We start from the raw sequence: 57,671 nt of genomic DNA on the forward strand, positions 1-57,671 counted from the left end.
GTTAGGAGGGGAAAATGCAGGGTATAAAAATCTCACTTAGTTTTGCAGCATTTGGATTTGTTTTGTCCTTGCTTTTCGGTTTTACCTCTCATGCCGCTTTTTTTATCCTTTTAATAAGGGCTTTAATTATTGCTCTTGTATTTGCAGGTATCGGTTTTGGCTTTTATTTTGTAGCAGACAAATTTTTAATGGACGATACCGATTCAATGGATGTGTCAGATAATGTTTCTGTTTCAAATCCACAGGTTGGAAGTAAAGTTGATTTATACGTTCATGATGAAGAACTGGATGCAGATGAAAACGGCAACACTTATTTTGTAGATGATTCTTCACGTCAGATGTTGAATAATTCAGATTTAAGAAGTACCGGCTCTATTTCACGGGCAGCTGCTTTTGCTCCTTCTTATGCTGCGAATGAAGAAAAAACTTCATTGCAGGAAAGCCAGAATGAAGTTACATCTGCAATGGCAGAAGCAAATGCAGGTGCGGCAGCGTCGGCTGCAAAAGTGCAGACCGCAGAGCCGGCGCAGGCTGAAGAAAGAGGTGGAGAAGCTGCTGAAAGGCAGGCGCCTTCTGACAATGCCGGCTCTGCGGCTTCATCATCAAATGAAGAATCTGGCGGACTTGATACTCTGCCAGACATGAGTTCTTTTGTAATGGAAAATGCTTCTTCTTCGGAAGAAAGTAGAGAAAGTGCTGTTGAAAGTGACAGCTCATATACAACAACCGTTTCTACAAGTCACAATGACGGAAGCGAATACGGTGTAAAAGATGCTGAAGTGATGGCAAAAGCAATCAGTTCGGTTTTATCAAGGGAAGAAAGTTAAGGATATAGAGAGGTAAGGTATGCCAGTAAATGATACTCAGGAAGAAGATGACCTTTGGGAAGAATTCAAAAAGACAAAGTCTCCGGCCTTGCGTGATAAATTTATAAGACAGTATATGCCTCTTGTAAAATATGTTGCCGGTAAGGTGGCTGTTGGAATGCCAAACAGCGTTGAATTTGATGACCTTGTCGGATTCGGGCAGTTTGGTCTTCTGGATGCAATTACAAAATATGACCCGGCAAAGAATGTAAAGTTTAAAACTTATGCGGTAACCCGTATTCGTGGTGCTATTTTTGATGAACTGCGCCAGATTGACTGGGTTCCTCGTTCTGTTCGTCAGAAGTCACGTGAAATTGAAGATGCAATTGTTTCTCTGGAATCTCGCCTTGGCCGTACTGCAACTGATTCTGAAATTGCAGAAAGCCTTAATATGAGCGAGGATGAATATCACCGCACAATCATGAAGGTTTCGGGTACAAGCGTTCTTTCCCTGAATGATGTATGGTATTCGGGCGATGATAACGACAATATGTCTATCGGAAATAACATTGAAGCACCTTCAAGTTTGAATCCGGACGTAATTGCTGAGCGTGAAGAAATCAAAAAAGTAATTGCCCAGGCTATCAGTGAGCTTCCTGAAAAAGAAAAAATGGTAATTGTTTTGTACTACCACGAAGATTTAACTTTTAAGGAAATCGGTGAGGTTCTTGAAGTAAGTGAATCTCGTATTTCTCAGCTTCATACAAAGGCTAACCTGAGACTCCGCGCTAAGCTTACAAATCTTAGAAAGGGAATTATCTAAGACTGGGGCGATGAAATATGGTTACCCTGGAAAAAATCCGTGCAGAAATGAAATCTCGGCTGGATACAGACCAGCAGCTTCATAATGTTGACGTTCACGCTGATACAATTGATGAGGCACTGGCTGATGCTGCCGTTCAGCTTGAAACAAAAGTCGGTAACCTTCAGTACGAAGTTATTGAAAAGGGAAGTGACGGATTTTTGGGAATTGGAAAGCGTCCCTGGAAACTGAAAATCTATCAGGATCCCTCTACCGTTAAAAAAGTTCAGAAACTTGCTTCGGAAGGTCTTTTTACAGACGACGAGCTGGAAGATACAGAAAAAGTTGCGGACAGAGACGGAATGTTCTATGTACGCCACTTCGGCTCAGATATTATGCTTAAAGTTGTTCTTCCGCTTGGAAACGGTACGCCAATCCAGCTGCGGGAAGTTCTTGATGAAGTTAAGCGTGAAGATACAATTTCTTTTGACGAAGATTCAATCAAAAAATTCATTAAAAACGGTACTGATAACGAATATCAGAAGGTCGGAGATTACAAGCATTCTCAGGCCGGCGACGTTCTTATTGCCGTAGATATTTCAAAAGACGAAATGTCTGGAAACCTTATCGTTTCTCCACCAGCCATGGGTGGTCAGGAAGCTTCTGCAGAGGCAATCAAGCGTGCCTGCTACCAGCAGGGTATTCTTGCAGACTGTGTTCTTGAAGATAAGGTTCGTGAGTTTGTCGATTCTCCTGTATACAATACACCATTTGAAATCTGTCATGCCGTTATGCCTGTTGACGGACACGATTCATATATTTCCTACAACTTTGAAACTGACCCTAAAAAGCTTAAGCCAAAGGTCAGCGAAGAATCAGGACGAATCAACTTCAAGCAGCTTAATCAGATTCAGAACGTTATTGCAGGTCAGCCACTTGCAACTAAGGTTCCTGCAGAAAAAGGTAAGGGCGGTAAGACCCTTCTGGGCCGCTGGCTTGATGCAAAGGACGGAAAGGATACTGTAGTTCAGCTTGGCGCAAATACCGAATGGGACCGCGACGGAATTACAATCAAGGCTTCTATTGACGGTGAAGTTATGATTGTAAACGGAAAGATTACCGTTGAGCCTGTTAAATATCTTGATGCAGTTAATGTTAAAACTGGTGATATTAAATTTGTCGGTACAGTTATCATTAAAGGTTCTGTTGAAGAAGGCTTCCGCGTAGAAGCAACTAATATTGAAGTAAACGGCATTGTAGATAAATCTCATCTTGAGGCAACCGGAAATATTGTTGTTAGTCAGGGTATTTTTGGTAAGGGTGAAGGTTATATCAAGGCCGGTAAATCTCTCTGGGCTAAGTTTATCAACGAAGCTACCGTTGAGGTTGAAGAAAACGTCGTTGTAAATGACAGTATCATCAACTCAAACGTTACTGCAATGAAGAATATCATTGTGCGTGGTAAGAAGGCACAGATTCTTGGAGGACATCTTCTTGCAACAGAGGAAATCTGCGCCAAGAAAATCGGTTCTCCGGGCGGTGGTACAGAAACAATTCTTGAAGTTGGTATTGACCCTCGTGCTAAAAAAAGACTTGAAGAACTGCAGAAAATGCAGTCAAAGAATACAACTGAATACGAAAAACTCGACCTTGATATCCAGACTCTTGAGCAGCAGAAAAAACTGCGTAAAAAGCTTCCTCAGGATAAGGAAGACAAGCTTTCTGAATTCAAGGAAAAACAGCAGCAGCTTTACCAGGAACTTGAGCAGATAAATGACGAAATTGCAGGAATCCAGGCTCACCTTAAGGAACTTAAGGCAATCGGTAAGGTTAAAGTTGAAGATACAGTTTATGCCGGCGTAAAAATTTATATCCGCGACGCACTTGATGAAATTAAGATGGATTGTAAGAAGACAACCTTCTTCTACGATGATGCCAGTAAGCTGAGTAAGCGCGGTGAATATGAACCACCAAGCGCTGACGTAGGAATGCCAGATGGGTATACAGCCGATTGACCTTCAGACAATGTATTCTCAGCTCTCTAATCTTTCAAAGACTATGGCGGCAGGGCAGCAGGCTCAGCTTACGGAAGCCATGCAGCAGCAGGATAATATTCAGCGAAGTCTTGAAAATGCCAGCAAAGTGCAGCAAACTCAGACAGACAGGGCTGATGCGAATTCGGTTGATGAAGACGGGCGGGACGGCGCTGCGGCCTTTGGCAGTAAAAAGAAAAAGGAACAGAATGGCGGAAACGAATCTGAAAATAATGCCTCTGATTCTCAGTCAGGCTCAAAATCAGGTTCGCCTTATATAGGAACGATTATCGATATAACAAGGTAACGGGGTAAAGTGTGGCAGCTACGATTGCAATAACCTTAAGTTTAATTACAATAGTTCTTCTTTTAATTTTTCTTATCCGCTTTAAAAAAATTTTCTCTACTGAAAATATCATCGAAAAAACAAAGTCCTATATGGACAAAATGATAAAAGATATCAACGGTCAGGCAAACCGGGATCTTGATTTAATTAACGAATCTTCAAGACGCCTTCGCGCTCTTTTAAACGAAACTGAACATAAAATGGAACAGTTCCGTGAGGCCAGCAGACTTTTGCAGAATGCAATTGCAGAGGCAGATAAACTCAGTAAGCTTTCTGGAAACAGCCCTTTATATGTAGAAAATAAAAATGTTTCGGAAATCAAGCCTGTAAGAAAACCTTCTGTTTCTAAAAAAATATCTTCTGCCGCAGATAATGCTCCGTCTCTTTTTGATGCCCAGACTATAAATCCGGATTCATCTTATGAAATTGTAAAACCTCAGCAGAGTTCTCTTTTTGATGCTGAAGAAGAGTCCTCTAACAATAATCCTATTCTAGACGATGTAACTAACGTAATGCCCGATGGTTCTGCTTACAAACACGTGCCGCTTATTATTACAAAAGTTCTTGATGAAGAACCGACGGGAAAAAATCAAAGTCAGACTGAAAACAGAGTCAGGCCGTTTAATGCTGCAGCAACAAGTAAAAAAGAATTTTCAGAACAGGTAATGGACCTGTTTAATAAAGGTTTTCAGATTGAACAGATTGCAAACGAGCTTTCCTGTTCAATTACTGAAGTTCAGTTTGTAATTGATATGGGATTATAAATTCCGGAGGTTTTATATGAAGATAGATAAATCAAAATTTGGTCTCTTGTCGGACGGTACAAAGGTAACTCTTTATACTGTTTCAAACGGCGACATGCAGTTTTCATGCACAGATTACGGCTGTACAATCACAAGCATAATCTTAAATGACAAGAATGGTAAAAAAACAGAAGTTACACTGGGCTTTTCAACTTTGGACGGCTATGTAAACAACGACTGTTATTTTGGCGCTTTTGTCGGCCGCTTTGCAAACCGCATTGCAAAAGCTCAGTTTACCCTTAACGGTAAAAAATATGACCTTGATAAGAATGACGGTCCTAACTGCCTTCACGGCGGCTTTGACGGCTGGCATAAAATTGTCTGGGATTCAAAAATCATTAAAGGTAAAAATCAGGCAGGAATTCAGTTTTCCCGTATTTCACCGGACGGAGAGCAGGGCTTCCCTGGTAATATGGAAATAAAAGTAACTTATCTTCTTGATAAGAATAATAACCTTACCTGTTCTTATACTGCAAAAACTGATAAGGCAACTCCTGTAAACTTTACAAATCATTCTTATTTCAATCTTGCAGGCCGCGGTCAGGTTTATGAGCACGTAATGCAGATGAATTCGGCATATTACCTGGAAGTTTCTCCAAAATTGATTCCAACAGGAAAACTTCTTGATGTAGCCGGCACTCCATTTGATTTTAATAATCCTAAAACTCTTGGGCAGGATATCGATCAGATTAAGCCTGGCTACGACCACTGTTATGTAACAGAAGTTTACACACCTGAAACAAAAACTTCTGTTCCTCTTGATGATTCAGACCTTGTTGAATTCTGTAAGGTAACTGAGCCTGTAAGTGGGCACGAAATGCAGGTGTTTACAAACATGGTAGGCTGCCAGCTTTACACAGGAAACTTCATTCAGGACAAAGTGGGCCGCAGCGGCAATAAATACAATATTCACGACGGATTCTGTCTTGAAACTCAGGTTTTCCCGGATACACCAAATCAAAAGGATTTTCCGACCTGTATTCTTGAGCCTGGCCAGACAATGAAGGCAAAAACCGTTTATTCATTTAAAATATAGTTTTCTCGCGAATTCTTATAAAAAAATAAAACATTTTGTTTGAATTATACAGAATTAGCGTATAAACTTTATATATTACTAATGGAAATTATTTTGCGAGGTTATGATGGACGTACAATTACAAGAACTGATTGATAAGATCAAAAAAGATGGCGTTGCAACTGCTGAAGCTGAAGCTGCAAAAAAAATTGCAGAAGCTGAAAAGAAAGCTGAAAGTATCGTTGCAGATGCTCAGGACAAGGCTGCAGAAATCATTAAAAATGCAAAAGCAGAAACAGAAAGAATGGAAAAAGCCAGTGAAGAGGCTATCGTTCAGGCTGGAAGAAACATGCTGCTTTCATTTAAGGATTCTCTCGTAGCTGAACTTGACGGACTTATTCAGGCAGAGACAGCAAAGGCAGCAACAAAAGATGTCCTTGCAAAACTTATCCCTGAAACAGTAAAAGCATGGGCAAAAAACAGCGATGCTTCAGAACTTTCAGTTCTGCTTGCTGAAAAAGATTTGAAATCTCTGGAAGCTGCCCTTACAGGCGACCTTAAAGCTGAAATTTCTAAAGGACTCGAAATCAAGCCTGATAAGACTTTGACAGCCGGCTTTAGAATTGGTGTTAAAAACGGCGCCGCATATTACGACTATTCTGCTGAATCACTTGCAGAAATGTTCGGCGCATATCTTAATCCAAAAGTTGCAGCACTTATGAAGACCGCTGCAAAAGGAACAGAGTAGTGGCATATTATTATTTGGTTTCACAGTTACCAAATATCTCTGCTGCAGAAGGAAAATCAGCCCTTCCTTTAAATGAAGTAAGTTTTAAGGAATTGTGCTGCCGTTTTCTTTCCGAAGATGAAAAATCAATAGTGGGCTCGCTTTCGCTAGTTCCGCCAAAAGATGCTTCATCTACAGGATCTGTCTTTTTGGATACTTGGTATGAAAAAGAAAGAAGCCTGCGCTATGCTCTGGCACAAATCCGTGCTCAGAAGATGAAAAAAGATGCTGCTGTACTTCCGCCGGGTGTTACTGCTGATATTATTCAGGCAGCCCGCACTGCAGTTGGAATGGACAGTCCTTTGAGCGCAGAACAGTTTCTTTTTGAGTACCGAATCAGACTTCTTGATGAATTAAGACCTCTTGATTCGTTTTCGGTGGATTCAGTTTATGCGTACGGAATCAGGCTTCTGCTTGTTGAACGCATGAAAAAGTTTGATGCTGAAATTGGAAAAACTTCTTATCATAAAATTTATGATAATATTTTAGATGGAGATAAGAAAAAGAAATGACGGATACAAAAGCTAAAGTAGTCGGCATTAACGGAAACATGGTAACAATCCAGTTTGATGGTCAAGTTTCCATGAACGAAGTAGGTTACGTTAATGTTGACGGAAAAAAACTACGAGGAGAAGTAATCCGTATCCGAGGCAATAAGGCTCAGATGCAGATTTTCGAAATGACACAGGGCATTAAAGCCGGTGACACAGTAGAACTTGTTGGCGATCTCCTTTGTGCAGAATTGGGACCAGGACTTTTGGGACAGACTTTTGATGGTCTTCAGAACCCTCTTCCTCTGGTTGCAGAAAAAGCAGGCTTCTTCCTTGAGCGCGGTGTTTATGTAGATTCACTTCCACGCGATAAAAAATGGGACTGGACTCCTAGCGTAAAAGAAGGCGACAAGCTTCTTCGCGGAGATTCAATTGGTTCTGTTCCGGAAGGACCTTTTACACATAAAATTCTTGTTCCATTTGATTTACTTGGAATGTACACAGTTAAGAAGGTTACTCCAGCCGGCTCTTACACAATTGAAGATGTAATGGCTGTCGTAACTGATGAAAAGGGCAAGGACCACGAGCTTAAGATGGCATTCAAATGGCCTGTAAAACGCGCCGTTGACTGCTATGCAGAACGCCTTGCTCCATCTGAGCCAATGGTAACTCAGGTTCGTTTGATTGATACCTTCTACCCGGTTTCTAAAGGTGGTACATATTGTATTCCAGGACCTTTCGGTGCCGGAAAAACAGTTCTTCAGCATACAACATCACGTAACGCAGACGTTGATATCGTAATCATCGCTGCCTGCGGTGAACGTGCGGGTGAAGTTGTAGAAACAATTAAAGAGTTCCCTGAACTTAAAGACCCTCGTACAGGACGTTCTTTGATGGAGCGAACAATCATCATCTGTAACACATCTTCTATGCCGGTTGCTTCCCGCGAAGCTTCGGTTTATACATCTGTTACACTTGCTGAATACTACCGTCAGATGGGACTTCACGTTCTTCTTCTTGCAGACTCTACATCACGCTGGGCACAGGCTTTGCGCGAAATGTCTGGTCGTCTTGAGGAAATCCCTGGTGAGGAAGCATTCCCTGCTTACCTTGAATCTTACATTGCTGCCTTCTACGAGCGCGCTGGTATTGTTCGCCTCCGCGATGGAAAAGTTGGTTCTGTAACAATCGGTGGTACAGTATCTCCTGCCGGCGGTAACTTTGAAGAGCCTGTAACACAGGCAACCTTGAAGGTAGTAGGTGCCTTCCACGGACTTTCACGTGAACGTTCAGATGCCCGTAAGTATCCTGCAATTGACCCTATTATTTCATGGTCTAAATACAAATCAGTTATCCGTGAAGAGCTGGTTACTTTTGCCCGCAAGGTCTTCCTCCGCGGTGTTGAAGTAAACCAGATGATGAAGGTAATTGGTGAAGACGGTACTACAACAGAAGACTACATTGAATATCTTAAGAGTGAATTTATTGATGCTGTTTACATGCAGCAGAACTCTTTTGATGAAGTTGATGCCGCTGTCTGCGTTGACCGCCAGAAATATACTTTTGCAAAAGTTGTAAAAGTTATTGGTTCAGATTTTGACCTTGCTGATAAAGATGCTGCTCGTAACTTCTTCAACCAGCTCCGTCAGAAGTTCCTTGACTGGAACTACACAATCTGGAACACAGATGACTTCTACAAGGCAGAAAAAGACTTTGATGCTCATTATGCTTCTGCAAACGGTAAAGTTCGCGATGAAGTAAGCGCAATGCTTAAGGATGGTGAATAGTTATGAACAAAGTTTATAGTAGAATTGAATCCATCGTCGGAAGCGTAATCACTGTAAAGGCTGATAACGTAGCTTACGGTGAGCTTGCAGAAATCGAAACACGTTTTGGTAAATCACTTGCCGAAGTAAATAAAATTGAAGGTGATGTAGTTTCACTTCAGGTATTTGCCGGCGGACGCGGTATTTCAACCGGCGACCATATTAAATTCCTTGGACATCAGATGAAGGTTTCTTTCTCTGATGATCTTCTTGGACGTATCTTCAACGGTTCTGCAGAACCTCGCGATAATGGTCCGGCCCTTACAGACAGTCTTGTTACAATCGGAGGTCCTTCAGTAAACCCTTCTAAACGTATCATGGCTAAGCGTATGATTCGTACCGGTATTCCAATGATTGATATGTTCAACACACTGGTTGTATCTCAGAAACTGCCTATTTTCTCAATTTCTGGTGAACCTTACAACCAGCTGCTTGCCCGTATTGCCATGCAGGCAGAAGTTGACGTAATCGTACTCGGTGGTATGGGTCTTAAATACGATGACTACCTCTTCTTCAAAAAGACACTGGAAGAAGGCGGCGCTCTCAGCCACACAGTTATGTTCATTCATACTGCGGCAGACCCAACTGTAGAATGTCAGAAGATTCCTGACCTTTCTCTTGCAGTTGCCGAGCAGTTTGCCCTTAAAGGAAAAGACGTACTTGTACTTCTTACCGATATGACAAACTTTGCAGACTCAATGAAGGAAATTGCCATTACTCAGGAGCAGGTTCCTTCTAACCGCGGTTATCCTGGAGACTTGTACTCTCAGCTTGCAGCCCGCTACGAAAAGGCTGTTGACTTTGAAGGTGCCGGTTCTGTAACAGTTCTTGCCGTTACAACAATGCCTGGTGACGACGTTACTCACCCGGTTCCTGATAACACAGGTTACATCACAGAAGGTCAGTACTACCTTAAAGGCGGCCGTATTGAGCCGTTCGGTTCTCTTTCACGCTTGAAGCAGAACGTAAACGGTACAACCCGTGATGACCACCGCGGACTTATGGACGGTATGATTCGTCTTTACTCAAGCTATAAAGACACCCTTGAAAAGAAATCAATGGGATTTATCATGAGTAAGTGGGATGAAAAACTTCTTACTTACGGAAAAATGTTTGAGTCAGAGATGATGGACCTTTCAAAGAATATTTCTCTGGAAGAAGCACTCGACCTTGGATGGAAAATCCTTGCAGACTGCTTCGAGCCTGAGGAAACTGGTCTTAAATCATCTTTGATTGAAAAACACTGGCCAAAGAAGTAAGCGATTATTTGTGAGGTAAAAGATGGTACGATAAAAATCGTTGATTTTTATCTATCGAGCTAAAGTTCGCATAAAAGTGAGCTTTAAGATGTGATGAGGATGTTTAATGGCGAAGATAAAACTTACTAAGAATGAGCAGAAGGTCCAGAAAGATGCGCTTAAAATGTATAACCGCTATCTTCCAACCCTTGTGCTTAAAAAACAACAGCTTCAGACAGAAATCCGCACAATAGACCAGAAGGCCAGAGAAGTCCGTGCTGCAAGAGCGGCGCTCGAAAAGGAATTCGACGCATGGATTGCAGTATTCGGAGAAGAAGAGGCTTTTAAGCCGGAAATGGTTACCGTAAAAAACATCAAAAAAGGATGGGGTAATATTGCCGGTGTTGCCATTCCGATTTATGAAGGCGCAGATTTTTCACGCGGGGACTACGATTTGTACGAAACCCCATTGTGGATTGATATGGCAGCCGACAGAATGGAAAAGGCCCTTTCTTTAGACCTTGAAGCCGAAGTTCTTGATGAACAGGTTAGGCTTCTTTCAAAGGAACTCAGGACCACAACACAGCGTGTAAACCTGTTTGAAAAGGTTAAGATTCCTGAGACAAAGGCTAATATCAAGAAAATATCTGTTTATCTTGGTGATGAACAGGTTGCGGCGGTTGTCCGAAGTAAAATATCAAAGAAAAAGCTTCAGAATAATTCCGAAGAAGAACAGGAGGCAGGTAAATGATTGAACCAATGAAAAAAGTCTCTCTTGTTCTTTTAAATAAGGAACGTGAAGAGGCTCTTGTTAATCTTAGAAAAATCGGTCTTGTTCATTTGGAGAAATTAGAGGGAGCAAGTGAAAAACTTTCTGCCTTTAAGGAAGCTTCTGCAAATGCGCTGGTTGCCGAATCTGTTTTAGGGGAAATTAAGGCTCCCAAGGCAAAAAAAGGCATGGCACCGGCTCTTTCTGATGAAGATACTGCAAAGCTCTGTGCAGACATTGTTGCAAAATCAGAGCGTAAAAAACAGCTTCTGGAAGAAATTTCAAGTGACGCTACCGAACTTGACCGCTTTAGCGGATGGGGAACTGTTACAAATGAAGATTTTGAATACCTTGTAACAAAAGGCATTCAGCTTAAGATGTATGAAGTTCCTGTAGAAAAATATAATCAGATTGACCAGCAGATTCAGACAATCCTTGTAAATAAGAATAAAAAGACTGCAAGATTTATGATTATAAACGGCGGTGAGGGACGCCCTGAAAATCTTATGCCAGAGGCATTTGAAGTTCCTTTACCACGCATTTCAACCTCTTTGCTGGAAAAAGAGATTAAGGATGATGAAAAGAAAGTTTCTGAAATTGAAGCCTTCTTTGCGGCAAATGCAAAATATCTTCCTTCAATTTCTGCTTTTAAGAAAAACCTTGAAACAGACATTGAGTTTGAAAACGTAAATGCCGGTATGGAACGCGAAACTTCAGGTGATGAAAATGACCTTGCATGGATCAGCGGTTATGTTCCTGCAGCAAATCTTGAAGAATTCAAGGCAGACTGCGCTAAGAATAACTGGGCTCTTGCCTATGCAGATCCGGAAGATGATGACCTTGCCGTTCCAACAAAGCTTAAGAACAACAAGTTTGTAAGTTTGATTTATCCTCTTACAGACTTCTTGGGAACTGTTCCTGGCTATCATGAATTTGATATTTCGGGCTGGTTCTTACTGTTCTTTACAGTGTTCTTTGCAATGATTTTTGGCGATGGCGGCTACGGTGCGCTTGTTCTTGTCCTTACACTTTTACTTATGCTTAAGTCAAAAGCGTCTGGCAAAAAGGTTGCGCCTGTATTCGGCCTTATTACGCTGGTTTCTATAGCAACGATCGTTTGGGGTGCCGTAACCTGTACCTGGTTTGGTATTCCTGTAGATATGCTTCCAGACTGGCTTAAAAATCTTTCTATTCCTTGGATTTCTTCTGCTTATGAAGATACTCTCTGGCAGGTTCCTTGGGTTAGCGAGGTTGGCGGTAAGGCTGTAGGACTTACAAAGAGTCAGAACCTGCAGATTTTCTGCTTCTCTCTGGCACTTGTTCAGCTTGCAGTTGCCCATATCAAAGCCGCAGCAAGAAACATCAGCCTTAAGAACGGCTTGAAGGCGGTAGGTGACATTGGTTCACTTATGCAGCTTATCGGTATGTTCTGGGTAGTACTTTCTATGGTTGTAAACTCTGATGTATTCCCAATGCTTGGCTACATTGGAACTGTTCCTGTCGGCAAAATCGAGATTTCTTTGATTGCGGCAGGTTTTGTTCTGAGTTTTATATTTGCCAACTATGAAGGAAGCATTGGTGCTTCTATCCTGGAATCTTGTAAGAATATTATTTCGGTTCTTTTGGGAGTCGTAAACGTATTCTCTGATATTGTTTCTTACATCCGACTTTGGGCTGTAGGTCTTGCGGGAGCTGCTATTTCCGAAACTGTAAACACCCTTGCAGGTCCAATTCTTGGACACGCAATTCTGTTTATTGCGGCAATAGTTCTGCTTTTGTTCGGACATGGCTTGAACATGATTTTGAACCTGCTTTCGGTAATTGTACACGGTGTTCGTTTGAATACTCTTGAATTCTGTACACATATCGGTATGGCATGGAGCGGAACAAAGTTCAATCCGTTTGCGGAGAAAAAATCTTCGTAAAAAAAATGCCGTCGTATGGCGGCATAAATCAGTAATTCAATCTGCATGTGCAGATATTAAAAATTAAATTAAACCTTGCGTTTGCGGGTTAAAGGAGAAAAATATGGAAATTTGGGGTTACATTGGTGCTGCTGTTTGTATGGGTATTGCTGCTATCGGTTCAGCAATCGGAATCGGAATCGCTGGTCAGGGAGCAATCGGAGCCTGGAAACGTTGTTATGTAAACAATAAACCAGCCCCATTCATCCTCACTGTATTTGCTGGTGCTCCTCTTACACAGACAATTTACGGCTTCCTTTTGATGAACATTGCTTTGAAGCCAAAGGTAATGAGCGGTGAAATGACACCTGGTTTTGCACTTGGTCTTGGTATTGCTTCTGGTCTTGCTATGTGTTTCTCTGCTATTGCTCAGGGAAAAGCTGGTGCAGCAGGTTCTGACGCTCTTGGTGAAACTGGAAAAGGTTTTGCTCAGTACATCATGGTAGTAGGTCTTTGTGAATCTGTTGCTTTGTTTGCAATGGTATTCTCACTTATTGCATAGTTTACAAATTGATAAAACGCTCTCGCGGAGAACCAAATTATGCTCCGCCGAGAACGTAGATTTGTAATTATTTTATGTAAAAGACAGCGTTCGCTGTCTTTTACTTCCTGCGTTCTAAGCTACGCATAATTTGAACCTCCGCTGCGCTTTTCCTTCCTTTTTAATCTTTTCCCTACTTAGTAAAAATGTTATATTTAACCCATGACAAACGACGAAATTCAGGAAAAAATCAATCAGCTTAGCAGCAAAAAAAAGAAACTTGACGGAAGCCGCACTCTCTGTGCCTTCCTTTTTTGTATTTTTCTTTTTGACTGGGATAAATTTATGGCAGGAGATCCATCAAAACTCCTTATCGGTATTTTTGCAGTAATTACTGTGGTTCCTGTAGGACTTATTATTTACGAGACAAAACTCATTCAGGGCTTAAAAAAAGAGATAGCAGAACTTACTTCAAAACTTGCAATTGAAGATTCAGAAGACGATGAAGAAGAAACTTCTGAGGAAGACGGCGAATGATTACAAAAGAAGTAAAACTTGGCTGTAAAGGAATGACTCGTCCCCTGATTATTGGCGGAAACAATCCTGTAACACTTCAGACAATGTGGAAGGAAAGCATTACAGATATCCCACAGAATAATGAAAAATTGGAACGCACTTTGCGAGAACTGAACGAGCTTTCTTTTCTTGGCTGTGATATTGTCCGCTTTGCAGTTCCGGATATGGAAAGTGCAAAAGCCATTTCCATGATTGCAGAACGTACTTCCATGCCTCTTGTTGCAGACATTCATTTTGACCACCGTCTTGCGTTGGAATGCCTTAAGGGAAATACAGCCGCAATCCGTATTAACCCTGGTAACATCGGTTCAATAGAAAATACAAAGCGCGTTGTTGAAGGCTGTCGTGATAACGGAGTTGCAATCAGAATAGGAATTAATTCTGGAAGTCTTCCAAAAGATTTACAGGAAAAGATTGCAAAAGGCGAAATTACCCGCGCTCAGGGATTGTGCGAGACTGCTGTTCGCGAGGCAGAAATATTTGAACAGTTAAACTTTAATCAATATGTAGTAAGCATGAAGTCCAGCGATGTAACAGAAACAATTGAATGTAATCGCTTTTATGCGCAGAAATACAATAATCCTCTTCATCTTGGAGTAACAGAGGCTGGTCCATTAATAGGTGGCGTTGTAAAATCTTCTATTGCCTTTTCTACACTTTTGAATGAAGGCATTGGAGATACCATCCGCGTAAGTCTTTCATCATCTTCGGAAAACGAAGTAATCGCAGGACTTAATATTCTTAAGGAATGCGGAAAAAGAAAGGGCGGGGTAACAATTGTAAGCTGCCCTCGTTGCGGACGGCTTGGTTTTGACGTTCATGCTTTTGTTGACCGCTGGCAGGCCCGCCTTCTTGCAATGAAAAAAGACATCACTGTTGCTGTTATGGGCTGTATTGTAAATGGGCCTGGAGAAGGCAAGCATGCTGACATAGGAATTGCTGGCGCCACTGACAAAGTAATTATTTTTAAGAAAGGTAAAATTGTGCAAACAATTGACCCGAAAGATGCCGATAAAGTATTTGAAAAGGAATTGAATTCTTTATAGGTTGATTAATAATGAATAAAAAAATTACTGCTTGTATTATTTCTCTTTTTGCTTTTGGAAGTCTTGCTCTTTCGGCACTTAACTTAAGTATTAATGAAGACAGCATCAAGGCATACCGCGAGGCTCAGCTTTGTTTTGAAAGTCAAAACTATGGTGATGCCCTCAGTTTTTGTGAAAATGCTATTTTGTATCGCAAACAGCTTTCAGAAGCAAATAAAAAATATCTTGAAAATAGCATGTCTTCCCGCCGTGTTCAGCGTGCCGGAGACAGCATCAGTGCCATACTTGCAGTTCTTGAAGAACGAAACGAAAAAGATTCAATTGACGTAATCAAATATTATTATATGAAAAAAGGTCAGGATTTCTTTGATGATTCAATTACAAAAATGATTGACTATATTGATGAAATTAAAGATTTTCCAGAGGCTCAGTGCCTTATCGGTGATATTTACCTTATGGAAGGTGAATATGATTTTGCCGAGCAGTATTATCTTCTTGCAATAAAAAATGCAAAAGTTCTTGATATTCCTAATCAAAAATATGAAATATATTTAAAACTTGCCCGAATAAGCGAACTAAAAAAAGATTTTGGAAAAATGGAAGAACGCCTGCTTTCAGTTCTTACAGAAGACAAAAATTATACGGATAAGGCCTTGTTTTCTGCCATGATGAATACAGTAACCATAAATCGCCCTGATTCTATGGAAAAGTTCTTTCAGTTATATCGGGCAGATTCTTATTATACAATTGTTGCATATTCAAAACTCTGTCATTATTACTATGGTCTTGGAGAAAATCAAAAGGCCCTGCAGTTTGCCCTTCTTTCTGTACTTACAGATTTTTCAAGAATGGAAGAAATTGTTGCATCCCGTAATATTGACTATACGTACGTCAGTTTGGATCATTTATTTTATGAAATCAGTCTTTATCCGGATATTATTGAATGGTGTAATAAATATGATGTATGGAATGCATTTTCAACATTCTGCGATATTTTAATTACACTAGGTTATAATAATTTTGCTTCTTCTGTTTTGAAAGTTCTTTCGGCATCATGTCCGGAACAATACTGGCAGCAACACTCTGTTCTGGAGCTTGGTAAACTCCAGAAGAACTGATTTTTTAGTATTGTAATCCAAGACCAATAGAAAGTTCGTATTTTGATCCGGAACGCCAGTCATTTTCAATTGGCATTTTTAGCTTCTTAAGCACAGTTCGTGCCATATCAATTCCGGCACTAATACGGAATACAAATCCTGACCATTTTAGAGGATAGATAAGAACTTCAAGACCACCACAATAGAAACCATCGCGAGGATCAAACCAGCGGTCTGTAATCTTATTATGGGTGAGCGCAATATCAACAAAAGGTGAAATCTGAACATCAACGTTTAATTTATTTAAGACTTTAGTTTCAAAAGTTGATGTAAAGAAGTGTATTGGCATATCAAGATTTAATACAAAAGCAGATATTACATTACACATTTTGTAATCAGTATCATCATATTTTAAGTCATCTCGGATACCGCGCAGTCTTGAACCAATATTACTTCCGTTAACCATTATATACTTACCATGAGGATCCTGAATGTCATAGAAAGCATAAAAATCTGCTGCAAGTCCCATGCGGGCAAATACATCATCCATGTCATCAAAGTAGAATGATTTGAATGCCTGCAGTTCAGTTTCAACCTTTGGAGTAAAGGTATATCTTTGAGTATTATATGAATAAGAGTTTCCTAAAGAAATGCTCAAGCCGTTACGGAGATTATCAGCCCAGTTAATACGTGAAGTTGCCAATGTATGACCAATTGAGAGTACCGGGCTTGAAAGGTCTGTATTTAATTCCTGAATGCCATCAAAATCCCAGTTGTATGTTACAGAAGTACTTGGAGTATATGTAACATTTCCCCAGTCATCAATTATTGCAACTTTTATAGGAACTGAAAAATTAAAATATTCCTTGAAGTACAAATCATCATCATATTTAGAATAATCAAGATTTTTTATAAAAGACTGGTCAAATTCCCATACAAAACTGTGGCGTGGAAAAGGAAGGGAAAGCTTTAAACCGGATTTTGCATCCCATTCCGGTGATGATTCATCAAAGTTATATGAAAAAGAATAGTCGTTAATCCATGTTGCATTAAAAGGGCCTGCTTTGAATGGATGGTCATAAGAAAAACCTAATCCAATTTTATTTTTAGAATCTTCAGAAGATGAATCTTTTATGCTGAAATTTAGTTCTCCGGCCATTTCATTCATTGAGCCTAAAAAGTTATTATCCTTTCCCTTTATTTTCATTGTAAATCCCTTGTTTGAATCATATTTAGGATAAGGGAAGGCAAGAATATGAATTGAATCTACTGTATGAACAGAAAGATGTACCTTTCTAATTCCATTTTCATCTTCTTCATCATAAGCATAATCAACTTCAATCTTTGAAAAAAGTCTGGTATTTTTCAGTCGCTGGATATAATCATCCTTGTAGTGAAGAAAAGCTGCTTCTGTTTCAAAAACACGTTTTTTATCTACTTCAACATTAAGAGAAAGAGAATAAGGATTTGTCTTTCCAAATCCAAAAGCGCCTTCAGTTTCGTATTCAACATCTGAAATCTGATATTTTTCTGCAAAAAGCATTAATGATGCAGAAAAAGCAAAAATTATACTTAAAACTTTTTTATTTAATTTACGCATATTAGTAAGCACCCTTTCCTAAAAGAACAACCCAAACAGATTTTATTAAAATCCAGATATCAAGCCATATAGACCAGTTCTGAATATAGTATGTATCATAAGAAATTCGTTCCTCATAACCTGTATCGCTGCGGCCTGAAATCTGCCACATGCCGGAAAGTCCCGGTTTTACAGATAAAACATAATCCTTGTAATCGCCATATTTTTCAAGTTCCGGTTCTGTAACCGGGCGTGGACCTACAAGGCTCATTTCTCCAAGAAGAATGTTGATAAGCTGAGGAAGTTCATCCATACTTGTTTTACGAAGCAACTTTCCGAATTTTGTAATGCGAGGATCATTTTCAAGTTTACGGTCTTTTTCCCACTGGGCGCGCATTTCTTCATTTTCTGCAAGAAGTTTTTCAAGAATTTCCTGAGAATTAATGACCATTGAACGGAACTTCCAGCATTTAATTGTTTTACCGTTTTTTCCAACTCGCTTATGACCGTAAAAAATAGGACCTCGTGAAGTAATTTTAGTAAGTACAGCGCACAGAATAAAAACCGGTATCCAGGCAGGTGAAAGACCTAAAATTATAAATAAATCAAGCAGGCGTTTTAATGCTTTATTAATTCTGAAAGTTAGATTGTGAACAGAAGAGAATGCAATGATTCCTGCAATATCTTTAAGCTGCTGCGTTGTTGTAAAAGTTGTCTGCTGTTTTGAAACTGTAATTGTGTAACGGTATGAAGACATGACTTTCTTCATGTCTCCGTGATAGTCACAGATTACCGCAGTTTTTACATTATGCATTTTAATATTATCAAGAAGTTCTTTTAATGGAGGTAATACAGGAATTCCCTTATATTCTTCATATCCTTTTGCTGCAGAATCTACAATAACTGCAGGGTGATAGCCTAGATATGGATTACTGATCAATTTATCAACAATAAAATCGGCACTGTGACCTGTACTGTAAATAATTGCAGGAACACCCCACCAGCTGAAATGTCCGAATAAAGTTTTAGCTAATTCACGGACTCCAGGAAGAAGTATTGTTGCGACAGGGAAGGTAATTGCAAATGAAAGAATTACAGCCTTATCTTTAGAATCCTGTATAAATGAATCTAAAATTTCGTAGTCATTTATATCTGCAATAATAATTCCTAAGGTCATTGCGCCAAGGGCAAAAAGAGTACAGCCACAGAATTTTTTTACTTCTTCTGTCGGTGGAATCATAATTCCAGGATAAAGTCCAACTGCAGCAAATGTCAGTACAAATACTGGTGTAAAAAAGAAATAGTTGATTACAGATTTAAAATTCAATAAAGATGGAAATAGTAAATTAACTATAAAAAATCCGATTGCAAGTGAAAGCATAATAACAAACAGGTCTACAAAAAATAAAGATAAACCTGATATAAAAGAACTTGTCCGCGGATATTTGTATTTTAGATAATTCAGCAATTCGCCTGATGTCATAATATTCATAATATATTAAAATCAAAAAATATACTATTAGTTACGCTTGTTTTATAGAAAGGAAATCATTAAAATTAAAGTATGAAACATTTAAGAAAGTTGTTTGTTGTGTTATTAATGACAAAATTATTACTTCCATTGGCTTCGCAAGGTTATGGTTCACAGCAACTGGTTCCGGCCGGACATTGGGTATATGATGCTTTGAATGCTTTGTGTCTGGAATCAAAATTTCTTTCGATTGCTGATAATGCGCCATTGAGCGTAAAAGAAATTAAGTTTTATCTTTCCATTGTAGATTATGATGCTCTTTCTTATGGCGGAAAGCAGCTCTATGATAAAACCCTTGAATATCTTAATGAAAGTAAGTTTGCATTGAAACTTAAGCCTGTCAAAATCGGTTTTAATCTTATTTTAAATCCTACACTTCTTGCCCGAACAAATGATCAGATTGAATGGTCTATGGCTACTGATTATACGGGAAAATTAACTTCAACCAAAACAGAATCTCTTTTGAAATCTGAATCAAATCCTGATGGACTCCCTGCTTCAGCGTTAATGACAGAAGGCTATGCTGTTGAATCATCTTTTACAGGAAGTGATTTTACAAAGCCGCTTGCTGTTATTCCTGTAACTTTTGATATTGATGACAAATTTATTATCGAAACACAGTTTTCTTTGGGAACAAGTCAGTTCGGTCTTTTAAAAGATGATTATTTTAATCATAACCTGCGTTACGATTTAAGTCAGTATGATTTTTATACTCCTAAAGTTGCTAATGCATCTTTTACTCATATTTTTGATTCAGGCTGGGGCTTTAACCTTCATGTGGCAAGAAGCGGACTTCAGATAGGAAATACTTCAACCGGTTCAATAATTTATAACAGTACTTTTGATACAAACGTTTATTTCCATACAGAAATTTTTTCACGTCAGTTCAAGTATGAAATGAACGTAATTGAAATCAATCATACTGATAATGAAGAAAAATTTATGTACCTTCATTCTATGGAAGTTATCCCCTGGAAATGGTTGAAAATCGGATTTCTTGAAGGAACACTTATTAATGGGGGATTTTCACTCAGATACATGAATCCTCTTATGATTCTTCATTCTTTCGGTACCTGGACTGAAATGAATTCCGCATGGGAAGAAAAAGTTTACGGAGAAGCTCATACATGTGCCTATATGGGACTCTCTCTGGAAATCCTTCCTTGCTCTAATACAAGAATTTATTGTCTGTATTCACAGGATGAAATGCAGCCTCCTAATGAACTTACAAGTGATTCTGGAAGAGCTTATCCGGACGGCTGGGGTTATCAGGGTGGTGTAGAAATAAAAATCCCTGAAGAACATGGCGGCTGGTATTCCACTGGATTTGAAGCAATTTATACAACTCCATTTTTATATATAAAGCAGGCTAAGGAATGGTCTCTTTACTCTTATCGTTACAATATGCAGAGTAATGGTTCAACACCGCTTTGTTCATGGATAGGAACTCCATTTGGTCCTGATGCAATCGGTTTTCAGACAAAATTCGGATATACAATGCCAAAACAGTGGAGCGCAGAAGCAAATTATCTTTTCCTTGCTCATGGAACCAATTCTTTTGGAATTTTCAGTAAGTATGCAAAAGATGAGGATGCAGGTCGTTATTACAATAATTATTATCCAACTGTTCTTTTGAAAGCTGGGGAACGAGGTGAAGAGGGTGGATTATCCGCAGATGAAGCTGCAAGTATTGCCCGTGATTTCAGGCTAACAGGTACTGTTCAGTTTACAAATCAGATAGCAGTAAAAGGCAGTTATACTTTTAATGACCATATTACAGCAAAAGGACAGCTGATGTATCAGTTTGTATTTAATAATAATAATGAAAGCGGTAACTTTCAGCAGGGAATGGAGATTGCCCTTGCTTTGAATTGCTCGCTTTTCTAATTTAAAATAGCAGGAAATTATGAAAAAATTATCATTATTAATTTGTATTTGTTTTTTAAGTTTCTCAAATGTTTTTGCTCAGAAGAATGTATCTGTCAGTATTTATGATGGTGTTTATGAGCTTATAGAACAGGCTCAGCTTAAAGGTTTGTGTTCTACAATAAGTGGTGCAAAACCATATACCAAGGCTCAAATCTTTAAGGCAATAAATGAAATTTATGACAGCGGATATGAGCTTTCTGAAAAAGAAGCTAAAATTCTTGCTTTTTATGTTGATAAAATGCGCCCTAACGATGAAATGAAAAACAATGTTTTTCATGCCCGCGTAAAAAATGATAATCCGGATTTACCTCTTAGTTTTAATTATAATTTTGGATTTGAAATGGTCGGCTCGCTTGGCATATATAATAAATCCAGCTATAAAAGTTATCTTTTTGAACTTATTCCAAGCTTTACTTTTGAAGGTGATTTAACAAAATACTTATCATATAACGTTTTTGCTTTTATGGACGCTACAAAAGCTGATCATGTAGATTTAGGAAGTTATTTTATAGGTTATAACTGGTACGGTGATAATACAGCAAGCGCAACTGGCGCTGGTAATGATAATCTGGAAGAATTCTTTGACGGCAAACTTGATGCAAATGGAAATCAGTATAATCCCAAAAAAAGAACGATTCAAAAACAGCTGCTGACTTCATATCTTCCATACAGATACAATAAAAAATGGGACGGACAGGTTTACTTTATCTCAAACTTGAGCGCAAGCGGTCTTGAAGGCTGGCCAAGTGAACTGAGTGTTGGTGGTGGTATTCAGGGAGAAATAAATTTTTCTGTTTTAGATGAAAAGCTTCTTGTAAAATTTGGCCGCGTTGATCGTGAATGGGCTGGAATGGATAATGGTTCAAGTCTTGTCCTTAATGCTCAGGCAGAACCTTTCTTCGGTCTTGAAGCATCTGCAGTTTTGTTCCCATGGCTGAGATATTCATTTATGGTTGGTTCTTTGGAATATGCTAACCAGGATTATTTTGCAAAAGATTCATGGCCTGGATATACTCAGTTGGATGATGCATATTTCTTCCAGAATGCTTTTTCAATCAATATGATTGAACTTGATTTCAAGCATTTGCATTTTGACTTTGGAAGCACTGTTGTCTGGCCAAAACGTTTTGAGCTTGGATATATGTTCCCGCTTACTAATTATGTTGTATATCAGAATAGTGTGGGAGATTACGATAACCTTGCGCTTTTTGGAGATATTCGTCTTCAAAAGGCTGGGCTTGGACAGATTTGGGCTTCAGTATATCTTGATGAAGTTACAGCAATGTTGAAAGCTAATATTTTCCAGGCAACTCGCGCAATGTATGCATATCAGGCTGGTTTTAAGGTTCCTCTTCCAAAACTTTCATGGGCTTCATTCTCCCTTCGTTATACGAAAGTTGAACCATACTGCTATACTCATCAGGCTATTAACTATACTCCATGGTATAATCATTATATTTATGAAAATTATACTAATGCAGGAAGCTGTCTTGGTTATTATATGCCTCCTAACTCTGATGAGCTTCTTGGTGAATTTAAATTTAATATTGATCCGACATTATCAGCTCATATCTGCTATCAGTTCAGCCGCCATGGCGCCGACTTTGGTAGTCAGCAGGTTCCGGGAAGTAACCTCTATTATGAATTAAGCCGTTATAACCGTGATGAATTAGAAAAGTTCTTCCTTCATGATGGTGCTTATAACTGGATTCATGCATTAAGTGTTGGTGGAGAATTACGTATTCCTGACAGACATTGTCCTATTGTTATTACTGGTGATATTGGTATGGTTTTGAGCTATTACACTGTAATTGATGACGATGACTATGATAGAAGTGTTTATGGCAACAACGGAAACTGTAAAAATGCAGGATGGGGCACTTCTTACCACATTGCCAACACAGATGAATATCCGACAACAATTGGTGTTGTAGTTAGTGTTGGGTGTAAGTTCTTCTTTAAATAAAATCGAATAAAAAAGCTCTGTGGGACGCAGACGAAAATTAAGGACAAATGCGACGGTATAAAGCATTTGTCCCGCGAGGGGGCAAAACGCGACGCTAACTAGCGTTTTACCTTGATTTTCGTCGTCGCTGGGACCCGCAGGGCTTTTTTATTCAAATATTATTTAGCATACTCCAATTGAATGCATATAATCGCGAAGAACACAAGTAAAGTGTGTCATTTCTTCCGGCTTAATGTCACCCATGTTTGCAATTCGGAATGTATCGATGTTTCCGAGCTTTCCAGGGTAGATTGTAAAGCCAAAGGATTTTGCATAATCGTGGAGGGCATTAAAGTTATATTTTGGTGTTTCTGGAATCAGAATAGCTGTAATAAAGTGGCTCTGATACTTTCTGTCTACAAGCATCTTAAGCCCGATTTCATCCAAAGCTTTTACCAGGATTTCCCAGCAGGCTGTAAAGCGCTCAAAGCGTTTTTCTACAGTTTCTACCTTTGTTTCAATAATTGCCTGACGCAAAGCATAGAAGGTCTGTACAGGTGGAGTAAAGCGTGTCTGCTTTGTTTCCAGGAAGTATTTATACTGATCGTAAAGGTTAAGGTAGTAGTTCCGCATTGGCCAGTCTTTCTGTTTAAGAAGTTCTGACTTTTTACATACTACAAAACCAACTCCTGCCATACCGCCGATGTGCTTGTTAGAAGTACTTGTTGCAAAGTCAATTCCAAGTGAGCCCAAATCGATTGGCATACCGCCGTAAGCAGATACTATATCACAGATTGTTGTCATGCCGTATTTTTTAGCCATAGGACAGATTGTTGCAAGGTCATTCAAAAGGCCTGTTGTTGTCTCATGGTAAACAATGGCAAAAGTTGTGTATTTTTTGCTCTTCATCTGTTCTTCAAGAGCCTTGATGTCAATTGGTTCGTATGTAGAAGATTTGAATACGTCCATATCGATGTTGTAAACACTTGCAATTTTTGCAAGGCGGGCACCGTAAGAACCGTTATCTACTACAAGAAGCTTTCCGTCAGGCGGAACGCATGAAGATACCATTGCTTCATCTGCACCAGTTCCTGAACAGCCGAACATTACAGAAATGTAATTTTTTGGATCTGCGCAGACTTCTGTTAATCCTTCTGCAACATCTTCCATAAGCTTTCCGAATTCAAGCTCGCGAGGGCAGATATCCGCAACGACCTGAGCATATTTTACGCTGTCTGTAGTTGTAGAAGGACCCGGGTTCAAAAGAACTTCGCGGCGGATAGCCTGCAAAGATTCATTTTCTACAATACGAGGCCAGATCTGTGTGAGGGCACGGTCAAGCATGTTCTCATCATCGATTTCTGTCCATGCGTAGTATTCAACCTTGTGAACGTAAACTGGTTCTCCGTTAAGGCTTACATGCTTGAGCACGTTTTCGTAATCAATTTTGATAAGTGAAGAATCACTGTTATAGTAAGCCATCATCTTATCAAGACAAGATTTACTGATTTTTGTAATGCCTACAAGTTCGCCAGCAGGATTTGGAATAATTGATTTATCCTTGCTTACTTCGTTCAAAAACCCGTCTTCGTTAGCGGCGAGGTAAACTTCGTCGTGACTGTTTGATTTTCCGCTTGCAAGAATTACGTTAGCGCGTTCATCATTCTGGAGAACTTTAAGTCCGACTGAATCATAAATCAAATCGCTTTCCAAAAGAATAAAATCGCCTTTGATAAGAGGTGCGCAGACTGCAAGAGTTCCCATACTGCTTGTATTTGCATAGTTGTCATTGCGGACTGTTTTAATGATGTGATATTTTTTTGCAAGCTCGTCATAATATTCAGAGCAGTGGCCTGTTCCGATAATGATTTCTTCGATTCCGGCTGCAATCAGCTTCTGAACCGAGCGTTCAACCATTGGAACGCCATCAATTTCTATAAAGCCTTTCGGCATTTCTTTTGTTCTGTTTCCAAAGCGGCTTCCAAGTCCGCCTGCAACAATTACTGCCTGTCTAATCATATTTATTTCTCCAGAAATTTCATCAATGCAATTTTATTTTCAACCGGTGTAGATTTAGGTCTTCCAAGGTCTTTTCTTGCACCTTTTGTAACAAAGACTTCGACAAAAGTAAGTTTTTCTTTTGTTTCGGCATCCCCCAAAACTGCATCCAGTTCTTCAGGTGTTGTGACTTTTACTACGTTTTCATAGCCGCAGCCTTCTGCAATTTCACAGAAGTCAACTTCGCGGCCAACTGTAGGCTGACCTCCGACTGAATCGTGGGCACCGTTATTCAATACAAAGTGAACGTAGTTAGATGGTTTACGGCTTCCGATTGTTGCCATACCGCCCATCTGCATGATAGAAGCTCCGTCTCCGTCAAGGCAGTAAACCTGGCGGTCTTTTTTCTGCATTGCGATTGCCAGGGCAATCTGGCTTGCGTGACCCATGCCACCCACTGTAAGGAAGTCACGGTCATGGCCCATATTGTGCTTGTCACGCTGTTCGTAAAGCTCGCGGCTGATCATACCTGTTGTAGAAACAAAGGCTGTTCTGTCATCTGCAGAAAGCATGATTTTTTCGATTGCTTCTTCGCGGCTCATTTTTCCTTCTACAGGAACATTGTTCTGAAGAGTGTAGTCTTCAAAAGTGCCCTTGCGGATTACAAAGGCGTACTGAGCATTATTTTCCTTGATGTATTTATAGGCCTTTTCAAACTGAGCAGGAAGATCAGCTTCATTGTCGCTCAAAACTTCGTAAGGAACCTTCATTGCATCCAGAAGCTCGCAGGTAACTTTTCCCTGTTTTACGTGCTGAGGTTCATCGTGAACACCAGGTTCTCCGCGCCAGCCGATTACAATCAGCATAGGAATAGAGTAAACATCAGGGTCTGCAATAGACATCAATGGGTTTACCATATTTCCTTCGCCAGAGTTCTGCATGTAAATCATAGGAATCTTGCCGGTTGCAAGGTGATATCCTGTAGCAAGGCCTGTTGCGCTTCCTTCGTTTGCAGAAATAATGTGATTTTCTGCCGGAGCATTGTCTGTGATGTAGGCACAGAGGTTTTTCAAAAGCGAGTCTGGAACACCCGCAAAAAAGTCGGTGCCGTTTTTAATTAATAAATCGTAAAAGTAAGATGGTCGGATCAAAATGTTTTCTCCTAAAATAAAAGTCGCAAGCATAGCTTGCTCTGAGCGGTTTTATCGATAATCCTAAAACGACCCGCTGCCGCAGCTCGTTTTTTAACGGATTTTCGATTTTACGCTTATTTTGTCCCCGGAATGAGTTCCAATATCTGTTTAATCGGCATACAAATGTCATTTACTTCGAGTGAGCGTTCTGCTTTCAAAATTGTTTCAGCGCATTTTACCATGGCAGGGTAGCTTGCGCGGAGCATGTGGTTTGCATAAATAATGATATTTGCACCCCATTCAGCAAGTTCATCTTCTGTAAACTGGTTGTAAGTTGTTGGAACAAGTACGATAGGAATATTTTTGTATTCTGCGCGGAATTTCTGACAGAATTCTTTGATATCCATTCCGCTCTTGTCTTTTGAGTGAATCATTACACCGTCGGCACCGGCACGAACGGCTGCAAATGCCTTCTTGATTGCTTCATCAACAGAGTAACCTGCAATAATTTCCTCAATGCGGGCAATAATCATAAAGTCTTTAGTAACCTGAGCTTTTTTACCTGCAGCAATTTTCTCACAGAATTCTTCTTCAGTCGCAAGAACCTGCTTTGCTTCTGTTCCGAAAAGTGAGTTCTTTTTAAGACCTTTTTTATCTTCAATGATAACAGCAGAAACACCGTTGCGTTCAAGTGTGCGTACTGTAAATACAAAGTGCTCAGGAATATCTCCTGTATCGCCGTCATAAATAATTGGCTTTGTTGTACATTCAAGAATATCTGTAAGCGAGTGCATACGGGTTGTAAGGTCAACAGCTTCAATATCAGGCTTACCCTTAGAAGTAGAGTCTGTCAAAGAAGAAGACCACATACCGTCAAAGCGGTGGATTCCGTCTTCCTTTTCAACCTCTGCATTTTCTACAATCAAACCGCTCAAACCGCTGTGAGCTTCCATAATGCGGACAATTTTCTTTGCGGCAATAAGACGGCGGAGGGTAGCACGGCGAACATCCGGTGTAGTGCCGATTGAAGAAGCGTTATCAGCAAGAGCAGAAGAGTTGATTCCCTGTGTGTAAGGAATTTCTACAACCTGACCGCCCCATTCCTTCATAACTTCAAATACTTCGTCACGGATGTGGTTCAGATAGTTAGATTTCCAGTCGTCGCCGTGAATAATATAATCCGGCTTATATTTTTTAAGGTTTGGAACATAGCTCCAGTCTTCCTGTGGAACAACTTTTGCTACACCCTTGATGTTTTCTACTACAGTTTTGCGCTGGTCATAAGTAAGGTAGGGAAGGCGTTTGTGGCTGACGATAGCACTGTCTGTCAAAAGTCCGATAGTAAGCTCTCCAAGTTTTGCGCCTTCATTGATGATGTTAATGATTCCAGGATGAATGATGTCACCCGTAATTCCAAGATAAACTGTTTTTGCCATTAAATTCTCCTGTTTAAAGAAAATAGTATTGTTCAAATTTTAATCTTTCAATTTACTTTATAATGAATTATTATGGAAATGTAAAGTAAAAGTGTTCAAATTTAACAATAAAATGAATAAAATTGAACAAAAGTTACAAAAAATATCTGAAAATGCTATATTAAATCGGCTTTTCTTATTATAATTTGAACAGATGCTGAACGAAAAAGAATTCGATATATTAAAGATAATCGAAGGCTCAAAGGAAAATCTTTCTCAAAGATCCATAGCAAAAGAAGCCGGATATTCAATCGGAACCGTAAACTCAACTTATGCTTTGCTTGAAGAAAAGGGCTGTATTGCAAGTGGCCAGATTACAGCCGAAGGATTAAAAGCACTGGAGCCTTACCGCGTAAAAAGAATTGTCTTTATTGCCGCAGGTTTTGGAACAAGGCTTGTACCGATTACTTTGAATACTCCAAAGCCCCTTGTCCGTGTAAAAGGTGTAAGAATTATTGATACAATGCTTGACGCTGCCATGGCTGCCGGAATTGAAGAAATAATAATCGTGCGCGGCTATCTTAGTGAGCAGTTTGATCAGCTTTTGTATAAATATCCTAATATTAAGTTTATTGAAAATCCTGTTTATAACGAAGCCAACAATATCAGTTCAGCTATGTGTGCCCGTTACAATTTTGAAAATGCCTATATCTGCGAAGCCGACTTAATCATAAAAAATCCAAAGCTTATTTCAAAATACCAGTATTCTTCAAATTACTGCGGCGTAAAATGCGAAAGAACAGATGACTGGTGCCTTTATGTAAATAAGGGAAAAATTACCGGCGTGAGTGTAGGCGGCTTAAACGCTTATCGAATGGTGGGAATTTCATACTGGACAGAAGCTGACGGTAAAAAGCTTGGCGAATGCATTCAGAAAGTCTATGAAATGCCTGGTGGAAAAGAAAAATACTGGGACAGCGTTCCCCTTGATGTCTGCAAAAAAGATTTTAATCTGAGTCTGCGCGAATGTTCCTTTGACGATTTTACAGAAATCGATACCTTTAATGAGCTTAAAAAACTGGATCCAGGCTATGCGGTTTAGGTTTAAGACTCTGCATTCTGACTAAGAACAGCAAGGATGGCTTTTGCAGTTTTTTCAAAAGAATATTTTTCTTCAAAAGCCGGAAGCGGCTTATTTTCATTCCAGACTGTAAATAATTTTTCTGAAAGATCGGCTGCGTCTCCGCACTTAAAATAAGTTATCGGATAATCTGCATATACTTCCTTGAAAACTTCAATGTCACTTACAATTGCATTTGTGCCGCAGTTGAGGGCCTGAAGGGGTGGAAGGCCAAAGCCTTCATAAAAGGATGGCTGTACAAGGATTTTTGCTTGTGTAAGACGGGCTTTTAATTCTTCATCACTTATAAAGCCTGTAAACTCAATATTTTTTGAAGAAGCTTCTTCTATCAGCTTTGAAATACCTTCGTCATTTGTCCGGAAGTTTTCCTTTGAGCCGACGATAACTAATTTTGGGAGGGGAGCAGATGGTATTTTTTCTGAAAGTTTTTTACAAAAATCAACAAATGCGGGAATTAAAATCTGAAGGCCCTTGTGTTTTTTTATGTTCCCGATGAAAATGATAGTGTCTGTTTTTGGCAGTGAAAGGGCATTTTTTTTAAGAAGAAATTCGGGCACACTTGAATGAACAACATGAACCGGCTTTTTACAGGCTAGTTTTTTTACGATGCGGGACTTACTGAATTCTGTAACGGTAAAAATAGCTTTTGAACGATATACCGCATATTTATAAAAAAGTTTTCTTATAAAAGTTCCGCTTTTGCCGGCAAGTCCTTTTACATCAAGAAAAACAATATCATGAATAGTCGTAAAAACCGGAATTTTAATTCCTCCGGGAATATTGCAGTAAGGAGAAAAATAAAAATCATTATGATTTATAATTCTCAAAATCCCTTTTGGAAAGAGAAACAATTCTTTTAGTGAAAAAGGTTTTACATCACAGGGAAGAAAAGAAATTTTTTCTGATTTAGAAATGTTTTTTAATTCATTACTAAGACTTTCAAGACCTAAAAGAGTAAAATCATTATCTGTTTTAAGAAGATGAGGAAGAATTCCATCAATAAATGCGCCGATTCCGCTTTTTTTACACCAGCGGCAGTCTAAAACAATTTTCATATTGTATCACTATTTAATTTTGATTTTTTCTTTTGTTTCTTCAACAATCTCTTCAAATTCCTTACGGAACCTTTCTTCAGAGAAAGTTTTTGCATATTCTGCTATTTCTTCTGCTTTGTAAATGCCTTTTTCATAGTTTTCTTCAAATCGAAGTATTGCATTTTTTAGACTTTCTGTTTCCTGGCGGTCAAAGAAAGTTCCAGTCTTTCCTTCAACCACAGTTTCGCAGGCACCGCCACGGCCAAAGGCAATTACCGGGCAGGAACAGGCCATTGCTTCAAGAGGGGCAAGACCAAAATCTTCTTCTGCACAGAAAATCATCGCTTTAGCCCGCTGCAGATGGTCACGAAGAATTTCATCTGGTGCCTTACCTAAGAAGACAATATTGTCACAGTTTTTTGCAAGCTCACGAAGATTCTTTTCTTCAGGACCGCCGCCAATTACATAGAGTTTTTTACCAAGTTCCTTGCAGGCAGAAATTGCAAGATCCATTCGCTTGTAGGAAACAAAACGACTGAATGCAACATAAAAATCTTCTTTGGTTTTTAAAAAATCTGGATAAAATCTTCTTACATTTACAGGTGAATAAATTACACTTGCATCACGGTTCCAGAATTTTTTTATTCGGCGGGCAATATATTTTGAATTTGCAACAAGGGCATCAGGGCGCTGGGCTGAAATCCAGTCCCAGATACGAATCTGTGTCATCCAGCGGTCCATGAAAAAGCCTGTCAGCTTGCTGCTTCTCTTTTTGTAATCGAAGAATAAATCCCATGCATAGCGCATTGGTGAATGAACGTAAGCAATCTGAGGTACGTGAGGAGGAACAATAACTCCTTTTGCACAGCTGGAAGATGAACATAAAACAAGGTCATAACCTGTTAAATCAAAACTTTCAAAAGCGCGTGGCATGAATTTCAGAAGTTTTGTATAGATTTTAGTTGCAAAAGGAAACTTCTGAAGTTTTGATGTATAAATCTTTACACCTTCAAAATGTCCCTTCATGTTTTTTTTGTCATAAACAAGCGTATAAATATCAGCCTGAGGATACATCCTGAGCCATAATTCTACGAAAGTTTCAGAACCTCCGTAAGTTGTAAGCCATTCATGAACAATTGCAACTTTCATCTTTTTTTCCTATTTTGCCTTTGATTCAAGTTTTGAAACTGTGCTGATCATATAATCTGCAATATTCTGTCCAGACTTTCCGATTTCCATCCAGGCTGTAGCTTTCGCTTCCTTACGTGCCTGTGCGAGTTCCGGTGAATCGCTTGCTTCTTTGATGACTTTTTCGATGTTGTCGAACTGACTGTCATCAAGCTTGATTCCCATTTTCTTGAGGATTTCAAACTGCCAGAGTTCATGAGGCAAGTCATAAGCATCATAAGGACGAAGATCCATGTTTGTATTTACGTACATAACAGGCTTGTCACAGAGGAAGGTATAGTCAAAAATGATTCCCGAAAAATCAGAAATCATAATGTCTGCTTTTTTCATAGAGAAAATGTTATCCCTGTTGTAATCCCATTCAAGGTTTTTATTGTCCTTGTAGCGGTTTTCAAGGCGTTCAAGCATATCAGCTTCTGATTTTTTTGACTGAGGATGTGGACGTACGATAATTCTCCAGCCTGTTTTTACAAGCGGGTCAAGGAGTTTTTCACCATACTTTTTAAGAACACCCACGTCACCCCATGAAGGTGAAACAAGAACTGTAAACGGATGGTCTTTTTCCTCTTCAATTCCACTGATTTTTGAAGCAAGAACATCAAGATATGAACATCCTACAGTTACGAGTTCCTTTTTATTAATGCCGCGCTGATTTTCAAGATACTGAATGTCAGCCTTCTGATAGTCACCTGTAAGAAGAACAGAATCGAAAAAGTCCAGACCAAAAAGACGGTAAGTTGTTGCGTCGTTCGGCATGTGAAGGACATGTGAGTAATGCTTTACGTTTTTACTGCGCTTAAGCTGATAAACCTGAAGACCTGGTGTTGTCATAAGAACAAAACCTGCGCTCAGCATATTAAGGCGGGCAAAGGCAGAGTTTCCTTCACCAATAAATTCAGGCTTTACAAACTGATAGTTCTGCTCGAATACAGGGTCATCTTTTGCAGATGTGTAATAATTCAACTCAATCTGACGCTTTTCAAATTCATCAGCAACAGGCTTAAAAGTGTTGAAATACTGCTTTCCTTCGCTGTAAATTACATATTTTTTGTAAGAAGCATCCTGAACAACGCCGTCTTTCTTTCCAGAAAAGAATACCTTAAGTTTCAGCAGGGCTGCCTTTGCAAGGAAGAAAAGGGTTGCTGCCGCACCAATGAGGATAGAAAAAAGCATACTTCCCGTACCCGGGTCAATGTAAAGAAGAAAAGTTGTATTCATTATTTTATTCCTTTGTGCCAGTTTTCGGCTTTAAATATATTTTTTGAGATTGTATAAAAATCTTCATCGTCAAGTTTGAAGGTGTTTATGTTGTTTGCTCCAGGACGCCAGTTGTGGGCAATTGTTACACCAGAAGCTGTTTTATTTTCCGGAGAAATTTCCTTAATTTCATTTCCTGTGAATGGATTTACAGGATGGTCGACAATGCCTTTTAGCGCGATTGAAGGGACGTCTGCGTTTGTCATGAAATCTTCGTTTACGCGGAGGGCGCCTTTTGCATTGAAATCTTTTACAAGCAAAAGAGGATGCAGATGGTCTGGATTATAACCGTTTTCAAGAGTTCCCCAGAAATCGAGCTTCAGTCCGTCACCACTTCCGATTCCGTGGTCACTTACAAGAATGATGCGGGAATTATCATAGCAGTCATTTTCTTTAAGGTAATCAAAGAATTCTGCAAGACGCTTGTATGCTGCAAGATTTGAACTTATTGCCCTGTAATTTGTAACAGGCGCATTCGGCTTTTGTGTGATTTTTTTTGCAGGTTCAAAATTCGGCGCCTGAAGAGGAGATTCTGAATGTGGAGTTTCATTTGTAATTGTAATGTATGAACTCTTGTCAGAACTAAAATCTGTAAGTTCAGGAAGATAATCAAGTGAAGCGTAATAATCGATAAATTCCATAATATCACTTGTTGAATCATCACTTGACCACCAGTGACCGTCCTTATAAACGCTGTCACGCATAAAGGTAGGAACTTCCTTAAAAAGACTGAACCATACAAGATTTCTTTTGAGGGTATTACTTGTAATATTTTCAGAAACCTTATCAAGATTATGCTTTACCCAGTAGCTGGTGTATTTTCTTTCCGCATTAAAGCCCTTGATTTTTGGATAGGGATTACATATTGACATATCAGCAATCCAGTTATAATTTGCCCAGCTTAAATCAGATACAGTTGCATTAAAATCTGCCTGCTCTGTAAAAATGCGTGGCAAAAGTAAAAGAGCCTGATTATGCTTATCGACAAGTTTTTCATTGTCGCGTTTATTCATTTCAAGAGGTGTATATTCGTAACCGCCGTAAAGTCCCGGAGAGCCCAGCAAAGTCCAGGCATTATAAGAAGCTGTATTATGATATAAAACAAAACCGTCAAAAGAATCATTTAGTTCCGGGTAAGCTTTGAAAATATCCTGAACATAAGAGTTTTCTGCGCGGTCAAGCATAAATACAAAAACATTCTGACCGGTTTTTGAAAGATGATATACAGGTTCAAGAGAATCTGCTTTTTCTACGCCTTCTGCAATATTTTTTTTGTAGGAATTATATGCTCCCTGAATCTGGAAAGCGTGAACTAGAGTTATTCCTGTTTCTGCAATAAGAATAATCGAAAGAAGGCTTGTCAAAATCTTCTGTTTTTTGAATTTCAAAATGATAAGAGGCAGGAGGAATGCAAATCCTGCAAGAAGCATATTTAATAATGCAGTTTTTAAGCCCGGCTGACCGATTGCTGAATCAAAGGTAATCATTCTGGATAGATTTCCATAATCACCCGAAAAACAGAATGCGTTTACAAGTCCCGAAAACAAAACAGCTGTAAGGAAGACTGAAATTAAAGTCTGAATCCTGGCATGGAATAAAAAGTAAACACAGGCCGGCCAGAATAGTAAAAGGCCAAGTGTCTGAAGGGTAGCGTTTCCCAAAAAATAAAGAGGAGAGCCGAAACCGTCAATATCTGCGAATTCAATTGCAGAAGAATTGATTACATAAGAAGGAAGAACAAAGCCGCCTAAAAGACAAAGTGAAAGAGCGCTTAATACAAAAATTGATAAGCGGACTTTTGCGTCCCAGACTATAGGCTGGAAAACTGTATCAAGAAGATACTGAACGAATTTTACTACAAGCGGTGCCAGCAGAAGGAGAGTGCAGGCTGCAACAAGTAAAAGACGCTTATGCAAAAGTCCTTCATGAATAAAAACCATATAGCAGTCAAGCATAATTATGCAGGCAGCCATAATGATATATAAAACTTTGAGAGGATTTTTAATTTTATAGAAGATATTTTTTACAAGACTGAAGACATTGTTCATTGTCCAGTAAACTACAAGTCCTGAAGGAGAATTGTAAAGAATTACAAGAAATACAAGAGCCATTCCGTAAATCTGGATTTTATCTTTTGCCTTAAATCCTTTTGTATATATTGCTCCTGCAACAATGTTGATTAAAGTCATTGCAATAGGAAGAATATTTATAGGAAAGTTTCCTATTCTGAAAAGAGCATCCTGCTGGCCCATATTACGGATAAATAAAAATGATTTTTCCTGCAAAACCGGAAGATTAGACAGAAAACTGTAGGCCGCAATAAAAAATGGAATCTGAATTAAAAGACCAAAAGATGAACGAAGGGCCATAATTGGATGGTAATGATTCTCTTTATAGTAGGTTGTAAGAATCATATACTGTTCGTCGCCTTTAAAAGTTTCTTTTATGCGCTGAACACCTTTTTCAAGTTTTTTTTCTGTATTACGCTGAATCTGCTGCCAGCGTTCTGCAACAATATACAAAGGAAGACAGAAGATAGAAACTGCAAAACTTACACCAATTACTGCAATTCCTGGATTTTTGAAGATATTATCAAAAAGCATGAATGCAAATTCAATAATCTGGATAAGCGGGTAGATGATAATAGTGTATAAAAAAGTTCCCATAAGCTTAAATTATAAATAATCCCTTTTTACTTGTAAAGTTTACTCCAGTTTTCTGATTTATATATGTCATCATGAACTGTGTACCATTCAGAATCTGCAATTTTATATTTTTTGTTGTAACGGCTGCGAAGATTTTCTACCTGAGCGTGAGCAATCTTTACCTTTGAATTCTTTTCTTCAATAGAATTGATTTTTAATTCGTTGCCGGTAAATGGATTTTTTGCATTATTGATAATTCCTTCGGTAATAATTGCCGGAGTATCAGCATTTGTCATAAAGGTGAAATCTTCTTTAAGGCTTCCCTTTGCCCCAAAATCTTTTACCATAAGGGTTGCGGTTACTTCTTCCTTGTTAAATCCGAAGGTCTGCTCCATTTTGCCGCTGTTTGTTCCATCTCCGTGGTCACTGACAATAATGATTCTTGTATTGTCATAAACATCGTTTGCCTTAAGGTAATCAAAGAATTCTGCCCAACGCAGCATTGCGCTTGAAGCCGTATGATAGCTCAAAAGATTTGCATATTTTGAAGAACCTATGTCTGTTACCTTATCTACAGGAACATAATCCGGAGCCTGAAGCATAATAGGTTCATGGGTAATCTCATTTACGAGCATTGTAAGTGTCGGCTTATCTGAATCCAGGGCTGTAAGTTCAGTCATAAGATCTAATGGAGCATAACAGTCCATAAAAGCCTTTTCTTTCATTTTGGAATTTCCTGTAATCCACCAGGAACGGTGATAAATCATAGGGCGGAAAAGAGGAAGGGCAATCTTAAAAAGACTAAGATAAAGGAAATTTCTTTTTAGAAGAATAGTTCTGATAGGATATGGAGTTTTTCCGTGATTTTCATACCAGAGTTTTGTGTAGATTCCCTTTGTAATATGCCGGTTTACGTTATCAAGTCCTTTATAAATCTGAGTTACAGGTTCATCGCCATAGTTTTCATAAGGCATGTCTGCAAGATTTATATTCCAGTTCAGCTCATTGAAAAGGGTAGGTAGTGTAAGAATGGCTTCATTATGCTTTTTCTGAATTGTGTCGTCACGCTTGTTAAGTTCAAAAGGAGTATAATCATAACCGCCAAAAAGTCCGATTGCTCCAAGCTGAGTATAATAGCTCATTGAAACTGTATTTGGATAAAAAGTGAAGCCTGAGAATTTTTCTTTAAGATCCGGATGTTCTTCAAATACTTCATGAACAATAGGACCAACGCAGCGGTCCTGCATAATAAGAAGAACGTTTTTTTCTGTTTTTGAAAGATGATAGATTTTTTCCAAGCCATCGTCTGAACCAGAAAGAATTTCTTCATGAGTCATGTTCTTAAAGGTTTTATTGATTGAAAAAGTATTTTTTACAAAAACTGCTGCAAAACTGATACTTGCAATCAAAAGAACATAATTTATTATATTTGAAAATTTTTCGAGGATTAAAATAAGAATTGCAGTAATAAATAGCATTGCAATCAGATTAATTGCAATCTGTGCTTTAGAAGGAAAAACAACCTCGTGCATGAATGTCAGATCATCATTCATAGGGCCGTAGCTTCCCTGGAAAACAAAACAGTTTACAACTGCCATAATAAAAATCAAAGGCCAGAGAATTGCCATTGTCTTTTTGAATTTATCTCCAAAAAGATAGTAAAGACAGACCGGCCAGAAGAGATAAAGCCCAACATTCTGTAAAAATGGAACAAGAATAAAGATAAAAGGTGATTTATAAGAATCAACGTAGCAGAAGTTTGCGGCAGAAGATTCAATGACGTATGAAGGAAGAACTGCTCCTGCAAGAAAGGCAAGGGCAAATGCGCTTAGCCAGAAAATCTTGTCGCGGAGTTTTGTATCTGTATCAAGTGTAAGAAGATGTTTTGAAATAAAGAGTGAATAAAAATAAGAAATCTGATTAAAAAAGGCTACGGCAAGGAAAAGAAGAACTGTTCCTGCCATATAAACTTTCTTTCCTGTTTTGAATGCCCAGATAACAGATAAGAAAAGGGCAATAGAACATAAAATATGGAAAACTTTTTTTGGATTTTTAAGTTTATAGAATACGTTTTTTACAAGGCTCAGAACATTGTTCATTGTCCAGTAAACAACAAGTCCAGCCGGAGAATCATAAAGAATTACAAGAAAGATTGCGGCGCTGGCATAAATCGTAACTTTTTCGCTAATAGCATGACCTTTTGAATAAATGGCACCCGAAATTACGTTTATAAGGGTCATGGCAATTGGAAGAACGTTAATCGGAATTGCACCGAGCATAAAAGTTCGGTCTGGAGCGCCAAAATCAGAAATGAAAAGGAAACGGTAGCCCTGTAATGCTTCTACATTTGATAAAAAGGAGTAGGCCGCAATAAAAAAGGGAATCTGAATTAAAAGACTGAAGGAAGAACGAAGAGCCATAATCGGATGATAATGATTCTCACGATAGTAGGTTGTAAGAATCATGTACTGTTCGTCGCCCTTGAAGGTCTGTTTGATACGGTCTACACCTGCTTTCAGTTTAGCCTGAATCTTTCTTTCTTCTTCCTGCCAGCCTTCTGCTACTATGTAAAGAGGCAGACAAAAAAGTGTTACTGCAAAACTAAGAGAAATTACCGCAATTCCTTTAGATGTAACTGAAGAAAAGAATACATAGAAAAATTCTAATACATCATAAATTGGAGCAATAATTATGTTATAAAAAAAAGATCCAGTCATTATTTATTTAAAACCTATTTTAAAAGTTTAGTTACCGCAGAAAGTAAATCTTCTTTTTCGGAAATAAGAATTCCTTCTTTACAACCTGCAGCGTTTCCAGATTCTATATCTTTTATGCTGTCACCAATCATAAAGGATTGTGAAAGGTCTATGTTGAAATCTTTTGCAGCCTGTAAGAAAAGACCTGCTTTTGGTTTACGGCAGTCGCAGTCACATTTATATTCAGGACGTTCTCCCGGGAAGCCTTTATCTGTATGATGAGGACAGAAGTAAAGTCCGTCGATGAAAGCTCCTTCCTTACCAAGCTCTGTTTCCATTTTTGCGTGGATAAGGGCAAGCTCTTCAAAAGTACAGTCGCCTCGGGCAATTACAGGCTGGTTTGTAATTACAATTGCAAGGTAGCCTGATTTATTGATTTTTTTGACTGCCTCTGCAGCGCCCGGAATAAGTTCAAACTGTTCAGGTTTTGTAACAAAGCCGCAGTTTGTGTTTATTGTTCCGTCCCGGTCCAGGAAAACAGCCTTCTGCTTCTGACTGAGGTTTCTTGCATGAACCTTTCCGCTTTTGATGTCAGCTTCTGTTTCGTAGTAGCGGTCAGGAGTTCCCATATCCTTGATGTATTCCGGTGTTTCGTAGGCAAAAATCTTTCCGGATTTGATATTGGGTTTAAGAACATCGCGGTCAAGATCGATTTTATCCGGAGTTTCAGGGTGGCGGGGAACAAAGTTCTTAATTGTTTCGCGCAAAAGCTCTGGTGAAATAAGCTGGAGTCCTGCATTTACAAGATTTTTATAGTAAAGGCGTTCATCCTCTTTTGCCATCCACTTTGTTACGCGGTGGGTATTTACTGGCATACCACCGGCTTCAGCGGGTGGCAGTACTTCTGTTACAAGAAGAGATGAATCATAAGGATGTCCGTTAGGGTGAGCCATAAGGCTTGCCCATGCCTTGTGTTCCTTGTGGAAGGCAATAAATCGGTTGAAGTCGATGTCAAAAATTACATCGCCGCACAAAAGAAGAAAGTCATCATCAATGACAGTTTTTGTCTGAACTTCCTCACAGGCCTTGCCGTCCAGCATTTTGAAAAGTGCCCCGGCAGTTCCAAGCGGGCGGTCTTCAGTAAAATATGAAATATTTACACCGAACTTTGAACCATCACCAAAAAATTCTTTGATTACGTGTCCAAGATGACCGACACCAATTGTAATGTCGGTAAGCCCGCAGGCTTTGAGGTTTTCAATCTGATACTGCAGGATTGGTTTTCCGCAGATTTCAATCATAGGCTTTGGAACATCCGCACGTACTGACTGAATGCGGGTTCCCATGCCGCCTGCCATAATAATAACTTTCATATGCTATATGTCATTGTCGTACTTGATACGACAATCTACTCCTTCCAGAATGCCTCTTCAATTTCAAGGCAGAGGGCATGATAAACAGGAAGGTGAAGTTCCTGAATCATAAAGGTTTCGTTCTGAGGAACGATGATGCAGATGTCTGCCAGTCCCTTGAGCTTTCCGCCGTTTTTTCCTGTAAGGGCGATTGTCTTAAGTCCTTTTGCTTTTGCAACAACTGTCGGATAAACGATGTCTTTTGAGTTTCCTGAAGTAGAGATTCCAAGGAATACATCACCTTTTACACCGTAGCCGTTTACCTGCTGGGCAAACATAACGTTTCCGTCTACGTCATTCAGGCTTGCTGTCATAAGGGCTGTGTTATTTGTAAGGGCGATTGCCGGAAGGGACCCCTGAAGTTTATCTGCAAGGTAAGCACCTGTATCAGCATCAATAGCTTTAATCTGATTGATAAAGTCTGCTGAAGGAGTGCGTTTTTTACAGAAGGATTTCAAAAGCTCTCCTGTAATGTGATCGCTGTCTGCGCATGAACCGCCGTTACCTGCAACTAAAAGCTGTCCTCCGTTTTTGAAGGATTCAATCATTGCAACAGCTGCATCTTCAATATCTTTTTTACAAACGCTAAGAGAAGGATAGCGTTCAATTAACTGATCTATATATTTCATAATATCCTCACTTTGTCATTATAGAAATTTTCATTCACATGTCATTGTCGGACTTGACCCGACAATCTTTCTATTTAGTGTATTCTTCCGGTCCGTAATAGATGATTTTTGTTCCTTCGTTTTCAAACTTGAATGGAACATACATCTGACCTTCAAGAGCCTTCTTTACAGCTTCCTGTTTTTCTTTTGGAACGTAGAAGAGAAGGAATCCGCCGCCGCCGGCTCCAAGAAGTTTTCCACCAAGGGCACCGGCTTTTATGGCCTTGTCATACTGTTCATCAATTGAACCTGTAGAAATGCCTGAAGAAATACCGCGCTTAAGCTTCCATGTGTAGTCAAGAAGCTTTCCGAACTCGTCAAGGGAAGTATTTTTGTCTGTAAGAACTCTTTCTGCTTCATCAACAAGTTCATACATTTTTAGAAGTTCAGATGTCTTATCCTTCATCGATTTTTCAGTGCCTTTCTGAATGTCAGAAGAAAAGCGACTGAAACCTGTAAAGAAAAGCATGAGGTGGTCATTGAGTTCTTTTTTTCGCTCTGGCGAAATAATTACAGGATTTACGCTGTAGCCGTCGCGTGAAAAGTTGATTCTGTTGAAGCCGCCGAATGAAGCTGCAATCTGATCCTGAATACCACCTGCTTCCTTACAAAGCTCGCGCTCAAGGTAAATAGCATCGTCTGCAAGCTTTCGCTTGTCTGCATACTGACCTTTAAGTGCATAGAAGGCAGAAAGCATTCCTACCGCAAATGAAGAAGAGGTTCCAAGTCCTGAGCGGGCAGGAAGGTCTGCTTCATAAGTCATACGGATTTCGTGCATATCAAGCCATTCCATAGCGTTACGGATGGCCGGATGTACGATTTCTGAATTTGAATTTACCTTTTCTTCTTTTGAGTAAGTAAGGTGTGTTTTATAGTCGAAAAAAGGTGGAAGGTGGCGTACTGTTACGTAAGCATATTTGTCAAATGTTGTACTGAGTACAGCTCCACCGTGTTCATTAAAAAAGCCGTTAAAGTCTGTTCCGCCGCCAAAAAAGCTCATGCGGAAAGGTGTCTGTGTAATAATCATAGTATTATGATTTTATCAGATTGCGCCTTTTAGTTCAAATACGACGATAAAATATTAATATGGAGCTTCCTGCTTCCAGTTTTCAGCCTTGAAAATGTTATCTTTTACATGCCACCATTGGTTTGGCTTTATGCTGAAGGTATATTTTCCGTTATTTGACGGCTGGTGTGTATCAGCTGCAGAAATATAAACTCCATTTTCTTTGATTTTACTTGTATCTGCCGGAATTATTTTTCCTGTAAAAGGATTCACCGGATTTTCAATAAGTCCTTTCATCAAGAGAGACGGTGTATCTGCATTTGTCATAAAAGTATTGTCAAACTTAAGGTCACCGCTGGCATTAAAATCCTTGAACATCAAAAGACAGTGGTAATGCCCGCGTCCCCAATACTGGCCGCCTGTAATGGCTCTGTCAAGGTCATCATTCTTTTCAAAACAATCTTCCTGATGTTCTCCGCCGTGGTCAGAAACAATTACAATTCTTGTATTGTCATAAATGCCGTTTTCACGAAGATAATCGAAAAATGTACCTAAAAGCTTAAAGGAAGCCATTTGGGTGTGGTAGGCGATATTATTATCAAAACGGGAAGACCCTTTTTTTGTAACTTTTGCAACAGGCTTATAATCAGGGGCTTCAAAAATCATTGCATCATTTTCGTGGGTAAGCTGATTTATAAAGGCAACAAAAGAGCCATTAGAAGTTTCTTCGATTTTTGCAAAACGTGGCAGCAGAGAGAGTGAAGAATAGTTATCAAGAGAAGACTTTCCGTTTTCCATTGATTCATCAGTGTTCCAGTAGTTACCGTTTTTATAAATCAGTTTTCGTAAAACTACTGGTGAAGCGCGGAAAATACTGAAAAACAGAATATTACGCTTTAAGATTTTATCAGAATTATCAGGAATTACAGAATCTTTATATTCACTTGCCCATAAGCGGTAGTAATTTCCTACTGTCTGATAGCCCTTAATATTTGGGTATGGCTCAAGAAAACTAAAATCACAGAAATGTTTGTAGTTTGGCCATGAAGGGTCTGTAATTACAGCAGAATAACCAGCCTGTTCATTAAAAATGCGGGGCATGGTAAGAAGAGCCTGATTGTGTTTTTCTACCAGTGGAATATCTGAACGGCGGTTCATTTCCGGCGGAGTTGATTCATATCCGCCGTAACATCCAGGGCTTCCCATAATTGTGTGTCCGTTGAAACTAAGTACGTTAGGGTAGTTTACAAAGCCCGAAAACTGTCTGTTAAAATCAGGATTTTCCTTAATCTGTTCTTCGACAAACTGAGCCTGTGCCATATCAAGATAGAGCATAAGAACATTAGGCTGATTTTTTGAAAGGGTAAAAATCGGTTCAACTTTAGAAGCATCTCCCTGAGCGTAATTCTTTTTATAGTCAATATAACTGGAATTGATTTTATAAGTGTTTCCGATGCTTACTGCAGCCATTACCAGAAGAAGAATTGAATTAATGTAGGTAAAGATTTTTCCGGTTTTCAGGAAAATGAAAACAAGAACAAAAATTGCTATGCTCAAAATTATATTAAATAGAGAAGCTAAAGAAAGTGCTCCGAAATCTTCACAGGAAAGGAATTTGAGTGTATTGGAAATATCACCATAATTCATAACAAAAATGTAGGTATTTACAATTGCGCAAAGTGCAAGAGCAGTCATAAAAGCTGCAAAAATCGTCTGAATTCTTTTACTGAATAAAAAGTAAATGCATAATGCCCAGAAAAGGAAAAATCCTGCAGCCTGAATAAATGTATTGTTTATATAAAACTGAGGATTTGAATGAACTGTAAGGTCTGTAAATTCTATAGGAGATGAAGCAACTAGACTTGATGGAATTACATATCCTATTAACAGCCATAAAATTACAGAGGAAAGGAAAAATATTGTATGACGTTCTTTTTTATGTTCTGTAAGGTAATAAAGCTTTGTATCTAAAAGTTTTGAAATTAATTTTACGATAAATGGCAGACAGTAAATCCCGATTACAATTACAAGGAAAAAGAGTCTGTTCATCATTTTTGTATGTGCTTTTAAAAGTACAAAAATGCTTGCCGGAATAAGAAGCGCGCAGCACATTATATAAAATGATTTAAGAGGATTTTTTAATTTATAGAAAACATTTTTTACAAGACTGAAAACATTGTTCATTGTCCAGTAAAGAACAAGTCCGCTTGGAGAATTATAAAGAATTACAAGGAAGATAAGCGCCATTCCATAAATCGGAGCCTTATCCTTAAATTTAAAACCTTTTGTGTAAATTGCTCCTGCCACAATGTTTATAAGTGTCATTGCAACAGGAAGAATATTAATGCTGAAATTACCAATAGAAAAAAGCGCATCAGGTTTACCCATGTCCTTAATAAAATAAAAGGAGCCTGAAATTGAATGGGAAAGAAAGGAATATGCTGCCATGAAAAAAGGAATCTGAATCAAAAGGCCAAAAGAAGAACGAAGCGCCATAATTGGATTATAGTTATTTTCCTTATAGAAGGCGGTGGTCATCATGTAGCGTTCATCACCGCTAAAGGTTTTCTTTATGCGGTCAAGCTGAGCTTCCATTGCTTTCTGCTTGTCCCGTTCAATCTGCTGCCATTTTTCGGCAACTGCATAGAGGGGAAGACACAAAAGTGTGATTCCTATGCTTACACCAATAACAGAAAAGCCTGTGTTATAGGTAACCTTTCCAAAGAAAACGTAAATACATTCAATTATTTCATAAAGAGGATAGATTATAAGAGTATATAAAAAATTTGCCATTGTATTTTCCTAATCAGCTTTCTTATTATACATATTTTTGCAAAACTTCCCATATACGTTTTGCAGTGTTTTCAAGAGTATATTTTTTTAATATTTCATCAGCTGCTTCAACCGGCTCTGAAAGTAAGTCATTTAAGTTTACATCAGCTTTATCAGGATCTATGTAATGAGCGCATTTTCCATAAATTTCTGGAAGACTTGTTTTATTGGAAATGATAATCGGGCAGCCACAGCTTAAAGCTTCAAGAGGTGGAAGGCCGAAGCCTTCAAAATAAGAAGGCATGATAAAGGCCTTTGCTTTTTTTAATAAGGCTTTTACCTGCCCGTCAGAAAGATATCCCGTCATTATTACATTTGGAAGGTGATTTAATTTTTCAAGTTCGGGTGCCACTGCAGTTGGAAGAGGTTTTCCGCTTACGGCAAAAAGTTCATCCGGATAACGTTCTGCATGAGCAGCAATCCATTTGAGGTTTTTTCGGGTAGAAAGGCTTCCTAATGTAAAATAAAAAGGTCTTTCATTGAGGATAGGAAGTCGTTCAAAAACAGAAAGATCTTCTTTTATCTCATTGTAGCCGCTTACTCCGCTGTAAACTACATGAATTTTTTCAGATGGCGTTTTGTAAGTATCGGTAATTGTTTTTTTTGTATATTCACTTACCGTAAAAATTTCTTTTGCGCCCTTTGCTATTACCCTGTACATCCAGGTTGAATAAAAGTGAATTAACTTATCGCGTCTTGATTTTAAATCCTGAGGATAAAGCTTTGCATAAATATCATGAATGAACTCAAAACCCGGGCATAAGCAGGGTGCAGTGTTAGAGTAATTCAGACTATAGCGGTGATTTTTGAGAACGTAGCGCTGAAAATAAATTTGTGTCCACTTTGGCATAAAGTGGGCTTCCTGAGGCAGCTTTACAATTGCAATATTCTTAAGTTCCGGAATATTTTTTGCATTTGCAGGAAGTACAAGTTCAACCTGTCCAGGTTTTACAAGCTTATCAAGAGAGCATGTTACTTCAATTGCAAGACGTTCTATTCCTGTAAGGTTACGGCACCAGCTTTCGCCGTTTATGGCGATGATTTTATTTTTCATTTTGTTATATTAATTATCTTCTAAAAAATAATAAGTTTCAATTATATAAAACTTATAGTCATTAAAATAATAAATTGTTATACTTGAATTATGAATATCCACACACTTTCAAAAGAAAAACTTGATTATAAGAATGGTGCATTGCCTGTTGCTTTGTATCCTGAAAGAATGATAAAAAAGGATTCTGAAAAAAGATGCTATTATGGACGCATATTAAATCGTGGAAAATTTGATATAGAGACAATCGCAGAAGACCTTGTCGTTTTTGGTTCAAAGCGAACAAAAGAACAGATTATAAAAGACTGGAATGAAACTTGTGCTGCAATAATTGACCGCCTTATAAATGGCGCAAGTGTCGAAGCTGAGTATTTTAATTTTTCCCTGCAGGTGAAAGGGCTGTTTGAGTATTCTCAGGACATCTATAAAAAAGGAAGGAACAGCATTGAGCTGCAGGTTCGACCAACAAAAAAATTAAAGGAAATGCTCGATAATTTGACATGTAAAGTTTTTCTTGGAAAAACAATTACAGCTTCAATTAAAAATGTATATGATGGCGTGTCAAAATGTGAAAATAAGTATATAACACGTGGCGGTTTTCTGAAAATTAAAGGAGAGAATATACGTTTGTTCGGAAATGATGAACGTGTAGGACTTTATCTTGTTTCTGAAAGCAACGAAATGGATTTTATAAAGCTTAGCCAGTCTCAGATTATAAATTCGCTTCCGAGTGAGCTTCATTGTATTGTGCCTGATGATCTGAATGAAAATCAGCGTTATAAAATTAAGATTATTACTCAATATATGAGAACTTCAAAAGAAAGAAAAGAACCCTTGGTTTGTGAATCTGATTTTCTTCTTGAAGTAAGATAAGTGTACGGTCGAGGAAAAGGATTATATTAAGCTGGTATAAAGAGTATACAAAACTGATTTTATAAAAATATCAGCTTTGTATAAAATAAATAGCAGCCTGATATAGTGTCAGCTTTATTTTTTCTTGAACACAAAGAAGCTAGAAACTGCAAAGTTAAAGAACATGGCAACTAAAATACCTGCTCCCTGAGGTATTACTTTGTAAGGCCAAGCATAAAGGCGGATTAAAATATTCAAAACAGTCAAATTTATAATCAGGCCAAAGAGTGAAGCAAAAAGAAATTTTGCCCAAAGTTTTACAGACAGAGGCTGAGACACAGTTTCAGCCTTAAAAGTCCAGATATGATTAATAATATAATTCTGCGTACCTGCAATCAAAAAGCAGCCAATACTAACGACTGTATGATGCAATCCAATTTTATCTGCAAAAATGAAGAATAAAACAAGATTTGTAATTGTACCAAGTCCACCGGTAACTGCAAATTTAAAAAGTTTCTTTAACATCTTTCTTAATTTTCCATACAATTTTTAATGCTTCAAAAAAGATACCTTTTTCAATTTTTGATACACCTTTTACTCTATCAGGGAAAATAATTGGAATCTCCTTGATTTTACAACCGCTCTTGTAAGCTCGTGTTTTCATTTCAATTTGGAAGGCATAACCTAAACCTTTTATATTGTCCAAACCGATTTTTTCAAGGGCAGATTTTCGATACATATTATATCCACCGGTAAAATCTTTAACAGGAACACCAAGAACAAGTCTACTATAAAGAGAACCACCCGCGGTAAGAAAGTTTCGGATAAAAGAACGATTCTCGATACCTCCACCTCTTACATTTCTTGAACCAACAACAATATCATATTCTTGAATATTCTTATATAACTCAGGTAAATATTCTGGTTTATGAGAAAAATCAGCATCTATATTGCAAAAAACATCAAAATCTCGTTCCATTCCCCATTTATATCCAAGAATGGCAGCAGTTGCTACACCCTGTTTTCCAGGACGTACAAGAAGATTTATTTTATTTGGATATTGTTCCTGTAATTTGCGAACAGCATCTGCTGTGCCATCAGGAGAACTGTCATCAATAACAAGGAGTTCAGCATTTTCAGGAATATTCATTAAAATAGCAGGAACAATTTCATTAATATTTTCAATCTCATTATAGGTAGCCATAATTACAAGTAATTTCATCTTTAATACCTTTCAAAATCTGTTTGTTAACATTATTATAATACTATAACTTGCTAAAAGAAGGAATATTATATATGTCTATTTGCATTAAAAAAATCAAACCAAAGATTATGTTTTATCTATGGCTTTCACTTATATTTATTTCTTTAATTTTTACAATTCCTTTTATACAAAGTTTAATTGCAGATTTTATCGTTCAAATGACAGGTTCAGCACATGGTTATGAACGCTGGTTCCGACGTGTCCATGAATATGCTTACCGTCCATTGTTTATTTGTACTGTAATACCCGCAATTATTTTTTATTTTAAATCTAAATTCTTTGCAGATGCAAAATTAAATTATAATTCAATACAACAAACTTCAAATTATTCAAAAAAGGCAGTATTTATTCTAATTGCTGTAACAGCACTCATAATACTTTCGCTTTCTACAACATCATCATTTCTTTATCCTTTTAACTTCTGGAATGATTCAAATATTATTTACACAGTCGGAAAAGGCATGGCAAAAGGCATCGTTCCATACAAAGATATTTTTGAGCGTAAAGGAATTCTTTTATTTTTTATCCATGAAATCGGTTACCTTCTTGTACCAAATACTTTTTATGGAATCTTCATATTAGAATTACTTGCAGCTTTTTTCTTTCTCTTGTTGTGTTACAAAACTGCAAAATTATTTACATCAAAATCAGTAATAATCTTAATACCTGTTTTAGCTGCATTTATTTACAGCGCTTATAATACAAAATCTGGAGACAGCGCAGAAGAATTCTGTCTTCCTCTTTTGATGTATCCTCTTTATATTTCATTAAAAAACATTCAGCAGGAAAAACTTTTTTCAAAAGGTGAATTATTTTTTAGCGGAATTTGTGCCGGCTGTATATTCTGGATTAAATATACAATGGTTGGCTTTTTCTTTGGATGGGTAATTATCCCTGTAATTTATTTAATCAAAAACAAACAGTTCAAATTGATTTTTGAGTATGCAGCTTTATTCTTAGCCGGAATTATTCTTACAACTATTCCATGGGCAATTTACTTTTCTGTAAATCACGCCATAAAAGACTGGATTGGAACATACATTTTCTCTCTAATGGAAGGCAGCAACAACTCAAAAACTACTCTTTTTAAAATTTTAATTTCATATATAAGAAATATTCCGTCAATGATTCATTATAATCTTCATTTATTTATTTTTTCCGCTTTTGGTCTTATATATATTATAAAAACAGCAAAAAAAGATCTGGTTATTCATATAATTCTTACATTCATATTTACTTATTTATTCATTTTCTATAAAGGAATGTTCCAGCGTTACTACTGTTTTATTCTTGGAATTTTCTCAGTATTTGCTATTATTCCAATACATAAACTGCTTATATCTTTTTACAATCAGTCTTCACTAAAAAATTTAACAAGTAATATTGCTTTTTCTATTATTTTAGTTTTATCAATTCTATATACAATCACAAACTATATTTACATTGGATTTATGACAACAAAAAAAGAAAATTATCCTCAGTATAGATTTGCAAAAATTATTAATGGGTATGAAAACTCTACTATGATGACTTACAAGTTCATGGATAGAGGTTTTTACACATATGCTGATAAACTTCCAAACTTTAAATATTTCTTTGAAATGGGAAGTGATACACCAGAACAAAAGAAATATGCAGAAGAATGGATAGCAGCCGGAAATGTTGATTTTCTTATTACAGAAGATGCCGCCTACGACTTAGAGCATTACACATTGATAGCCGAAGATTCAATCACATTTGAATATGGCCGTTATTTTGAAGATACTAAGTATTATCTTTATAAATTAAACGGGCTGGAAAAGTAATTATTCTTTAATTTCATATTCCTTCACCTGCGGATTTTTCAGATATACGTAGTAGATGTTATCCTGACCACAGATTTTGTGATAATAAGTATCTTTTATTACAGGAAGTGTTTCTTTTAGTTTTGTAAATTCTGGGTTTCTTGCAATGCGGTCGCTTGAAGCTTCAATCTGGAGATAATCTAAATCCATATTCCAGTCCTGCAGAATATATTTTGCCCAGCCGGATGTTACACTGCCAATAGAAACAAAATTATAATTATCATGCTCCATGTGAGTTTTTGTTGCGTAGCCGATTTCACCGTCAAGCAGAAGTTTATTTTTCTGAGACGAATCAATTATTTCACTCAAATCTTTTAAGAGAATTGTATAGCGGAATTCCTCGTATTTTTTCTGCTTTGAATAAAGATTTCCGGCAACTGTAGCCTGAACCATGAAACCGTATAAAAGACAGATGACACAAATACCGGCAGTTATTTTCAAAGCCTTTTTCTGATTTATAAAAAATACGCAGAAAAGCGCGGTGACGGCAATAAGAATGTCAAAGCCCATGAATGCGCGGTCATAAATAAGGGTATTCCCAATAATCAGGTAAGCACCAAAAGAAAGAAGGTACATAAGAATAAGTGCGGCAAGTGAAAGTCCAAAGGAATAAAATTTTGCAAAATGCTTTCCTTCAAAGGCTTTAGAATTAATTGCGCCTGTAAATGGGAACAAAATAAAGATGATGACAGTGAAAAGTTTTGACCAGATATTTCCATAGCGGAAAGTAACAGTTTTTAAGTAGGCAGAAAGATTTGAAAGCACCAGAGAAAGCATCTGACTCTTTTCAATATGCGTATTGCGTTCATCAATAGTTGCTTCTGTCGGAATCATAATAAATAGCCTAAAAATAACCAGGGCGATTATAAAACACAAAACTGCAATTCCTGCGAACTTAAAAGCTTTTTTTACATCATTTTCAAAGAGAATTGTTTCAAGAGTGCAGATAATTGCAAGAATTATATAAACACTGTTTGCTGCCTGATAAGAAGACATCACAAGAATAAGTCCGATGATGGAAACTGAAATAAATGCCTTATGGTTTTCCTTAAAAAGAAATGGTAAAACTGCAAATAAAACCGCCATTGCCATATAAGGACTGTCAAATTTGAAAGACATATTTTCTATATAATATGGGCAGAGTGCAAAAAGACTTGAAGCAGCAAGTGTAAGGTATGTGATTTTTCCGCCTGTTAAAATATAGCAGAGAATGTAAGCTGTAAGGGCACAGATTGCCAGTGCAATTATCTGAGAAAGAGGTGAAATATCATTAAGATAAAAATTTGTATGCAAAAAAACTGAACAAATCTCAGAAACATATCGGCTTGCGCCAACCCATGATTTATGACCTGAAATAATGCGCTTCATATCATCAAAAAAATCATAGTTAGCTCGTAAAATTGCGGCATAGGCAGTAAGCAGGATAAGAAAAAGAATTATCAGATGCTTTGCAAAATGGTCATTCTTATAAACTGATTTTGTTCTTTCAAAAATGTCTTTGCGAACAGTTTTCCCAACCGGGATATATAAAAAATAATAGAGAGTAACAGCACAGAATGCAAAGAAACTCATAGAGCCCGTTATTACAGCATTCCATTTTGTCATTTCTTGAAGTTCCCGGCCTATGAGTTTCTCCATAAAGGTGATGATAAGCTGCCGGCTGAAAGAGAATGTACAAATCAGGCATCCAGCGAAAAATAGAATAATTATTATCTGAAAAGGAGTTACTTTTTTCTGTGAATTTGTCATATAATAATCATATAATAATTCGTGAGGTTTTGTAAATGAAGCTGCTTTCACTTGTTGTCCCATGTTTTAATGAAGAAGAAACAATTCCTATTTTTTATGAAGAAGTATTAAAAATTGAATCGCAGCTAAAAGATGCCCAGATAGAATTCCGCTTTGTAGATGATGGAAGCAGGGACGGAACATTAAAGGTTCTTCGCGAATTAAGCAAAAAAGACAATCGTGTTCACTATGTAAGTTTCAGCCGCAACTTTGGAAAAGAAGCCGGCCTTCTGGCAGGTCTTGAAAGCGCAAAAGGTGATTATGTTGCCACAATGGATGTAGATTTACAGGATCCCCCAAGTCTTTTGCCGGAAATGTGGAAGGATATAACTAATCCCAAACTTGAACTTGACTGCATTGCAACAAGACGAAAAACCAGAAAAGGTGAACCAGTCATCCGTTCATGGTTTGCAAACCGCTTTTATAATCTTATAAACCGCATGAGTCAGACCAGAATTGAAAATGGAGCACGCGATTTTCGCCTTATGAACCGAAAATTTGTAGATGCTGTAATTCAGGACAGGGAAGTAAACCGCTTTTCTAAAGGAATATTCAGCTGGGTTGGCTTTAATGTTAAGTGGATTGCCTACGATAATATTGAAAGAAGTGCCGGAAAAACAAAATGGAACTTCTGGGGTTTATTTAAATATTCACTTGAAGGCATTTTGTCATATTCTGTTGTGCCTCTTTACCTTTCTTCTGTACTTGGTTTAATTTTCTGTGCTATTGCGGTAGCTGCCCTTATTTTTATTGTAGTCCGCGCAGCTCTTTTTGGTGATCCGGCCCGCGGATGGCCTAGTATGGCATGTATCATAATTTTTATTGGTGGACTTATTATGTTCAATATGGGAGTTCTTGGACTTTATATTTCAAAAATCTACACAGAAAGCAAAAAACGCCAGCATTATATTGTACGTGAAGAAGTTTAGTCTTTAAACACAAAACATTTTGAAAGCAGGTAATTTGAAACTACAATAATAATCTGTGAAATCACTTTTATGATTTTATCGTTGTATTTAAATACAGATACGAATAAAAACATAATCAGCATATCAAGCAGAAGTGAAAAAATACGTGCTAAAAAGAACTTTATAATTTCTGAAATTATATTTCCGCTTCCATTAAATACGTACTTCCGGTTTGTAAAAAAAGCAAAAATTACTGCACAGAACCATGCTATTATGTTTGCTGCTTGCAGCTGTATTGGATTTTCAGCATCCAGCACTGTCATAACCAGCGCATAATAGCAGGCAAGGCAGATAAAAGTTGTAAGAACCCCAAAAAACAGGTAGAGAAATATTTCTTTTAGCTTAGAAACTGTAAAGTTCAATTTTTCTAAAATCCTTCTTTAAAGGCCTGGTGACTTTCAAATTCATAAATGATGTAGTTGTCATCATGGAAAACTTCTTTTCCTGTGTGGAAAATACGCAGGTCAGGAGTGTAATCATACTGTTCTGTTTCTATAATCAGAAACACTTTTTCTCCCGGGTAATCGTTTTCGTAATAACGTTTTGGTGTAAGCCATGTGTCCCATGCATATTTTGATGTTACAACGTTGCGGCCGCCTTTTGTACTTGCTTTAAGAAGGTTTCCTACTTCAATCTGTCCGTTTGTAAGGAAAGTGAAGACTGTGGAGTTTGCAAAAGTTCCATATCCGAAGTGGTAACCGTTATCTTTTAAGAAAGCTGCTGCCGCATATTTATCTGTGTTTCCGTCTGTATTCAATTCATTAGAAATACTTGCATAAGAAGAAGTAATCAAAAGACCTGCCCAGATAGTTCCGAGAGTCCATTTTCTAACATCTGAAAGTTTTGATTTTTCAATGATGATTGCAAGACATGGGAAAATTGTAAGCAGTATAGGGTAGAAGTAACGTGCAATGTAGTCAATGTGAATGTATGTGTAAATATTAAAAAGCATTGCACATACAAAAAATACAAGAGTAACTTGTGAAGCCTTATCAAGACCTTTTTTGAGGGAAAGTACAAGATAAACTGCAAAAAGTGTTAGGGCTGCGTAAACCAGCATGTTGATTGCTCCGCCTGGAGTCAAGGCAGCTATTCCCTGGTTGTAGCCGAACATTTCTACAAGGCCGACAAGAATATCACGGATAGTTGTGTCACCGAAGTGATTAAAGTTCATTGAGTTCCACTGGCTGAAGGTGAAAAAGTGGCGCAAAATCAGGTTGTTGCAGACATAACCAAAGCCGCTTACAAAAAATGCCAGGACACTTGTGAATACAAGCTTGTTATTATTCCAGAATCCCTTGAAATCTGTGATTTTAGGAGCTTTTTCATCCTTGTTTTTTACTTCAATAATCAAAATTGCAAGCATGAAAGGAAATACAAAGTTCATGATATAACGGATGCTTGTAAATCCACTTGTAAATGCCCACAAATAAAAGAAAGCAAGCCAGATTTTGCGGGCACGTTCTGTTTTGATTGTCTGCTGTCGGAAGAAAATCTTAATAAAAGTTCCTGCGTAGATAAGGGCAAATATTCCGTGCGGAACATAATAGTTATGTCCGCAGCCTACATAATATGCTCTCCAGCTGTAAGGGAAGAATGATAGAATTGCAATAAGCAGTTTTAGCCAGGTCTGTTTAATTTCTAGCTGTGTAAGAATGAACCATTCTGCCCAGAAAAGACATAGGCAGGTAAAGAAAGACTGAATTGTTTTTACAGTTGCCATATTGTCTGTAAAAAGCCAGCCAAGAGCACTGAAAAACTGTGTGTTAATCAGGCGGATTTCTGTTGAATAATACCAGCCGCGCGGCCAGAAAGATTTTTCAAGGACACATTCCTTTCCCAAAAGGAGTTCAGAAGCAAGATCAGAGTTTACATGTTTTATGATTGAAACCTGAACTGTGTATAAAATTACAAAGGTGAAAATCGCAAGGAGTGAAGAAATCAGAATGATTTTCTGTTTGTTAGGAAGCTTTACAAAAAGCAGGACCGTTGCAGTAACTGTACAGAAAGCAGGAATCTGTGTAAAAGAAAGAATAGAAGGCAGCCATTTTTCAATTGAAAATTCGCGGTGGAAAACCTTTTGCGAAAGTATCTTATAAATTACGTCTACAAGCTGATTTGAAAATAATACCAGAATACTAGAAAGTGTAAGTGCTGCAATTGCAAGTACAATAATGATGTTTGATGTTTTTTTAGAAAATTCTTTCATGACAAAACTATATCAATAAATTAAGAAAAAATATATACTTAATGAGTTATGATTCACTTTAATGTTCCGCCAGTAACTGGCAATGAAGTTAAATATATTCAGGAAGCAATTGCGGCTCACAAGATTTGCGGTGACGGTGCTTTTACAAAAAAATGCCATGCATGGTTTGAAGAACGCCTTAAGGGCAGCAAAGTTCTTCTTACAACAAGCGGAACTACTGCACTTGAAATGGCAGCTCTGCTTTGCGATATTCAAGCTGGCGATGAAGTTATCATGCCTTCTTTCACCTTCTGTTCAACCGCAGACGCATTTGTTCAGCGCGGAGCAAAAATCGTTTTTGTTGATGTTCGTAAAGATACAATGAATCTTGATGAAACAAAAATTGAACGTGCAATTACACCAAAAACAAAGGCAATCTGTGCCGTTCACTATGCCGGTGTTGCCTGCGAAATGGATACAATTATGGACATTGCCCGCCGTCATAACCTTAAGGTTGTAGAAGATGCGGCACAGGCTGTATGTTCGTTCTATAAAGGTCGTCCTCTTGGTACAATCGGTGATTTTGGCTGTCTTTCTTTCCATGAGACAAAGAACTTTTCTATGGGTGAAGGCGGTGCCATTATCATAAATACAGGAATCGAAGATTTTGAACGAGCTGAAGTTATCCGCGAAAAAGGAACAGACAGAAGCAAATTCCTTCGCGGTCAGGTTGATAAATACACATGGCGTGATTACGGTTCAAGCTATCTTCCAAGCGATATGAATGCCGCCTATCTCTGGGCTCAGCTTGAAATGGCAGAAGAAATCCAGACAGACAGAATGAATATCTGGAATCTTTACAACAAAGAGTTTAAGGCTCTGGAAGATGAAGGAAAATTAAGACTTCCGATTATCCCGGAAGATTGCAAGCATAATGCTCACATGTACTATCTGATTACACGTTCGCTTGAAGAAAGAAGCGCATTGATTTCATATCTTCGTAAAAATGATATTCTGGCTGTTTTCCACTATATTCCTCTTCATTCAGCTCCGGCAGGTTTGAAATTCGGCCGCTTTGACGGTGAAGATGAAATTACAACTCCATATTCTGAACGTCTTGTCCGCCTTCCTCTTTATTATAAGCTTACAAAAGATGATCAGAAAAAAGTTATTAACGCAGTAAAAGAATTCTATAAAGGCCGCTAAAATGAAAGAAATCAGCATCGTTATTCCAGTATACAACAGCCACGAATGTGTTGCAGAAATCAGCCGTCAGATAGCAGACGCGCTAAAAGGAATTGAATATGAGCAGATTATGGTAAATGACTGTTCAAAAGATTCCAGCTGGGATGAAATTAAAAAAGAAGCTGAAAAAAATCCAAATCTTATAGGAATCAATCTTCGTAAAAACGGCGGTCAGGATTCTGCAATTCTTGCAGGTCTGAATTACGCAAAAGGAAATTATGTTGTAATTATGGATGATGATTTGCAGCATTCTCCTTATGATATTTTAAAACTCTACGAAGAAGCAAAAAAAGACTTTGATGTTGTTTATGCCGATTTTGATTCAAAAAAACAGAAGCTATGGAAAAATCTTGGTTCCTGGTTTAACGGAAAAATCAGCGAGATTGCTCTTGATAAGCCAAAAAACATTTATTTAAGTCCTTTTAAAATCATCTGCCGCGGTGTAGTTGAAGAAATGATTAAATTCAATAATCTTTTTCCATATATTGACGGTTTGATTTTTCAGGTTACAAGAAATATTACCCAGATTCCAATTGAACATCATAAGCGCGAGATGGGTAAATCAAACTACAACCTTATTAAATCAATTAAGGTTTTCCTTCGGATGCTCTTTGGTTTTTCAACCATACCGCTGCTTCTGACATTTTATGCCGGTATGATTTCAGCTCTGGCAGGACTTGGTCTTGCTGTTTACTATGTTATTGAATATTTTTCCGGCAGAGCCGATGTTACTGGTTGGACAACACTTGTAATCCTGCTTCTTGTTCTTGGCGGAATGATTTTAGTTTCTCTTGGAATAATAGGAAAGTATCTTGGCCAGATTTATCTTACCCAGAATAACTGCCCTAAGTTTATTGTACGAGAAGTTGTTGGGTATACAGCCGATTAAGAAACATATACCCAGATTCCTGCAATAATAAGCCCGATTGCAAGGCACTGGAGCAGGTTAATCTTATCCTTAAAGAAAATCCTGCTTAAGATGATTGCAAAAATATAGCTTGATGCTTCGATAATTGGAACAAAAGAAACCGGAACAACTTTTAGCGCATATAAGTCGATGAAAACTGCGCAGAAAAATAGTGCGTAGGCTAGAATTACTTTTACGTTCAGATATTCAAAAATTAAACTTTTATGCTCTTCAAGCGCTGATTTTTTTAAGAGTACCTGGCTTACAGCGCCAATAAAGTTTGAAAAAATCAAAAAGAGAACGAATAAAATCATTTTTGTCCTCCTTCTGCAGTTTTTTTATCAGCGATTGAAAGAAGAATGATGCCTGAAAGTATGATTAGGGCTCCCAAAACTTTTTTAAGTGTGATTTCTTCGCCAAAAATAAGGAGGCTGAAAAACATTCCCCAGACAATTGTTACGGCCTTGTTGCAGATTGCAATGGGGAGGCGGAAGCTTTTTAATACCTGCTGCCAGAGGACTGCATATACAAAAAGAAGTGTGATGATTACGCAGTAAATTACGCAATAATTAAAGCTTAAAAAGTCATATTTTGATGCCGCCTTCCCAAGTACCGGGTAGAAGGCATAGAGAAAAAATCCTGCGTGCATCAAAATAAAGGGGAAGAGTTTTGATTTCATTCTAGTCCCGGCTGAACAAATCTCTTGTGTAAACTTTTGACTTGCAGTCTGTAAGATCTTCTGACATGCGGTTTGCAAGAATTACATCACAGCCCTTTTTGAAAGCGGCAAGGTCATGCTCAACCCGGAATTTTTCAAAGTCATCTGCAGTAAGGGTAGGTTCATAGATTATAACTTCTACACCTTCACCGCGAAGCTGTTTCATAATGTCCTGTATTGAAGACTGGCGGAAGTTGTCACTGTTTGCCTTCATTGTAAGTCGGAAGATACCCACAGTTTTTGGATTTTCTGCAAGAATCTGGTGGGCAATGAACTCTTTTCTTGTGCGGTTTGAATCAACAATAGCCTGAATAAGGTTCTGTGGAACTGAATTAAAGTTTGCAAGAAGCTGTTTTGTGTCTTTTGGAAGACAGTAGCCGCCATAACCAAAAGAAGGATTGTTATAGAAATCACCGATACGAGGATCAAGGCTGATGCCCTGAATAATCTGCTTTGTGTTAAGTCCGCGAACTTCGGCATAAGTATCCAGTTCATTAAAATAAGCAACGCGAAGTGCAAGATAGGTATTTGCAAAAAGTTTGATAGCTTCGGCTTCTGTACAGTTTGGTGTAAGGATTTCTACATCCTTTTTGATTGCGCCTTCCTGAAGCAAGCTGGCAAACTCTTCTGCCTTCTTAACAAGTTCCGGCCGGTCTTTTGGATAACTTACAACAATTCTACTTGGGTAGAGGTTATCATAAAGAGCATGCCCCTCTCGCAAAAATTCCGGGCTAAATAAAATATTTTTGATTTTATAGTTCTTTACAATGCCTTCTGTATAGCCTACAGGAATTGTTGATTTAATTACGACTGTAGTATCCGGGCAGTTTTTTTCTACAAGGCTCAAAACTGCTTCTATTGAAGATGTATCGAAAAAGTTCTTTTCTGAATCGTAATTTGTTGGAGTTGCAATTACTACAAAATCTGGATTTTTATAGGCAAAAGCTGCATCGCAGGTTGCTTTAAGATGGAGCGGTTTTTCTGCAAGATATTCTGATATTTCTTTGTCTACGATAGGAGACTTTTTATTGTTGATTAAATCAACCTTGTTCTGCATTATGTCGCACGCAATTACATCATTGTGCTGTGCCAAAAGAATTGAAATTGAAAGGCCTACATAGCCTGTTCCGACAACTGTAATATTCATAATTACAGTTTATCAGTTCTCAGGCGTTTGAACAATGAGCAAGAAATTGCTGGCAGATTTTATTCCAGTCTCGGTCTGCAAGGTCAAAGATGTAATCTTTTTTGCCCTCTTTTACAGCTTCTTTTACGGCAGAAATAAAATCATCATAAGAGTAGGTTACAACAGCTCCTGCTTCTGCCAGTTTTGGTGTATCGCAATAGGCAACAATAG

At 38.1% G+C, this 57,671-nt stretch carries 48 protein-coding genes (1 of these 48 running past the window's edge); 24 read left to right on the forward strand and 24 right to left on the reverse strand.

Features of this window, described 5'->3' with window-relative positions; genetic code table 11:
- Positions 1-14: 14 nt before the first annotated feature.
- From T530_RS0101285 to T530_RS0101360, 16 genes are all read left to right on the forward strand, one after another.
- Positions 15-827, forward strand: coding sequence for a hypothetical protein (locus T530_RS0101285; protein WP_027727447.1), 813 nt, complete (start codon positions 15-17; stop codon positions 825-827).
- A gap of 19 nt (positions 828-846) precedes the next feature.
- Complete coding sequence (whiG, locus tag T530_RS0101290; RefSeq protein WP_009106104.1) at positions 847-1,629, forward strand: RNA polymerase sigma factor WhiG; 783 nt, start codon at positions 847-849, stop codon at positions 1,627-1,629.
- A gap of 17 nt (positions 1,630-1,646) precedes the next feature.
- Positions 1,647-3,623, forward strand: coding sequence for a FapA family protein (locus tag T530_RS0101295; protein ID WP_027727448.1), 1,977 nt, complete (start codon positions 1,647-1,649; stop codon positions 3,621-3,623).
- Positions 3,604-3,948 (forward strand): hypothetical protein, encoded by a 345-nt coding sequence (locus T530_RS0101300; protein WP_027727449.1) that lies wholly within the window; start codon positions 3,604-3,606, stop codon positions 3,946-3,948. Before T530_RS0101295 ends, T530_RS0101300 begins: the two co-directional genes overlap by 20 nt.
- A gap of 11 nt (positions 3,949-3,959) precedes the next feature.
- On the forward strand, positions 3,960-4,751 hold the full coding sequence (locus T530_RS0101305) for a hypothetical protein (RefSeq protein WP_027727450.1): 792 nt from the start codon (positions 3,960-3,962) through the stop codon (positions 4,749-4,751).
- Positions 4,752-4,767: 16 nt separating this feature from the next.
- On the forward strand, positions 4,768-5,826 hold the full coding sequence (locus tag T530_RS0101310; protein ID WP_027727451.1) for an aldose epimerase family protein: 1,059 nt from the start codon (positions 4,768-4,770) through the stop codon (positions 5,824-5,826).
- A 106-nt stretch (positions 5,827-5,932) separates the two neighbouring features.
- Entirely contained in the window at positions 5,933-6,553 is a 621-nt protein-coding gene (locus T530_RS0101315; protein WP_027727452.1) for an ATP synthase subunit E, read from the forward strand.
- A complete protein-coding gene (locus T530_RS0101320; protein ID WP_027727453.1) occupies positions 6,553-7,104 on the forward strand; it encodes a DUF2764 family protein in 552 nt (183 codons plus the stop codon). The genes T530_RS0101315 and T530_RS0101320 overlap by 1 nt, the downstream gene beginning before the upstream one ends.
- Positions 7,101-8,870, forward strand: coding sequence for a V-type ATP synthase subunit A (locus tag T530_RS0101325; RefSeq protein WP_027727454.1), 1,770 nt, complete (start codon positions 7,101-7,103; stop codon positions 8,868-8,870). Before T530_RS0101320 ends, T530_RS0101325 begins: the two co-directional genes overlap by 4 nt.
- A 2-nt stretch (positions 8,871-8,872) precedes the next feature.
- Entirely contained in the window at positions 8,873-10,168 is a 1,296-nt protein-coding gene (locus T530_RS0101330; RefSeq protein WP_009106118.1) for a V-type ATP synthase subunit B, read from the forward strand.
- A gap of 106 nt (positions 10,169-10,274) precedes the next feature.
- Positions 10,275-10,898 (forward strand): V-type ATP synthase subunit D, encoded by a 624-nt coding sequence (locus T530_RS0101335; protein ID WP_009106120.1) that lies wholly within the window; start codon positions 10,275-10,277, stop codon positions 10,896-10,898.
- Positions 10,895-12,841, forward strand: a complete 1,947-nt coding sequence (locus tag T530_RS0101340) for a V-type ATP synthase subunit I (protein ID WP_027727455.1) — start codon at positions 10,895-10,897, stop codon at positions 12,839-12,841. Before T530_RS0101335 ends, T530_RS0101340 begins: the two co-directional genes overlap by 4 nt.
- A gap of 103 nt (positions 12,842-12,944) precedes the next feature.
- Positions 12,945-13,382: an ATP synthase subunit K gene (locus T530_RS0101345; RefSeq protein WP_009106122.1), complete on the forward strand. Its 438-nt coding sequence runs from the start codon at positions 12,945-12,947 to the stop codon at positions 13,380-13,382.
- Positions 13,383-13,583: 201 nt separating this feature from the next.
- Positions 13,584-13,898, forward strand: a complete 315-nt coding sequence (locus tag T530_RS0101350) for a hypothetical protein (RefSeq protein WP_027727456.1) — start codon at positions 13,584-13,586, stop codon at positions 13,896-13,898.
- Positions 13,895-14,983, forward strand: coding sequence for a flavodoxin-dependent (E)-4-hydroxy-3-methylbut-2-enyl-diphosphate synthase (gene ispG / locus T530_RS13210; RefSeq protein ID WP_038073244.1), 1,089 nt, complete (start codon positions 13,895-13,897; stop codon positions 14,981-14,983). Before T530_RS0101350 ends, ispG begins: the two co-directional genes overlap by 4 nt.
- Positions 14,984-14,994: 11 nt before the next feature.
- On the forward strand, positions 14,995-16,101 hold the full coding sequence (locus T530_RS0101360) for a hypothetical protein (RefSeq protein ID WP_027727457.1): 1,107 nt from the start codon (positions 14,995-14,997) through the stop codon (positions 16,099-16,101).
- A gap of 4 nt (positions 16,102-16,105) precedes the next feature.
- Here T530_RS0101360 and T530_RS0101365 read toward each other — a convergent pair whose 3' ends face one another.
- Both T530_RS0101365 and wbaP read right to left on the reverse strand, forming a co-directional pair.
- Positions 16,106-17,680 (reverse strand): hypothetical protein, encoded by a 1,575-nt coding sequence (locus T530_RS0101365; protein ID WP_027727458.1) that lies wholly within the window; start codon positions 17,678-17,680, stop codon positions 16,106-16,108.
- A gap of 1 nt (position 17,681) precedes the next feature.
- On the reverse strand, positions 17,682-19,151 hold the full coding sequence (gene wbaP, locus T530_RS0101370; RefSeq protein ID WP_051537715.1) for an undecaprenyl-phosphate galactose phosphotransferase WbaP: 1,470 nt from the start codon (positions 19,149-19,151) through the stop codon (positions 17,682-17,684).
- A gap of 108 nt (positions 19,152-19,259) precedes the next feature.
- On the opposite strand from wbaP, the gene T530_RS13215 reads away from it, so the two are divergent.
- Together T530_RS13215 and T530_RS0101380 are read left to right on the forward strand one after the other, a co-directional pair.
- Positions 19,260-21,077, forward strand: coding sequence for a hypothetical protein (locus T530_RS13215; RefSeq protein ID WP_051537717.1), 1,818 nt, complete (start codon positions 19,260-19,262; stop codon positions 21,075-21,077).
- A 19-nt stretch (positions 21,078-21,096) separates the two neighbouring features.
- Positions 21,097-23,085, forward strand: a complete 1,989-nt coding sequence (locus T530_RS0101380) for a hypothetical protein (protein WP_027727460.1) — start codon at positions 21,097-21,099, stop codon at positions 23,083-23,085.
- Between the two features lie 162 nt (positions 23,086-23,247).
- On the opposite strand, the gene T530_RS0101385 is transcribed toward T530_RS0101380, so the two are convergent.
- From T530_RS0101385 to aepX, 3 genes are all read right to left on the reverse strand, one after another.
- Complete coding sequence (locus tag T530_RS0101385; protein ID WP_027727461.1) at positions 23,248-25,083, reverse strand: 2-aminoethylphosphonate aminotransferase; 1,836 nt, start codon at positions 25,081-25,083, stop codon at positions 23,248-23,250.
- Between the two features lie 2 nt (positions 25,084-25,085).
- A complete protein-coding gene (gene aepY / locus T530_RS0101390; RefSeq protein WP_027727462.1) occupies positions 25,086-26,213 on the reverse strand; it encodes a phosphonopyruvate decarboxylase in 1,128 nt (375 codons plus the stop codon).
- Between the two features lie 116 nt (positions 26,214-26,329).
- Entirely contained in the window at positions 26,330-27,631 is a 1,302-nt protein-coding gene (aepX, locus tag T530_RS0101395; RefSeq protein ID WP_027727463.1) for a phosphoenolpyruvate mutase, read from the reverse strand.
- Between the two features lie 193 nt (positions 27,632-27,824).
- Between aepX and T530_RS0101400 the strand changes: the two genes are divergently transcribed.
- Positions 27,825-28,712 carry a sugar phosphate nucleotidyltransferase gene (locus T530_RS0101400; protein WP_027727464.1) on the forward strand — a complete coding sequence of 296 codons (888 nt, stop codon included), beginning with the start codon at positions 27,825-27,827 and terminating at the stop codon, positions 28,710-28,712.
- Between the two features lie 2 nt (positions 28,713-28,714).
- Here T530_RS0101400 and T530_RS0101405 read toward each other — a convergent pair whose 3' ends face one another.
- The 10 genes from T530_RS0101405 to T530_RS0101450 all read right to left on the reverse strand — a co-directional run bounded on the left by T530_RS0101405 (position 28,715) and on the right by T530_RS0101450 (position 44,543).
- A complete protein-coding gene (locus T530_RS0101405; RefSeq protein ID WP_027727465.1) occupies positions 28,715-29,806 on the reverse strand; it encodes a glycosyltransferase family 1 protein in 1,092 nt (363 codons plus the stop codon).
- A gap of 9 nt (positions 29,807-29,815) precedes the next feature.
- Positions 29,816-30,934, reverse strand: a complete 1,119-nt coding sequence (locus tag T530_RS0101410) for a glycosyltransferase (RefSeq protein ID WP_027727466.1) — start codon at positions 30,932-30,934, stop codon at positions 29,816-29,818.
- 9 nt (positions 30,935-30,943) lie between these two features.
- A complete protein-coding gene (locus tag T530_RS0101415; protein WP_027727467.1) occupies positions 30,944-32,191 on the reverse strand; it encodes a CDP-glycerol glycerophosphotransferase family protein in 1,248 nt (415 codons plus the stop codon).
- Positions 32,191-34,896: a YidC/Oxa1 family membrane protein insertase gene (locus T530_RS0101420; protein WP_027727468.1), complete on the reverse strand. Its 2,706-nt coding sequence runs from the start codon at positions 34,894-34,896 to the stop codon at positions 32,191-32,193. The genes T530_RS0101415 and T530_RS0101420 overlap by 1 nt, the downstream gene beginning before the upstream one ends.
- 26 nt (positions 34,897-34,922) lie before the next feature.
- The gene (locus T530_RS0101425; protein ID WP_038073246.1) at positions 34,923-37,592 is read right to left on the reverse strand and encodes a YidC/Oxa1 family membrane protein insertase; all 2,670 of its coding nucleotides are present in this window, start codon (positions 37,590-37,592) and stop codon (positions 34,923-34,925) included.
- Positions 37,593-37,606: 14 nt separating this feature from the next.
- On the reverse strand, positions 37,607-38,944 hold the full coding sequence (locus T530_RS0101430; protein ID WP_027727470.1) for an HAD-IIIA family hydrolase: 1,338 nt from the start codon (positions 38,942-38,944) through the stop codon (positions 37,607-37,609).
- Between the two features lie 35 nt (positions 38,945-38,979).
- Positions 38,980-39,612: an SIS domain-containing protein gene (locus T530_RS0101435; protein WP_038073249.1), complete on the reverse strand. Its 633-nt coding sequence runs from the start codon at positions 39,610-39,612 to the stop codon at positions 38,980-38,982.
- A 70-nt stretch (positions 39,613-39,682) separates the two neighbouring features.
- On the reverse strand, positions 39,683-40,678 hold the full coding sequence (locus tag T530_RS0101440; protein ID WP_027727472.1) for a kinase: 996 nt from the start codon (positions 40,676-40,678) through the stop codon (positions 39,683-39,685).
- A 54-nt stretch (positions 40,679-40,732) separates the two neighbouring features.
- Entirely contained in the window at positions 40,733-43,450 is a 2,718-nt protein-coding gene (locus T530_RS0101445; RefSeq protein ID WP_027727473.1) for a YidC/Oxa1 family membrane protein insertase, read from the reverse strand.
- Positions 43,451-43,475: 25 nt separating this feature from the next.
- Complete coding sequence (locus T530_RS0101450; RefSeq protein ID WP_051537721.1) at positions 43,476-44,543, reverse strand: glycosyltransferase family 1 protein; 1,068 nt, start codon at positions 44,541-44,543, stop codon at positions 43,476-43,478.
- Positions 44,544-44,633: 90 nt separating this feature from the next.
- Between T530_RS0101450 and T530_RS0101455 the strand changes: the two genes are divergently transcribed.
- A complete protein-coding gene (locus T530_RS0101455) occupies positions 44,634-45,413 on the forward strand; it encodes a DUF4469 domain-containing protein (protein WP_027727475.1) in 780 nt (259 codons plus the stop codon).
- A gap of 114 nt (positions 45,414-45,527) precedes the next feature.
- On the opposite strand, the gene T530_RS0101460 is transcribed toward T530_RS0101455, so the two are convergent.
- Positions 45,528-45,917 carry a GtrA family protein gene (locus T530_RS0101460; RefSeq protein WP_027727476.1) on the reverse strand — a complete coding sequence of 130 codons (390 nt, stop codon included), beginning with the start codon at positions 45,915-45,917 and terminating at the stop codon, positions 45,528-45,530.
- A complete protein-coding gene (locus T530_RS0101465; RefSeq protein WP_027727477.1) occupies positions 45,898-46,614 on the reverse strand; it encodes a polyprenol monophosphomannose synthase in 717 nt (238 codons plus the stop codon). Before T530_RS0101465 ends, T530_RS0101460 begins: the two co-directional genes overlap by 20 nt.
- Positions 46,615-46,664: 50 nt before the next feature.
- On the opposite strand from T530_RS0101465, the gene T530_RS0101470 reads away from it, so the two are divergent.
- Positions 46,665-48,461 (forward strand): glycosyltransferase family 39 protein, encoded by a 1,797-nt coding sequence (locus T530_RS0101470; protein ID WP_156011486.1) that lies wholly within the window; start codon positions 46,665-46,667, stop codon positions 48,459-48,461.
- On the opposite strand, the gene T530_RS0101475 is transcribed toward T530_RS0101470, so the two are convergent.
- Positions 48,462-50,249: a glucosyltransferase domain-containing protein gene (locus tag T530_RS0101475; protein WP_197018224.1), complete on the reverse strand. Its 1,788-nt coding sequence runs from the start codon at positions 50,247-50,249 to the stop codon at positions 48,462-48,464.
- Positions 50,250-50,284: 35 nt separating this feature from the next.
- On the opposite strand from T530_RS0101475, the gene T530_RS0101480 reads away from it, so the two are divergent.
- Positions 50,285-51,217 carry a glycosyltransferase family 2 protein gene (locus T530_RS0101480; protein ID WP_027727480.1) on the forward strand — a complete coding sequence of 311 codons (933 nt, stop codon included), beginning with the start codon at positions 50,285-50,287 and terminating at the stop codon, positions 51,215-51,217.
- Here T530_RS0101480 and T530_RS0101485 read toward each other — a convergent pair.
- Together T530_RS0101485 and T530_RS0101490 are read right to left on the reverse strand one after the other, a co-directional pair.
- Positions 51,214-51,618, reverse strand: a complete 405-nt coding sequence (locus T530_RS0101485; RefSeq protein ID WP_027727481.1) for a GtrA family protein — start codon at positions 51,616-51,618, stop codon at positions 51,214-51,216. The two genes, T530_RS0101480 and T530_RS0101485, sit on opposite strands and share 4 nt — an antisense overlap.
- Before the next feature lie 5 nt (positions 51,619-51,623).
- Positions 51,624-53,465 (reverse strand): hypothetical protein, encoded by a 1,842-nt coding sequence (locus tag T530_RS0101490; RefSeq protein WP_027727482.1) that lies wholly within the window; start codon positions 53,463-53,465, stop codon positions 51,624-51,626.
- 48 nt (positions 53,466-53,513) lie between these two features.
- Here T530_RS0101490 and rffA point away from each other — a divergent pair, with 48 nt between their 5' ends.
- Positions 53,514-54,650, forward strand: coding sequence for a dTDP-4-amino-4,6-dideoxygalactose transaminase (gene rffA, locus T530_RS0101495; protein ID WP_027727483.1), 1,137 nt, complete (start codon positions 53,514-53,516; stop codon positions 54,648-54,650).
- A gap of 1 nt (position 54,651) precedes the next feature.
- Positions 54,652-55,578: a glycosyltransferase family 2 protein gene (locus T530_RS0101500; RefSeq protein WP_027727484.1), complete on the forward strand. Its 927-nt coding sequence runs from the start codon at positions 54,652-54,654 to the stop codon at positions 55,576-55,578.
- Here the strand turns inward: T530_RS0101500 and T530_RS0101505 are convergent.
- The 4 genes in view from T530_RS0101505 to T530_RS0101520 are tightly spaced (at most 19 nt apart) and all read right to left on the reverse strand, a layout consistent with a single transcriptional unit that may run on beyond the window.
- Positions 55,575-55,910, reverse strand: a complete 336-nt coding sequence (locus T530_RS0101505; protein WP_027727485.1) for an EamA family transporter — start codon at positions 55,908-55,910, stop codon at positions 55,575-55,577. The genes T530_RS0101500 and T530_RS0101505 overlap by 4 nt on opposite strands.
- Complete coding sequence (locus T530_RS0101510) at positions 55,907-56,275, reverse strand: EamA family transporter (protein WP_038073253.1); 369 nt, start codon at positions 56,273-56,275, stop codon at positions 55,907-55,909. Before T530_RS0101510 ends, T530_RS0101505 begins: the two co-directional genes overlap by 4 nt.
- A 1-nt stretch (position 56,276) precedes the next feature.
- Positions 56,277-57,461, reverse strand: coding sequence for a nucleotide sugar dehydrogenase (locus T530_RS0101515; protein ID WP_027727487.1), 1,185 nt, complete (start codon positions 57,459-57,461; stop codon positions 56,277-56,279).
- Positions 57,462-57,480: 19 nt separating this feature from the next.
- On the reverse strand, positions 57,481-57,671 hold the final stretch of the coding sequence (locus T530_RS0101520) for a hypothetical protein (protein ID WP_027727488.1). The gene runs 973 nt beyond the window's last position; 191 of the gene's 1,164 nt are visible here — the last part of the coding sequence; its start codon lies off the right edge, out of view; its stop codon occupies positions 57,481-57,483.

It is taken from the genome of Treponema sp. C6A8 (assembly GCF_000619925.1).
Taxonomy (GTDB): domain Bacteria; phylum Spirochaetota; class Spirochaetia; order Treponematales; family Treponemataceae; genus Treponema_D.

Bases quoted from the DNA above. Each gene is read 5' to 3' on its own strand.
- T530_RS0101285 (WP_027727447.1), top strand. From the start codon at position 15: ATGCAGGGTATAAAAATCTCACTTAGTTTTGCAGCATTTGGATTTGTT.
- whiG (WP_009106104.1), top strand. From the start codon at position 847: ATGCCAGTAAATGATACTCAGGAAGAAGATGACCTTTGGGAAGAATTC.
- T530_RS0101295 (WP_027727448.1), top strand. From the start codon at position 1,647: ATGGTTACCCTGGAAAAAATCCGTGCAGAAATGAAATCTCGGCTGGAT.
- T530_RS0101300 (WP_027727449.1), top strand. From the start codon at position 3,604: ATGGGTATACAGCCGATTGACCTTCAGACAATGTATTCTCAGCTCTCT.
- T530_RS0101310 (WP_027727451.1), top strand. From the start codon at position 4,768: ATGAAGATAGATAAATCAAAATTTGGTCTCTTGTCGGACGGTACAAAG.
- T530_RS0101315 (WP_027727452.1), top strand. From the start codon at position 5,933: ATGGACGTACAATTACAAGAACTGATTGATAAGATCAAAAAAGATGGC.
- T530_RS0101325 (WP_027727454.1), top strand. From the start codon at position 7,101: ATGACGGATACAAAAGCTAAAGTAGTCGGCATTAACGGAAACATGGTA.
- T530_RS0101330 (WP_009106118.1), top strand. From the start codon at position 8,873: ATGAACAAAGTTTATAGTAGAATTGAATCCATCGTCGGAAGCGTAATC.
- T530_RS0101335 (WP_009106120.1), top strand. From the start codon at position 10,275: ATGGCGAAGATAAAACTTACTAAGAATGAGCAGAAGGTCCAGAAAGAT.
- T530_RS0101340 (WP_027727455.1), top strand. From the start codon at position 10,895: ATGATTGAACCAATGAAAAAAGTCTCTCTTGTTCTTTTAAATAAGGAA.
- T530_RS0101345 (WP_009106122.1), top strand. From the start codon at position 12,945: ATGGAAATTTGGGGTTACATTGGTGCTGCTGTTTGTATGGGTATTGCT.
- T530_RS0101350 (WP_027727456.1), top strand. From the start codon at position 13,584: ATGACAAACGACGAAATTCAGGAAAAAATCAATCAGCTTAGCAGCAAA.
- ispG (WP_038073244.1), top strand. From the start codon at position 13,895: ATGATTACAAAAGAAGTAAAACTTGGCTGTAAAGGAATGACTCGTCCC.
- T530_RS0101360 (WP_027727457.1), top strand. From the start codon at position 14,995: ATGAATAAAAAAATTACTGCTTGTATTATTTCTCTTTTTGCTTTTGGA.
- T530_RS0101365 (WP_027727458.1), bottom strand. From the start codon at position 17,680: ATGCGTAAATTAAATAAAAAAGTTTTAAGTATAATTTTTGCTTTTTCT.
- wbaP (WP_051537715.1), bottom strand. From the start codon at position 19,151: ATGAATATTATGACATCAGGCGAATTGCTGAATTATCTAAAATACAAA.
- T530_RS13215 (WP_051537717.1), top strand. From the start codon at position 19,260: ATGACAAAATTATTACTTCCATTGGCTTCGCAAGGTTATGGTTCACAG.
- T530_RS0101380 (WP_027727460.1), top strand. From the start codon at position 21,097: ATGAAAAAATTATCATTATTAATTTGTATTTGTTTTTTAAGTTTCTCA.
- T530_RS0101385 (WP_027727461.1), bottom strand. From the start codon at position 25,083: ATGATTAGACAGGCAGTAATTGTTGCAGGCGGACTTGGAAGCCGCTTT.
- aepX (WP_027727463.1), bottom strand. From the start codon at position 27,631: ATGGCAAAAACAGTTTATCTTGGAATTACGGGTGACATCATTCATCCT.
- T530_RS0101400 (WP_027727464.1), top strand. From the start codon at position 27,825: ATGCTGAACGAAAAAGAATTCGATATATTAAAGATAATCGAAGGCTCA.
- T530_RS0101405 (WP_027727465.1), bottom strand. From the start codon at position 29,806: ATGAAAATTGTTTTAGACTGCCGCTGGTGTAAAAAAAGCGGAATCGGC.
- T530_RS0101410 (WP_027727466.1), bottom strand. From the start codon at position 30,934: ATGAAAGTTGCAATTGTTCATGAATGGCTTACAACTTACGGAGGTTCT.
- T530_RS0101415 (WP_027727467.1), bottom strand. From the start codon at position 32,191: ATGAATACAACTTTTCTTCTTTACATTGACCCGGGTACGGGAAGTATG.
- T530_RS0101420 (WP_027727468.1), bottom strand. From the start codon at position 34,896: ATGGGAACTTTTTTATACACTATTATCATCTACCCGCTTATCCAGATT.
- T530_RS0101425 (WP_038073246.1), bottom strand. From the start codon at position 37,592: ATGACTGGATCTTTTTTTTATAACATAATTATTGCTCCAATTTATGAT.
- T530_RS0101430 (WP_027727470.1), bottom strand. From the start codon at position 38,944: ATGAAAGTTATTATTATGGCAGGCGGCATGGGAACCCGCATTCAGTCA.
- T530_RS0101435 (WP_038073249.1), bottom strand. From the start codon at position 39,612: ATGAAATATATAGATCAGTTAATTGAACGCTATCCTTCTCTTAGCGTT.
- T530_RS0101440 (WP_027727472.1), bottom strand. From the start codon at position 40,678: ATGATTATTACACAGACACCTTTCCGCATGAGCTTTTTTGGCGGCGGA.
- T530_RS0101445 (WP_027727473.1), bottom strand. From the start codon at position 43,450: ATGGCAAATTTTTTATATACTCTTATAATCTATCCTCTTTATGAAATA.
- T530_RS0101450 (WP_051537721.1), bottom strand. From the start codon at position 44,543: ATGAAAAATAAAATCATCGCCATAAACGGCGAAAGCTGGTGCCGTAAC.
- T530_RS0101455 (WP_027727475.1), top strand. From the start codon at position 44,634: ATGAATATCCACACACTTTCAAAAGAAAAACTTGATTATAAGAATGGT.
- T530_RS0101460 (WP_027727476.1), bottom strand. From the start codon at position 45,917: ATGTTAAAGAAACTTTTTAAATTTGCAGTTACCGGTGGACTTGGTACA.
- T530_RS0101465 (WP_027727477.1), bottom strand. From the start codon at position 46,614: ATGAAATTACTTGTAATTATGGCTACCTATAATGAGATTGAAAATATT.
- T530_RS0101475 (WP_197018224.1), bottom strand. From the start codon at position 50,249: ATGACAAATTCACAGAAAAAAGTAACTCCTTTTCAGATAATAATTATT.
- T530_RS0101480 (WP_027727480.1), top strand. From the start codon at position 50,285: ATGAAGCTGCTTTCACTTGTTGTCCCATGTTTTAATGAAGAAGAAACA.
- T530_RS0101490 (WP_027727482.1), bottom strand. From the start codon at position 53,465: ATGAAAGAATTTTCTAAAAAAACATCAAACATCATTATTGTACTTGCA.
- rffA (WP_027727483.1), top strand. From the start codon at position 53,514: ATGATTCACTTTAATGTTCCGCCAGTAACTGGCAATGAAGTTAAATAT.
- T530_RS0101500 (WP_027727484.1), top strand. From the start codon at position 54,652: ATGAAAGAAATCAGCATCGTTATTCCAGTATACAACAGCCACGAATGT.
- T530_RS0101505 (WP_027727485.1), bottom strand. From the start codon at position 55,910: ATGATTTTATTCGTTCTCTTTTTGATTTTTTCAAACTTTATTGGCGCT.
- T530_RS0101510 (WP_038073253.1), bottom strand. From the start codon at position 56,275: ATGAAATCAAAACTCTTCCCCTTTATTTTGATGCACGCAGGATTTTTT.
- T530_RS0101515 (WP_027727487.1), bottom strand. From the start codon at position 57,461: ATGAATATTACAGTTGTCGGAACAGGCTATGTAGGCCTTTCAATTTCA.